Source organism: Micromonospora sp. NPDC005206, from assembly GCF_040608175.1.
Classification (GTDB): domain Bacteria; phylum Actinomycetota; class Actinomycetes; order Mycobacteriales; family Micromonosporaceae; genus Micromonospora.
Window position 1 is genome coordinate 1 of record NZ_JBEXHU010000013.1, and the last position, 57671, is coordinate 57671.

Consider the following 57671-nt stretch of genomic DNA (forward strand, 5'->3'; position numbering starts at 1 on the left):
CCAGCCCACGGCAGGTCGGCGACATCGTCCGCGCCGCTCTCCACCTCACCCATTTCGAATACCGATACCTACCGGATTCTTGTTGAGATCACGTCACTAGACGAACGGCGGTGAACGGCGAGTACGCCGCTGCTGGGCCGAAGACCATCCGGTAGGGACCCTGGACCGGGCGAACTACCGCGATGGTCGGCGTTGCTCGGGATCGTCGCGGCGATCCCGCGTCGGCGCAGGTAGGCCCTGTTGGCCTTCGAGGTGTACGTCTTGTCGGCGAGGACCCGGTCCGGTCGGGTCCTCGGGCGGCCGGTGGTCAAGCGGGGGACGCGGATGGCGGCCAGGACCGGGATGAACTGCGGGCTCTCGCCGCGCTGCCCGGCGGTCAGCCCGATCGCGAGAGGCTTCTGCCCCTGCTGATCCCCAGTGGCGTTGACCGCGACGTCTACGCCTTTCGCCGCCCACCGGCCGCCGCGCGCCCTCGCCACGCCCGACTTTCCGCAGCTGGTGAACATGCGGGCGCCTAGACACGAACAAGAACCACAGTTCCTGCTGCGCGACTTCCACCGTTCACGCCAGGTAGCCCGACGCCAACTGGCCGATCACCGGGGAGGGTGAGTACCGCTCGCACCTGGAGCGCACGTGTGACGAGCTCGGTCTACGCGGCTCGGTGCGCCTCGCCGGGCAGTTGCCGCCGCAGGAAGGCGCCGCCATGCTGGCGATCGTCGGCCGCTCGTTGCCAGTGCCCCACGACGCCGAACGACCCGGCCCGTACCAGATCAAAGACCTCCCGGAAGCCCGCCTCACGGGAGCTGCGACCACCGCCGCTGTCCACGCCACTGATGGGCACGAGCGCGACGCAGGCAGTGGCCATGCGGATGCTCGTGCTCGCCACCACACCGGCCAGCACGGCACAAGGAAGGAACCGGCAGTGACCGGGATGCAGAGGCTGCGCGGACCGCTGCGGGTCTCCGCCGCGGGTCTGTCATGCGCGCTCCACCTGCCGATCGCCAATACCGCCAGCCACCACCACTGGCGCGACCGCCCTACCCGTAAGACGCGCGAACAGCTCATCCATGAGCGCCACGCTGGAAACCTGGCTGCCCAGCCAGGCTTGGTACGCATCGAGCACCCTGGTCCGCAACGCGCGCAGCTCTTGCGGCGATATGCGCGCGAGAAGGGACAGGTGCTCTGCGAACCCGTCCGTGTCGGACCAGAACAGGGCGACGCCGCCGGCCTGGCGCGCGAGATCGGTCCACGGCGTCGCGTCGGAGATCACCGGACACAACCCCGCGGCCATGGCCTCCCGGATCGCGTGGCCGAAATTCTCCCCGCCGGTCGGAAGGAAGAACACCTGCGCCCAGGAGAGCGCCTCGGCCACGTCCTCATGCCGTACCGGACCCACGAACTCCACGCGGACGTGCCGTGGCAGCCGCGCGACCAACTCCTGGCAGTGGTGGTAGTACGCCTGATCCGATACGGGGCCGATCACGCGCAGGTGTACGGGCTCGGCCACCCTACCCACGGCGGCTATCGCGCCCGCGAGGTTCTTCTTTGGGCCAATGCGCGAGAAAAAGCAGACACGCAGCGCACCGGATGGCGCCGCAGTTTCGCCGGGCTGTTTGGCGTCGACGCACTCCTCGGGTTCGAACGCGACGGAAACCAGCTCGACCGGCCGACCGGGCAGCCACCTTCTGATGCTGTCCATCTCATCGGTCGAGGTGCAATGGATAGTCGCCCCGAGCCTGGCCAGCAGGAACCGCAAGGCGAGGAGCCCCACCCGTTTGCGCCGCGTCTTGAGCGCGAGCGCGCCGGACAGCAGTTCGCCCCTTGGCGCGAGCAGCACCGGCCGACGCCCGACCAGGCCAAGACACATGAGCGTTAGCGGAACCAGGGTGAACTCCCGGTTCCACAGACTGTTGAAGTAGTACACGTCATGGCCCAGCCGCACGAAACGGCGCATCGCGCGAAGATACGCCAGGCGTCTGCTGATATCGACATACATCACGTGCCGGCGCCGGAACTCGACGACCTCCCCCGATCGCGCGACGGGGAACGGTTCTGCGTCACCGGCGTCCCTGTCGCACGTGAAGACCGTATACGTGATATCCGAGTCGCGAGCGGCAGTGATCGCCGAAACGCTGCGGATGGGTCCGCCGGCGCGGTAGGCGGGCACGAAGTAGCCCACGAACACGCCTACGCGAACCTCCCCAGTCCGGTCAGGCTTTGGCATCCGGGCCTCCGCTCAGATCACGACGGGCTTCGCCGCGCCGCTGCCGGACGACCTTTTCGACGGCACGGCCGGGCTCGCGTACCAAGGCGTAAACACCGACACGCACGCCACAGAACTGCTCCTTTGAAGTCCATCATCGCTTCTATGCTGATCACCTCTATTCTCAAGAAAGGTCACAACTGTGAGGGGATAACGCGGCCCCGTTCCTCCAGGGATGGGCTCACCTGCTTGGTCCCCTCGTTGCCGCGCACCTCTGAAATCGCAAATCGGACCTTCCCAGTCGGTGTCCGTTGCACTTCGTCAACTCGGACGTAGTTGACCTCCACCGCCTGCCCGACAAACTTACGAAGTGAGTGGTCCAGCGCTTCCAAAGAGCTTGCCGACCACCCAACAGACGGCACATATCTCACGGTCAGGCGTCCGTTCTCGTGCTGAATAACCTGCGCCTCCGCCAGCCCGAGGGCAGGTGCGAAAGCGGCACCTGGCGCGGTAAACCGACCATCGGGAAGGACAATGAGGTCAGCCTCTCGGCCGTCTATAGACGCGACAACCCTTCCCGCACGCCCGCAAGTGCAGTGATGCTTGTCAGCGACCGCAAGATCGCCAGTAGCGTATCGCAGCAACACAGTAGCCCCGTTGCCGTACGGCGTCCCAACAATCTGAGACAACCCACCACCCTGATTGATCAGCTCAACCTCGGCGAAGTCTTCATCGACATGCAGCCGGCCTTCGACACATTCAGAGATATTCGCGACCTGTTCGGCGAGACCGTAATGTTGGACTGGCGTCACACCGAATGCACCTTCGATGCCCTTCAACTGCCAAGGCGTTAGATTCTCGCCGCCAAGGGTGAGGACGAGAGGCTGGTAGTCAAGACCTACGCCTCTCTCAAGCATACATCTTGCCAAACTCGCAATAACTGACGGAAACCCGTGAATCCACGGCAAACGCGAGCGATTGAGCTTGTCAACGTAACACTTCACGGTGGCTGGCGATATATGGTGCCCACTGAAACGCACTTCACGGCCTGGGTAATTCGTTCTCCAGTACGGCACGCCCTGGCTCTCTTCGATAACGCGCTTTCCACCAAAGAAGGCACACCACGTGGCTCTCGTGATCCCATGCCAATGCCTGTAGCGCCACCAAACAGCCCACATTTCCGCGATCGCGTTGACATCCTTACGTATAGCCAGAGATGATCCTGTTGTGCCGGAAGTCAGGACGATGCTATCGCCCTTCGCCCACGGGCGAGCAAGGAAATCGTTCGGACGGTCACGCACCTCGGTTTTGTGCGTCAAGGGTATTTCAATGAAGGCACTGTCGTCGACCAGGTCACGCCATGTTGCGCCCATCCTTTCGAAAACACTCTTGTAGTACGGGGTACGGGATGCATATTCCAGGACAGCAGCTCGCCTAGTTTTGCGGAATATTGATACCCGCTCTGGATCCCACATATCTCGCTCCTCGTACTCGGCAAGGCGCCGATGGAAGAGCGCTCCGTACCTCTGTCTATTCACTCCCACGCCAGCAACCGACATCAGCATGTTCTGGGCCATTGCCGGAAGCCGGAAGTAGACGTCATCCCGATTAATCACAACACATCCTTGTTGTTTCGGCTAGGCGGTGCAGGCGAGATGAGATCCACTCCTGCACAGCTCGCCTTTGTGCAACGCAAACAGTTGCATTCGTGTGCAGGCGCTCATCCACTTGGCGCCGAACGTGCCTGTCCTCGCGCACCTTGAGTCAGCCGCGCTTGCGTGTTCATGAGCTGAACCCGGCGCCCACGGCGATCGCAGGGTCCACCTGCGTCAGCAGGCGCGACGGGTTCACCTGGATGCCGGCCAAGGCGGCGACCACCGACAGCGCGGCCTTCGTCGTACCGAGTGATGCTTCAAGCTCCGGTTGGTCGGGCGTGTCCCCGGCGATCGCCGCGCGCACGTGGGCGAGCAGTTCCTGGTGTCCCTTGCCCACGGGTACCCGCTTTACCACCACGCCGTCGATCTCCAGGCGCCGGAAGTCGTCGATCACCACGGTGTGCCCGCGGCCGAGCACTTCCACGCGTTCCTTGGGGGTACGCCGGTGCCCGCGCGTGCAATACGTGATCGTCGCCGTGGACCCGTCGGCGTACCCGAGCAGCACGCTCACGTCCTCTTCCAGCGCCGTTTCGCCGCGACCGCTGCCGTGTGCGTGAACGACGCTCGGCTGCTCGCCAACCAGCCACGACGCGAGGTCGATGAAGTGGCACACCTCGCCGCAGACGCGGCCGCCCTGGCGCCGGTCGTAGTACCAGTGCGAGTGGGGTAGCGACCCGGCGTTGATCCGGTAGGCGACGGTCAGCGGCCCGGATCCGGTCGCCAGGGCCTCCCTCGCGCGTACCACCATGGGCGCGTGCCGGCGGTTGAAGCCGGCGAACAGGTGGCCCGAGTTGCGGTCATAGGCGGCCGTGAGCTCGTCGAGCTCGCCCTGGCTCAGCGCGAGTGGCTTCTCGACGAACACGTGCTTGCCGGCGTCGAGCGCCTGCACCGCCAGGCGGGCGTGAGAGTCGTGGCGGCTGAGGATGAACACCACGTCGATGTCATCGCGGGCAAGCAGGTCCTCGACGGTCGGTACCACGACGGCGATGTCGTTGCGCTGCGCGAGGTGTTGCGCTGACAGGCCCTTGGCGGAGGTGACGGCGACGAGATCGTCCGCCCAGCCGGCCGCTTTGAGCGCGGGCAGGAACGTCGCCTTGGCGTAGTTCCCGGCGCCGATCAGCCCCGCCCGCAGCCGCGGCGAGCTGCGGCGCGGCCGGATCGTGATCGCGCTGCGGGACGGCTGCGCCGGGGCCGCATAGCTGAGCTGCACCGCGAGCGAGCGTGGGTCGGAGTCCAGCACGTCGTATGCCGCCGTGGCCTGCTCCACCGGAAAGACATGCGTGACCAGGTCATCGACCGTGACCCTGCCACTGGCCACCAGGTCGAGGTACGCCTCGATGTTGCGCCGCGCCGTCCAACGCACGTGGCCGATCGGATAGTCGACGCCCCATTCCTCGTAGGTGCGGTCGTAGCGGCCGGGGCCGTAGCTGCGCGCGAACCGAAGATCCAGTTCCCGCTCGTAGAACTTCCTGCGGTCGAGCTCCAGCCCGACGTCACCGACGACGACCAGCCGGCCGCGATCGCGGGCGATCTCGGTAGCCCGCGCGACCGGCTCCGACGACCGCGTTGCCGCCGTGATCAGGATCGCGTCGACGCCGCGGCCACGGGTGATCTCCAGGATCTCTTCCGTGGTCGGCGCGCCGGCCTCGACCAGACCGACCGCGCCTGCGCCTCGGGCCAGTTCCGCCGTCCAGTCACGTAGATCGATGCCGATGACGTTGAGACCCGAGGCGAGCGCCAGGCGTACCGTCAGTTGCCCGACGAGGCCGAGGCCAAGGACCGCGACGGAGCCGCCCACACCCACCTCGGCCTGCCGCAGTCCTTGCAGCGCGATGGCCGCGACCGCGCCGAAGGCGGCAGCCTGGTCCGATACCGCCTCGGGGACTGGCACCGCGAGCAGACCGGGCACTGCCTGATATTCGGCGTGCCCCGCCGATGCCGTGGCCACGCGCATCCCCGGCCGAATGCCATCGGTCGCGGGACCGGCGGCGACGACGACACCCGAGGCGCTGTACCCGAGCGGCATGTCCTCGTCGAGCCGGTTGCGCACGGCGGCGAGCGTCGAGCGGACGCCCTCGGTCCGCGCCTTGCTCACGACCTGGCGGACCAGATCCGGCCGCGCTCGGGCCTTGCGCAGCAGGCTCGCCGAGGCAAGCTCACGCACGGCGCGCTCGGTGCCCGCTGACAGCAGGGACCTGCGCGTGGCGACGAGCACCTCGGTGGCGCCGGGCTCGGGCTGCGGTACCTCGGCGACCTTCAACTCGCCGCCGGATACCGACTGGACAACTTGCTTCACTGGGCGTGCCTGCCTTCGCGGAGAACGTCGGGTATGCGGCTGGCGGCGCACCAGGGCGGCCGCTGCGCCGCCGGCGTATCGGTCAATCACGATTGTAAGGGATTAAACGCATCGGAGGGGATGACTTGTACTATTAGTACATCTGGTCAACCCGGAGTGCCACGAGGAGACACATGTCAGCCGCCGTTGTCCTGCACGTCGCGGGCGCGCGCCCGAACTTCCCCAAGGCAGCGCCGGTGATCCGGGCGCTCGACCGTCACGGTCTCCGGCAGCTGCTCGTCCACACCGGACAGCACTACGACGAGCGGATGTCGGAGGTCTTCTTCCGCCAGCTGCGCCTGCCCGAGCCCGACATCAACCTCGGCGTGGGATCGGGAAGCCACGCGTGCCAGACCGCCGGCATCATGGCCGGCCTGGACGAACTGATGACCGCGACCCGCCCGGCGCTCACGGTCGTCTATGGCGACGTCAACTCCGCGCTCGCCGCCGCCCTCGTCGCGACAAAGCTGGGGATCCCCGTCGCGCACGTCGAGGCCGGCCTGCGCAGCTTCGACCGGTCGATGCCCGAAGAGATCAACCGCATCGTCGTCGACCACCTGTCCGACCTGCTGCTCGCGACAAGTGCCGACGCCGTGGCACATCTCGGCAACGAGGGGACCGCGGCAGACAAGATCCACTTCGTCGGCAACCCCATGATCGACACGCTCCTGGACAACCTCGACCGCTTCGACGTCGCCGGTATCCGCGCCGCGCTCTCGCTGCCCGACCGCTACATCGTGGCGACGCTGCACCGGCCGGCCAACGTCGACGATCCCGCCGGCGTGATCGACCTGGTCAAGGCGATGCACGCGGTGGCCGACCAGCTCCCGGTCGTCCTGCCGCTGCACCCGCGCGGCCGGCACCACCTCGAGAACGCGGGCCTGCACTCGCATCGCGCGCTGCGCGTGGTCGAGCCGCTGGGCTACATCGAGTTCGTCAGCCTTCTACGCGGCGCGGCGGTCGTCGTCACCGACTCCGGCGGCGTACAGGAGGAGGCGACAATGCTCGGGGTGCCGTGCCTGACGCTGCGGCCCAACACCGAGCGCCCGGTCACGATCACCCACGGCACCAACCGCCTCGTCACCCGGGCGGCGCTTGCCGAGGCCGTGGCAACCACGCTGGATGCGGGGCGGCCCGCTACGTGGCGTACCCCGCCGTTGTGGGACGGCAAGGCCGGCGAGCGCATCGCGGAGATCATCGCGGGTGTACTCAGGTAGCCAGCCCACATCCCCACGGTCCGGCGGCCCGACCTGCACCGACGGTAGGTGCCCTGGAACTCGGTGCGCTGCCCTGCGCGCTGATTCCTTCGCTCCGCAGCACGACGAACACCGTCTCAACGAGAATCGGCAGGTCCAGGCCGAGGCTGCGGCGGTCGACGTACTCGACATCGACGAATGCCTGGCCGCATCGGCGATCTTCTACCCCTCGGCCGTCGAGGCGTTCGGCTATCCGCTCGCTGAGGCCCGGGCGTACGGCATGCCGATCATCAATCTCACTCGCGATTGGCGATCCGGCACCACTGGCATCTCGGATCCGGTCGGCGATGTCAGACGCGAAGTGCCAGGTGCGGATCGAGTGCGGGTGCTGGATGCCGCCCTGTGTTCTTCTCGCGTTTGGACAGCATGATCGCCAAGAACACGGGGGATGCCGATACGGTGTGCTGGAGCAGCCCGATCACCGTGTCGGGGTAGGTACTTACCCAGACCAGGGGACCGGCGATGACCAGGCATAATAGACAGAGCCGGACGGGTCCCGGTCCTCGTCCCACCGAAAGCAGGCTGGCGACCACAAGTGCCCACAACCCATAGTAAATGACGACCCCGACCGGTCCGTCGAGGAAATACACGGTCCCCAGCGTGAGGAAGTTGAATGAGGACGTGGCGCTGCCACCGAGATGTTGATTGATCTTCGCTCCGGTGGAGATGAGTGGCCGCTCCCGGTCCACGATCCTCGGCACGAGGCCGTACCGGGGAAAGTCTGCAATTCGTGGCTGACCGACGTCAACGGGAACCTCAAAGCCGCTGGCCCGGGTGAGCTGGGTATCGAACCGCAGCCGGTCGATGGCGGAGTTGTCGGAGACAGCGATGCCGTTCGCGACCCGGATCTCGTTCCGAGCGTTGAAGATCGTCGGCCAAACGAGGAAGAGCACCGCCACGGCCACGACGACGTAGCGAAACCTGATGGCACCAAGTATCAACCCCGCGGCAAAGACGAACGTCAGGTAGCCGATGAGCGGCGCTGATATCGCGGTGAGGAACACCAGGCAGACCTGCACTCCGATGAGCGCCAGCGTCCAGCGGTAGAAGGCTCCGCGACGGGCGCGTCCGGTCAGGAAACTGGATAGGAGCAGCGCGAACGCGACGTACTTCCAGCCCGCCACGAGCGCGCTGGCGCTGGCCACGGGGGACGCCGCGACCGTGCCGGACACCTGAGTGAAGATGGTGCCCCGCCCAGCCATCGTCCCGGCGACATCGGCGATCATGCTGCCGATCGCGACCAGCCGGGCGATCAGAAAGATTTTCGGATGGTCCGTCCGGGTGGAGATTGTTTCCTGACGCCAGGTCTTCCGGCGCCAGATCAGCAGCGCCGCGGTCTCCACCAGTGTCGCACCCGCCATCGCCAGCGCCAGCAGCTCCAGGATGAACCCGGTCCCGGGGTTGTGGTTGATCACTGCCATCGGAACGATCAGAACGGCATAGGGCGCCAGGAGCAGCGTGGTGACTGGATAGCACTGCAGAAGCGCGAGCGGCAGTGACTGGGACTTGGTCACCGTGGCCGTCGTGGCCGGTTCCGTCATCTCAGTCCTGCCGTCCGTGCCCGGCCGGAAGCGGCGTGGTTGACGACGGCCCGAGCAGCCCGTCGTAGACGGCGATGAACCGATCGATGGCGGCCCGGGAGGAGAACTGCGCCACGCACCGGCTCCGGCCGTTGATGCCCAACTCCCGCCCCTGCCCGGCCAGCACGGCCAGGACCCGCTCAGCGAACAGATCCGGCACGTCGTCGAGCTTGGCCAGCGGCACGAGCCAGCCGGTGACCCCGTCGACGATCGTCTCCCGGGCACCGTGGGTGTCGGTCGATACCACCGGGAGGCCGCACGCCATCGCCTCCAACACCGATATGCCCAGGCCCTCCTCATGGGACGTCTGGAGAAAGACCGAGGCGGTCCGGTACAACTCGACCAGTTCGGTGAGGGCGACGTCGGAACGGACGGTGACCCGGGACTCCAGCCCGAGTTGCCGCACCAGGGCGTGGATGATCGGCGCCGGAGTGCCCCGGCCGGCGAGCACCAGGGGTGGGACAGCGGCGTCCGCCGCCACCATGCGCGCGTAGGCGCGGATCATCAGGTCGAGGCCCTTGCGTGGCTCGCCCAACCGGCACACAGACAGCAGGTGGCCGTCGCCACGCCAGCCGGACGGCGCCGGCGAGAACCTGTCGGTGTCCACCCCCGGCGGTGCCTTGACCACGTGCCGCTGCCCAAGTGACATCACGTAATCCAGCATCGCGGCGTTCTCGACGAGCACGGCGTCGGCAGCACGCAACGCCACTCGCTCGATCCGGGTGGTGACGCTGGTCATGAGCTGACGCCAGCGGCGCACCGGCATGGGCCAGGCGGCCAGGCGGGATGCGCGCTCCCAAACGACTGGACTCGCCACTTGCATCGCGACCGGAACTCCGGCGGGCAACGCGGCGGCCGCCAAGGCCGGTGAGCCGGAGACCACCTGGACCAGGTCGTAGCCGCGCAGCGCGGAGGTCAGCTCACGTCGGGGCCGGTAGCGCATGGCCTCCACCTCGACGGCGTTCGCGCCCCAGTGGCGCACCGCGGGGTCCTCGACGTCCAGCCTCAACAGGCTCGACCGCGTCCAGGACGTCGGGGCCAGCAGGCGGCGACTCGACGGATCACGGCTGGAGGTCGCCAGGTCGTGGATGTCGACCACGTACGCAGCGGTCGCCGCGAGGTTGGCGGCTAGCCACCGGGCGACGGCGGGTACCCCGCCCCCAGTACGGAAACCAGATGTGACGAGGGCCACACGTCGCCGCTGCGGCGCCGTCCCCCGTCCCTGCGACGCCCCCAGTGTGCTGTCCAGAATCACGTAACTACCACTCTCTCGACAGACGCCCCATCGCGGTGGCGACGGGGCGAAGTTCGGCCGCCAGCGACATCGGCGGCCGGGAGTCGCGCAGGACCCGCGGCGTCTACGGACGTGAAGGCAGCCGGGCCGGGCTCCCCCCCACGGCTGCACCTCGGTCAACGACCGAATCAGCACTGGGACACGCGGCCGCCCTGCCCGTAGGAAATTTGAAATCGGCGCGCAAGAGCCGCAACGCATCGGAGTCCGGGGTCCCACGCGATGCCGCGGCGAAGACGTGCAGCCGATTGCGTTCCGGCGGCCGGCGGGTCCGCTCGCACCGCGGGAGCCACCGTCACGGCCGGTCTCCGTGGTGGACTTTCAACCGAAAAACGTGAAACAAGCGTCTCATCCTGATCGCGGTGGCTAAGTATGTATTGCCCACGTTCGGCCAGGCCCCCGCGGTTCGGAAGACCCAACGTGGCGCACCGCCGGGTGAACGTAGCCACGAGAGAGCTCACAGGGAGCGCAGATGCAGCTGACCGACTTCCAGTTCCGCCGCCTCGAACGGGTGCTGCTCGATGCGGTTGACGGCGACCGGCGACCGGCGCGCAGAGCGGTGCGGAACAGGATCGCGGCCCGCTGAGCGTCGTAGCCGACAGCGGCCGACTCATCGAAGGCCCTGCGCTAGGACCTCTGCCCAGGACGGACATGCAGCGCTGTCGCTACCGGATCAGCCGAAGCGCACCTCATTGGAGCCTCAGATATCACCCACCACAGCCGTACGCCCCAGCACATCACTGGGGCGCGGACCCAACAACGCCTGCCACGGAGGCCTGACCGTGACCAACCAGCGCCCCACGCCGCTGGCCGACCCCGATAGGGCGGCAGTCACCCCGCCGTCGGGTGCCCCGCGTCCCCGGTTGGCCTTCCTCGGCACCGGATACCTCGGCACGACGTACGCGATCTGCTTCGCTGAGATGGGCTACGAGGTGCTCGGCTTTGACGTCGACATCGACAAGATCGCCAGACTGACCGATGGCGAGGTGCCGTTCCATGAGCCCGGCCTGGACGAACTACTCAAACGCAACCTTGCCGCCGGGCGGCTAAGGTTCTGCACCAACCTGGCACAGACCGCCGAGTTCGGCGACGTGCACTTCATCTGCGTGGGCACCCCACAACGCGTTGACGGCGTGGGCGCCGACCTGTCCTATATCGAAGCCGTGGTCAGCGGCCTGGCACGGCACCTGACCCGCAAGGCGCTCATCGTCGGAAAATCCACCGTGCCGGTCGGCACCGCCGAATGGGTCGAACAACTCGTCGGGAAACACGCCCCCGCCGAACTGGGCGTCGAGGTGGCCTGGAGCCCTGAGTTCCTCCAGGAAGGCTGCGCCGTCGAAGACGTCCTGCGACCCAATCGCATAGTCGCCGGCGTCAACAGCGAGTGGGCCAGCAGCATGCTCTACGCCGCCCACAAGGGCGTGCTCGACCTGGCCGCCACCGAAGACCGCGAACTCCCCGTCGTGGTCACCGACTTCGCCACCGCAGAGCTGGTCAAAGTCGCCGCCAACGCCTTCCTCGCCACCAAAGTCTCGTTCATCAACGCCATGGCCGAGGTCTGCGAAGTCGCCGGCGGCGACGTCACCCAACTCGCCCGCGCCATCGGCTACGACCCCCGCATCGGCAACCGTTTCCTGCAAGCTGGCGTCGGCTTCGGCGGAGGCTGCCTCCCCAAGGACATCCGTGCCTTCCAAGCCCGCGCCCAGGAACTCGGCGCTGGCGAAGCCCTCCGCTTCCTCCACGAAGTCGACCTGATCAACCAACGCCGACGCACCCGCGTCCTGCAACTCGCCGCCGACCTGCTCGCCTGCCGCTGCGGCCCCGCTGGCCCCGATCTGTCCGGTACCCGCATCGCCGTACTCGGCGCCACATTCAAACCCAACTCCGACGACGTGCGCGACGCCCCCTCCCTGGCCGTCGCCGCCCTGCTGGCCAAAGCCGGCGCATACGTGCACGTCTACGACCCCCAAGGCATGCACAACGCCCGCCGCGCACAACCCGACCTCACCTACGCACCCACCATGACCGACGCCGTCCGCGACGCCGACCTCGTCTGCGTCCTAACCGAATGGGCCGACTTCCGCAACGCCGACCCCCACGCCCTCGGCACACTCGTCACCAACCGCCGCATCATCGACGGCCGCAACTGCCTCGACCCGGCACTATGGATCGAGGCCGGCTGGGAGTACCGCGGCATGGGCCGACCCTGACCCCCCGGACCGGGGCCGGTTGGGTGATCTCGTAATGAGCAGCATCCGGCTCGGGCTGATGTTCCGCGCCAGCCGGGAGTCGCCGAGGTGGTCCGAACCATCCTCGACCGGGCCATGCCTCGCGGCGCGGAACTCTACGCCGCGCACGCGACCGGGAGTTGGGCGCTGACCGGGTACCGCACCCCCGTGCCCCGGGCTACGGCCTCTGCGCGGCATGCGGCGTAAAACGGATCTAAAGAGCTAACGACTGCGAATACATCACAACTAGCCCTGAAAGCGGGCTAAATAGTTCTTACCTGACGAAGAGGCCTAGTACCCGCCAGGTGTAGCAAACCAGCACCAGGGAGCCATCGATGCAGCCCAGCGCAGCCGCGCCGACCCACACCCACGCAACCGACCGGCGGAAGGAGGTCCAGCGCCGCACCGCGGCACTGCTCGCCAGCGATACCGCGGCCTGGATCGGCGGATTCACCGTAGCAGCCTGGACCAGATACGAATTCGACCTCACCACCGGCCAGATCACCCGGACCCTCGGCGCCGGGCTGATCGCCGCCGCGCTGCATTCCACCATGGCCTTGCTCCGGCGCCGGTACTGGGGGCGACACCCGATCGGCAGCCTGCACGAGGTCCGAGCGTTGGCCGGCACGGCCGCCTGCACTGCGGCGATCATGCTGCTGGCCGCCGTTCTCTCCGTGACGGAGCGGCCGGTACCTGCCAGCACCCCGCCGATGGGCGCCGCGGTGGCCCTGCTCATCATGCTGTCCATCCGGACGGCGTACCGTCGTCGCCGCGACCGCGCCCTGCGGCCGAGTAGCCGTTCCGCGACTCCGGTAGTGCTCTTCGGGTTGGGCTCGGCCGGGCAAGCCCTGCTGCGCGCGATGGTGAGCGACCCCCGCGGCCGGTACCTGCCGGTCGGGTTGCTGGACGACGACCCGGAGAAGCAACAGATGCGCATCGACGGCGTACCGATGCTCGGCGGGCGCCGGGACATCGCCACCGCGGTCGCCCGGACCGGGGCGGCCACCCTCATCTTCTCGGTGGCCAACGCCGACGCCGGACTGATCTGCGAGGTCCGTACCGCCACCCTGGCGGCCGGGGCCGCCTTCAAGGTTCTTCCCCCCGTACGCGAACTGGTCGATCACCGGATCAGCGTGGCCGACGTACGCGACGTGGACATCAACGACCTGCTCGGCCGCCGGCACGTCGTTGCAGACATCAAGTGCGCCGACACGGGACTCGCCGGCCGCCGGATCCTGGTGACCGGCGCCGGCGGCTCGATCGGATCGGAGCTCTGCCGGCAGATCGCCCGCGCAAACCCCAGCGAGCTGTTGATGCTCGACCGCGACGAGTCCGCACTGCACAGCCTGCAACTGTCGCTGTCCGGCCGGGCGCTCCTGGATACGTCCGAGCTGATCCTCGCCGACGTGCGTGACGCCGAAAGGCTCGCTCGCATCATGACGGAACGCCGCCCGGACATCGTCTTCCACACCGCCGCGCTCAAGCATCTGCCTCTGCTGCAACAACACCCCGGTGAGGCCGTGCAGACCAACGTGTGGGGCACCCTCGCGGTCCTTGAGGCGTGTCGTGGGGTGGCGAAGTTCGTCAACATCTCCACCGACAAGGCGGCGAACCCGATCAGCGTGCTCGGGCACTCAAAGCGGATCACGGAACGGCTCACCGCGTACGCAGCGGCCAACTTCCCCGGGACCTTCCTCAGCGTCCGCTTCGGCAACGTGCTGGGCAGCCGCGGGTCCGTGGTCACCGCGTTCCGGGCGCAGATCGAGGCCGGGCTGCCGATCACGGTCACCCACCCCGAGGTGACCCGCTACTTGATGACGATCCAGGAGGCGGTGCACCTGGTGCTCCAGGCCGCCGCGATCGGCCGGGACGGCGAGGCGCTCGTACTCGACATGGGCAAGCCCGTTCGCATCGACGATGTCGCCCGGCAACTCGCGGCCCAGGCCCCCGGCCCCTCCAAGATCGTCTACACCGGGCTGCGGCCCGGGGAGAAACTCCACGAGGAGCTCTTCGGCGCCGGCGAGGCCGACGTCCGGCCGCTGCATCCACTGATCTCGCACGTCACCGTGCCCGCGCTCGACCCCATCGAAGTCAATTCCCTCGACCCCGCCGAAGAACCGGAGAAGCTGATCACACGGTTCGCCGCGCTCTGTGACCAGCCGGGCCAGCTACTTTCGGCCCCGCTGGTGCCCAAGAGCCGGTCGGCCGACACCCCCGCCCCGCCGCCGCCGTGAGCGGCGGCGCCGCGGCCGGGTGGGATTGCCGTCAACGCAGACCGTTGCGGATCACGACGCTGACCAGCAGATCCGGGTTGTCGGTGCTGATCCCGTCGGCGCCGAGGTCGACCACCCGCTGCATGATCGCCGGGTCGTCCACCGTGTACGGCACGACCTTGAGCCGGTCCCGCCGCTGCGGCACAGACACGTCCGGCCCGTGGTAGTAGGCGGGACTCTCCTCTTCCCGCTGCTCGTCGCGGAGATCTGCCTCGCCCCGTACTGAGTGGCCGCCCGGGCGCTGCTCGGCGGCGGATGGAGCCGGACCGCCGCGATCATCGGCGCAGCCAGCGCCGTAGGCGCCGCGGAACTCTACGGATTCGCCATTCCCGATCTGGGGGATGACGGGCGCCGCGCTGGCGTCCCTCACCCTGTACGCGCGGTGCAGGTGCGCTACCGCCGGGACGCCGGCCTGGTGGTCCGCCTGGACCCGCGCCGCTACCAGGAGCGCAACCAGCTCAAGCTGAGCCTGCTGGATCTCCCGCTGCTCCCCGAACAACTGCGCGAGATGCTTCCCGAGAACCTGCTCCGGCAGCTCAACCGCCGGGAACTCCCCCCGCCGCGCTGACCGGGCCGCCGGACGGCGGCGGCTCAGGCCTGCTTGAGCACCTCGGAGACGAGGTCCTTCGCCTCCTGCTGGATCCGGGCCAGGCGCTCCGGGCCCTGGAACGACTCGGCGTAGATCTTGTAGACGTCCTCGGTGCCCGACGGTCGGGCGGCGAACCAGCCGGACTCCGTCTTTTGTCCGAATATGCCGGTCCGACCGTAGCCGCTTCCGACACAGGGGCTCGCCCGATCGCCGAACATCCTCCGATCGGAGTACGCCGAACCGTCCACCCGGCCATCACCGGGGCAGCCGGATCGGCACGGTAAGCCGCCTCGCCCCGATCGACCTATTGACATCGATCACGCCGGCTCGAAGGCTCGCGCCTACAGGTCCTTCACCCAAGGAGGCGCGATGAGACCGAGACGACTGGCGTTCGCCAGCGTGGTCACCCTGCTCGGCGCACTGGCACTGACCCCACCGGCCAGCGCGGCCGCCGTCCGATCCGGGCGCCCGCGACGGCCTGGAGGTGTACGTCGGCACGGTCGACGCGAAACAGCGGGATCAACTGCGCGCGGCGGGGGTCGACCTCGGCCACGACGCGAAGACGGACTCGACCGGCCGCACGACGGTCGAGACGGTGCTCAGCCGTCGGCAGGCGAAGCGACTGGCCGGCCAGGGCGTCCCCCTTTCGATCAAGAAGGTGCGCGGCAAGGACGCCTCCCAGGCGCTGCGGGAGCAGGCGGCGGCCGGCTGGTCAGCGTTCCGCTCCTACAGCGAGCCCGGCGGCCTCCGCGACGAGATCATCGCCACCGCCGCGCGCCACCCGGGGCTGGCCAAGGTCGAGACGATCGGCCGGACCCAACAGGGTAAGCCGATCCTCGCGGTCAAGGTCACCAAGAACGCCCGGACGGTGCCGGACGGCCGCCGTCCGGCGGTGCTCTACGGCAGCGCCCAGCACGCCCGGGAGTGGATCACGCCGGAGATGACCCGCCGGCTGATGCACCACGTGCTGGACAACTACGGCAGCGATCCGGCGATCACCCGGCTGCTGGACCGGACCGAGCTGTGGTTCCTGCCGGTGGCCAACCCGGACGGCTACGACTACACCTTCACCCCCGGCAACCGGCTGTGGCGCAAGAACCTGCGCGACAACGACCGGGACGGGCAGATCACCACCGCCGACGGGGTCGACCTCAACCGCAACTTCAGCTACAAGTGGGGGTACGACAACGAGGGCTCGTCACCCGAGCCGAACAGCGACACCTACCGTGGCCCGGCGCCCAACTCGGAGCCGGAGACCAAGGCACTGGACCGGCTCTTCCAGCGGGTCGGCTTCGAGTTCTTCGTCAACTACCACTCCGCGGCCCAACTGCTGCTCTACGGCGTGGGCTGGCAGGTAAGCACCCCCACGCCGGACGACGTGATCTACCAGGCGATGGCCGGTGACGACGCCCACCCGGCGGTGCCCGGCTACGACCCGGACATCTCCGCCGAGCTGTACACCACCAACGGCGACACCGACAGCCACGCCTCGGTGCGCTACGGGACGCTGGGCTTCACGCCGGAGATGTCGACCTGTGAGTCCGCCTCGGCGGTCGACCCGGACGACGAGTGGCGCCCGGAGGACTGCGTCAGCGACTTCATCTTCCCGGACGACGAGGGCCTGATCGCCGGTGAGGTGGCCAAGAACCTGCCGTTCGCGCTGGCAGTGGCGAGCTCGGCGGGCAACCCGGACGACCCGGTGTCGGTGGTCGGCCGCAGCACACCGGACTTCGTGGTGGACACCTTCGACACGTCGTACGGGCGCAGCCAGCAGGTCGCCTCGATCACGCAGCGAGCGCTGAAGGACGTCCGGATGCACTACGTGGTCAACGGGGGCCGGCCGAAGACCAGCAAGGTTCGTGAGTGGCGCGGCGGCGAGCGGTACGGCGACGTCGGCGACGACTACTACGCCGAGCTGCGCGGCACGGTCACCGGCACAAAGCCGGGTGACCGGGTTGAGGTGTGGTTCACCGGGGTGAAGCCCCGCGGAGGCCCGGTGGCCAGTGAACGCTTCACCTACCGGGTGCACGGCGACATCGGCGGCAACGTGCTGGTCCTCGCGGTGGAGGACGTGACCGGGCTCAGCCCGGCGCAGACCGGCGGCACTGCGAAGTACGCCGACGAGATCGCCGCGTCGCTGACCCGGGCCGGCCACAGCAGCGATGTCTACGACTTCGACGCGATGGGGCGCAAGGCGCCGCACCCGCTGGGCGTGCTGTCGCACTACCGGACGGTCGTGTGGGAGACCGGGGACGACGTGATCCTGCGCTCCCCCGGCCAGGTCGCCGGCACCACGGCCCGGGCCGCACTGGACACCGAGCTGGCCGTCCGGGACTACCTCAACGAGGGCGGGAAGTTGCTGGTCAGCGGCAAGTACGCACTGTTCGCGCAGGGCGCCAACGGCTCGTACGTGTACCACCCGGACGCGCCGGCGGAGTGCACCGACGCCGAGGACGCCACCTGCCTGCCGCTGCTGAACGACTTCCAGCAGTACTGGCTGGGCGCCTTCACCTACGTGAGCGACGGCGGCACCTCGCCGGAGGGCGAGCCGTACCCGGTCGCCGGTGACGGCCCCGGGTTCACCGGGTTCAGCGGGCAGCTCAACGCCCCCGGGTCGGCGGGGAACCAGGACCACACCGCGTCGTTCCTGACCACCTCGACGTTCCTGCCGCCGGATCAGTTCCCCCAGTTCGCCAGCTCCGCGCCGGTGGGCTGGACCCGCCCGGGCAGCGCACCGTTCGACCCGCGCACCGGGGAGTGGTACTTGTACAGCGGCCAGGCGGACGAGTCGTACAAGCGGCTCACCCGCACCGTGGACCTGACCGGGGCGAGCAGCGGCGAGCTGCGCTTCTTCACCTCGTACGACCTGGAGGAGAACTGGGACTTCCTCTTCGTCGAGGCGCACGAGGTGGGCACCGACACCTGGACCACCCTGCCGGACGCCAACGGCAAGACGGGCACGGTCACCGGGGACAGCTGCGCCAGCGGCTGGGACGAGCTGCACCCGTTCATCACGCACTACCAGGGGGGCGGACTGCTCGCCGACCGGGAGCACCGGCAGCTGGAACGCGGCGACCGGTGCCTCGGGCGGCTGGAAGGAGTTCGTGGTCGACCTGTCCGGCTACGCCGGCAAACAGGTCGAGCTGTCGATCTCGTACGCCTCGGACTGGGGCACCCAGGGTCTCGGAGTCTTCCTGGACGACGCCCCAGTTCTGGTCGACGGGTCCGCCGTGGCGGAGACCTCGTTCGAGTCGGCCGACCTGGGCGACTGGACGGTGGCCGGCCCACCGGCCGGCTCCGGTGGTAACGCCAACGACTGGTCGCGCAGCCAGCAGGCGTTCGAGGAGGGCTCGGCGGTGGTCACCGCGGACACCGTGTACCTGGGCTTCGGGCTGGAGGGCCTGGCGCCGGCAGCCCGCGACGACCTGGTCGCCCGCTCGCTGACCCACCTGACCGGCCGGCCCCGCCGCTGACGGCGGCGAGGTGCGCCGGCGGTCCCCGGACCGCCGGCGCACCTTCGGGGTACGCCGGGCGTATCCGACGCCGATGTGATGAGCTGTACGGATGTCGGGGCTGGGTCTGGTGCTGCACCCCACCCGGGATGTCTCCGAGGTGGTCGAGATCATCGAACGGTGGGCGTCGCGCCACCACAAGTCGCTGATGGTGCGCGAGGAAGACCAGCACCGTGTGCCGGCCAGCGTCGAGCCGGTGCCGGCGGACGCGGTGGCCGTCCGCGCCGACGCGTTGATCAGCATCGGTGGTGACGGCACCATGCTGGGAGCGCTGCGTTCCGCCATCCTCGACCCGAAACCGGTGCTCGGCGTGCACCTGGGCAAGCTCGGCTTTCTGGTCGAGGTCGAACCGCCGGAGCTGCCCGAGGCGTTGAGCCGGTTGCTGTCGAAGGACTTCACCGTCGAGTCGCACGCCTGCCTGGCCTGCGACGTGTGCGGCGACGACGTCGTGGCGTTCAACGACATCGCCCTGGTCCGTCAGCCCGGCTCCGGCTTCATCACCGCCACCCTCGGGATCGACGGCCAGCAGTACGGCTACTACCGCTGCGACGCCGTGGTGGTCAGCACGCCGATCGGCTCCACGGCATACAGCTACGCCGCCGGCGGACCGCTGATCTCCCCGGCGGCGGACGTGGTGGTGGTGACGCCGTCGGCGCCGATGGCCGGCATCTCCCGATCGGTGGTGCTCTCTCCAGGGGAGAAGATCCGACTGGAGCTGGAACCCAACTCGGCGGCGGTCGCCGTGGAGATGGACGGGTTGGTGTTCCGGGACGCGGCGACCGAGGGGACCATCGACATCAGTTACCGCCGCAACGCCGGCCTGGTGGTCCGCCTCGACCCGCTGCGCTACCAGGAACGCAACCAGTTGAAGATGAGCCTGCTCGACCTGCCGTTCCTGCCCGAGCAGCTCCGCGAGCTGCTGCCCGAGGAGCTCCAGCATCACCAGCAGGATCGCCCCCCACCCTGCTGACCGACCCCGCCCACCCAGTTGACCATGAAGTTATTGCCGCCCGGCACGGCGTGTCGCGGCGATAACTTCATGATCAACGCGGAGGGGGTGGGGGGTGGGCCTGGGTGGGGTCAGGACTGGTTGAGCACCCCGTCTACCAGGTTTTTGGCCTCCTGCTGAATGCGCGCCAGGTGCTCCGGCCCCTGGAACGACTCGGCGTAGATCTTGTAGACGTCCTCGGTGCCGGACGGCCGGGCGGCGAACCAGCCGGACTGCGTGCTGACCTTGAGCCCGCCGATCGGCGCACCGTTGCCGGGCGCGCTGGTCAGCGTCGCGGTGATCGGCTCGCCGGCCAGTTCGGTGGCGGTTACCTGCTCCGGGGAGAGCTTGCCCAGCACGGCCTTCTGCTCCCGGGTGGCCGGGGCGTCGATCCGGGCGTACGAGGGCGCGCCGAACCGCTCGGCCAGCTCCGCCCAGTGCTCGCTCGGGCTGCGCCCGGTGCTGCCCAGGATCTCGGCGGCGAGCAGGCAGAGCAGGATGCCGTCCTTGTCGGTGGTCCAGGTGGAGCCGTCGCGGCGCAGGAACGACGCGCCCGCGCTCTCCTCCCCGCCGAAGCCGACCGCACCGTCCAGCAGCCCGGGCACGAACCACTTGAAGCCGACCGGCACCTCCAACAGCGGCCGACCGAGGTCGGCGGCGACCCGGTCGATCATCGACGAGGAGACCAGGGTCTTGCCCACCGCGGCGGCCGGACCCCAGTCGGGTCGGGTGCGGAACAGGTGGTTGATCGCCACCGCCAGGTAGTGGTTGGGGTTCATCAGGCCGGCGTCCGGGGTGACGATGCCGTGCCGGTCGGCGTCAGCGTCGTTGCCGGTGGAGATCTGGTAGTTGGCGCGGGCGGCGATCAGCGACGCCATGGCGTTCGGCGAGGAGCAGTCCATTCGGATCTTGCCGTCTCCGTCCAGGGTCATGAACCGCCAGGTCGGGTCGACCGTCGGGTTGATCACGGTCAGGTCCAGCCGGTGCCGCTCGGCGATCTCACCCCAGTACGCCACGCTCGCCCCGCCCAGCGGATCCGCGCCGATCCGCACCCCGGCGTCGCGGATGGCGTCGACGTCGATCGCCGTCGGCAGGTCGTCGACGTAGCTGGCGAGGAAGTCGTACTCCCCGGTGGTGTCAGCGGCCCGGGCCCGGGCGTAGGTGATCCGGCGGACCTCCTTGAGCCCGGCGGCCAGGATCGCGTTGGCCCGGTCCTGGATCCACCGGGTGACGTCGGTGTCGGCCGGCCCGCCGTTGGTGGGGTTGTACTTGAAGCCGCCGTCGTCGGGCGGGTTGTGCGACGGGGTGATGACGATGCCGTCGGCGAGCCCGCTGGTGCGCCCCCGGTTGTGGGTGAGGATCGCGTGCGACAGCGCCGGGGTGGGGGTGTAGCCGTCGCGGCTGTCCACCAGCACGGTGACCCCGTTGGCGGCGAGCACCTCCAGGGCGTCCACCGCGGCCGGCGCGGAGAGCGCGTGCGTGTCCCGGGCGAGGAAGAGCGGGCCGTCCGGGCCGTGCTCCCGTCGGTAGTCGCAGAGCGCCTGGGTGACCGCCAGGATGTGGTCGGAGTTGAACGCGTTGCGCAGGCTGGAACCCCGGTGGCCGGAGGTGCCGAAGGAGACCTGCTGCGCCGGGTCCGCCGGGTCCGGGTGCTCGGCGTAGTAGGCGGTCACCAGGCGCGGCACGTCGACCAGGTCGGCGGCCTCGGCGGGCTGGCCGGCACGGGGATGGGGCACGGGGGTCTACCTCCTCGGTACTGCGACGGACGACGGGCCGGCAGGGATCACAGCTCGACCTTCTGGCCCTTGCCGATCACCACGATGCCGTTGTCGGAGACGGTGTAGCGCTGCCGGTCCTTCTCCAGGTCGACGCCGATCTCGGCGCCCTCCGGGACGAACACGTTCTTGTCCAGGATGGCTCGTCGGATCACCGCGTGCCGGCCGATCTCGACACCCTCCATCAGCACCGAGCCCTCGACGTGCGTCCAGGAGTGCACCCGCACCTTCGGCGAGACGATCGAGTTTTCCACCAGCGAGCCGGAGATCACCACGCCCGGGGAGACCATCGAGCCGACCGCGCGGCCGACCCGCTCGCCCCACTGGTGCACGAACTTCGCCGGCGGCCACGGCGGCTGCTCCGTGTAGATCGGCCAGTCGAAGTTGTACATGTTGAACACCGGGTGCACGTTGATCAGATCCATGTGCGCGTCGTAGAACGAGTCGAGCGTCCCGACGTCCCGCCAGTAACCGCGGTCCCGGTCGGTGGTGCCCGGCACCTCGTTGTCCCGGAAGTCGTAGACGTTGGCCTCGCCCCGCTCGACGAGCATCGGGATGATGCTGCCGCCCATGTCGTGCTTGCTGGTCTTGTCCTCCGCGTCGCGCTCGACCGCCTCACAGAGCGCCCGGGTGGTGAAGACGTAGTTGCCCATCGACGCGTAGATCTCGTCCGGTGCGTCCGCCAGGCCGACCGCGTCGGTGGGCTTCTCGCGGAACGCCCGGATGCGCCGACCGTCCTCGCCGACCTCGATGACGCCGAACTGGTCGGCCATCGACAGCGGCTGGCGGATGCCGGCGACGGTCACCGCGGCGCCGGAGGCGATGTGGTCCTCCACCATCTGCCGCGGGTCCATCCGGTAGATGTGGTCGGCGCCGAAGACGATCACGTAGTCAGGCTGCTCGTCGTTGATCAGGTTGAAGCTCTGGTAGATGGCGTCGGCGGAGCCGGCGAACCACCAGGGGCCGCGACGCTGCTGCGCGGGTACCGGGGTGACGTAGTTGCCGAGCAGCGTGGACATCCGCCAGGTCTTGGTGATGTGCCGGTCGAGGGAGTGAGACTTGTACTGGGTCAGCACGACGATCTTGAGATAGCCGGCGTTGGCCAGGTTGGAGAGGACGAAGTCGACCATGCGGTACATCCCGCCGAACGGGACGGCCGGCTTGGCCCGGTCCGTGGTGAGCGGCATCAGGCGCTTGCCCTCCCCACCCGCCAGGACGATCGCGAGCACCTTGGCAGCCATGCCCCGACGCTATCCACCCGCGTCGCACTTCACCACTCGTACGGGGAGTCTTCTGCACTAGGGTGCGCACATGACCGACTCCTCCCCGGCCACCGGCTCCCTGCGCGTCGATCTACTGACCCGTGAGTACCCGCCGGAGGTCTACGGCGGCGCCGGCGTGCACGTCGAGTACCTGGCCCGGGAGTTGCGCCGCCTCGCCGACGTGCGGGTGCACTGCTTCGGTCTGCAGCGCACCGAGCCGGGCGTCACCGCGTACGCCGAACCGCCCGGCCTCACCGGCGCGAACGCCGCGCTGCGCACCATGGGCGTGGACCTGGAGATGGCCGCCGGCGCGGCCGGCACCGACGTGGTGCACAGCCACACCTGGTACGCCAACCTGGCCGGACACACCGCGAAGCTGCTGCACGGGGTGCCGCACGTGATGACCGCGCACAGCCTGGAGCCGCTGCGGCCGTGGAAGGCCGAGCAGCTCGGCGGCGGCTACGCGCTCTCCTCCTGGTGCGAGCGCACGGCGGTGGAGGCCGCCGACGCGGTGATCGCGGTCAGCGGTGGGATGCGCCGCGACGTGCTGGCCGCCTACCCGCAGGTCGACCCGGACCGGGTCCGGGTGGTCTACAACGGCATTGACACCATCCAGTACGCCCCGGACCGGGGCACCGACGTGCTGGAGCGGCTCGGCATCGACCCGGCCCGACCCAGCGTGGTGTACGTCGGAAGGATCACCCGCCAGAAGGGGCTGCCCTACCTGCTGCGGGCCGCCCGGGAGCTGCCGGCGGACACCCAGCTCGTGCTGCTCGCCGGCGCTCCGGACACTGCGGAGATCGCCGCCGAGGTGGAGGAGCTGGCCGCCGAGCTGCGGGCCAACCGCTCCGGGGTGGTCTGGGTGGCCGAGATGCTGCCCAAGCCCGAGGTGATCCAGGTGCTCACCCACGCCACCGTCTTCGTCTGCCCGTCGGTGTACGAGCCGATGGGCATCGTCAACCTGGAGGCGATGGCCTGCGAGACTGCGGTGGTGGCGACCGCCACCGGTGGCATCCCCGAGGTGGTGGCTGACGGTGAGACGGGCCTGCTGGTGCCGATCGAGCAGGCCGCCGACGGGTCCGGCCGGCCGCTGGCCCCGGAGAAGTTCGTCGCCGACCTGGCGGCGGCGGTCAACACGCTGCTGGCCGACCCGGCCCGCACCGCGCGATTCGGCAAGGCCGGCCGGCAGCGCGCAGTGAAGCACTTCTCCTGGGATGCCGTCGCCCGGCAGACGCTCGACGTGTACCGCTCGGTGAGGTAAGCAGTTTCCTCGAAAGTGCGCGGATCTTGACAGCGGGCGGCTGGACGACGACTGAGCAGCAGTCAGTCGGTCGGCGTGATCAGCGTCAGGGTCGGGAAGTACGTGCGGTATCGCGCCCCATCACGGGTCAGGAGGTTGTACCGGCACACCGCCGCATGCGCACCGATGTAGAAGTCGGCGACAGGCGATCGCTTCATGCCGCCTAACTTGCGGTACCGCGCGTAGGCCTTACCGGCAAGGAAGCCCGCCGGGTACGGAAGCTCCTCGCGAAGGAAGTCCCCCGCGGGCAACGCCTCGTCCAGCTCTTCGATACCGGCGAAACGGACTGACACCTCGGCGTACACGATCGGATTGATCACCAGGTTGCCGGCGTCACGAGCCTCGGCGAGGGCAACTCCCGACCACTCCGCCCACTTCGGGTCATCGGTCAGGATGTCCAGCAGCACATTGGTGTCGACCAGGGTCGTCGCCGCATCCGGCGAACGCGACGGCAGGGCGCGGAGCCGGTCACTCGCCACGCAGCAACTCCATCAACTCCTCGGTGGACATGTGCTCGGTCTCCTTGGCGCTACCCCGGCCTCGCATGTGGCGCACGAGGCGCTGCCCCCGGGTGTCGGCGCCGTGGACCCGCACGATGCGGAGAGCGCCGCCCTCCTCAACCACATCCACCTCATCGCCCTCGTGCAGGTTGTACTGGGCCCGCAAGGCCGCCGGGATGGTGACCTGGCCCTTGCTATTCAACCTCATACCCGACCTCCTGTCACGTGTCACATATGATACGCGATACTTGCAGTCGGGCATCACCCATGACGCCTGCCCCTCGGTCACGCATAGCTCGCCAACGTCAGTTGCTTGCCGCGCGCGAGAGGATCTCGCACAGTAGGTTGGCGGGGTGACTGGACGGTTCCCGATCGAAGACGTCTCCCCCGCCGTCGCCTGCGGTCGCTACCCGGCCAAGGCAGTGGTCGACGAACCGATCCCGGTGTCGGCCCGCGCCTACCGGGAGGGCCACGACGCCCTCGGCTGCAACGTGGTATGGCTCGGCCCGGACGGTGCGGCGCGGCCGTTCACCCGGATGCGCCCCGGCGAGCCGGGTCAGGACCGCTGGCACGCCACCATCCGCCCGGACACGGTCGGCGCCTGGGTCTTCACCGTCGAGGCGTTCCAGGATCCGTACCTGACCTGGCAGAACGCGGTGACCAAGAAGATGGCCGCCGGGCAGGGGCCGGCCGAGCTGGCCAACGACCTGGCCGAGGGCGCCCGGGTGCTCACCGCCGCCCGCGAGCTGGTGCCGGCCGCCGAGCGGGCCCGGGTCGCCACGGCTCTCACGGCGCTGGTCGACACCGACCTGCCGCTGCCGCAGCGGGTCGACCCTGCGCTGGCCCTGGCCGACCTGCTCTGGGAGCATCCGGTACGGGAGCTGGTCACCGAGGGTGACACGTACTCCCTCTGGGTGGACCGGCAGCGTGCGCTCTTCTCCGCCTGGTACGAGTTCTTCCCGCGCTCGGAGGGAGCGGTGGGGGCGCGCTCTGGCACCTTCGCCACCGCCACGGAGCGGCTGCCGGGCGTCGCGGCGATGGGCTTCGACGTGCTCTACCTGCCGCCGATCCACCCGAACGGCCGGGTCAACCGCAAGGGCCCCAACAACGCGCTCACCGCCGGGCCGGACGACGTGGGCTCGCCGTGGGCGATCGGCGCCGCCGAGGGCGGCCACGACGCCATCCACCCCGACCTGGGTACGCCGGCAGACTTCCGGGCCTTCATCGAGGCCGCGGCGGCCCAGGGCCTGGAGGTGGCGATGGACCTGGCGTTGCAGTGCGCGCCGGACCACCCGTGGGTCAGCGAGCACCCGGAGTGGTTCACCACCCGGGCCGACGGCAGCATCGCGTACGCGGAGAACCCGCCGAAGAAGTACCAGGACATCTACCCGGTGAACTTCGACAACGATCCGGAGGGCATCCGGGCCGAGGTGCTGCGGGTGGTGCTGCACTGGGTCGGCGAGGGTGTCCGGATCTTCCGGGTGGACAACCCGCACACCAAGCCCTTCGACTTCTGGCACTGGCTCATTGCCGAGGTGAAGAAGGTCGACCCGGACGTGCTGTTCCTGGCCGAGGCGTTCACCCGGCCGGCCATCATGCACGGCCTCGGCAAGATCGGCTTCACCCAGTCGTACACCTACTTCACCTGGCGCACGACGGCGGCGGAGATGCGGGAGTACTGCGAGGAACTGCTCGCGGCGGCCGACTACATGCGACCCAACTTCTGGCCCAACACCCCGGACATCCTGCACGAGTCGTTGCAGCACGGCGGCCCGCCGATGTTCAAGATCCGGGCGGTGCTGGCCGCGCTGCTCTCCCCCTCCTGGGGCATGTACGCCGGCTTCGAGCTGTTCGAGCACGTGGCCCGCCGCGGCGCCGAGGAATACCTGGACAACGAGAAGTACGAGCTGCGCCCCCGGGACTGGGCCGGCGCCGAGGCGCAGGGCCGCTCGCTGGCCCCGTTCATCGCCACCCTCAACCGGGTACGCCGGGACAACCGGGCCCTGCACCAGCTGCGCAACCTGCGCTTCCACGAGATCGACAACCCGGCGCTGCTCTGCTGGTCCAAACACGAACCGGAGACCGGCGACACTGTCATCGTGATCTGCTCGTTCGACCCGCGTGCCGTGCAGTGGGGCAACACCACGCTGGACATGCCGTCGCTCGGGTTCGACTGGCACGAGCGGTTCACCGTGCACGACGAGCTCACCGGCACCAGCTACGACTGGGGTCAGCGCAACGCGGTGCGGCTCGACCCGTACCTGCAACCGGCACACGTGCTGACCGTGCGCCGCCCCACCCCGCCCGGCGCACCGGCGCCCGTCGCCACGGTCCCGGCCACGCTCACGGTCGCGGACGTCCCCGCCGACCTCTCCAGCGGCACCGCGCCGACCGCTCCCGCCTCGAAGGACGCCCGATGGACCAGCTGATCACCGGCGTGACGCACGACCCGCACGCGCTGCTCGGCGCGCACCCCGCCGACGGGCGGACCACCATCCGCACGCTGCGCCGGGGCGCGGGCGACGCCGCCGTCCTGGTCGGCGGTGACCGGCACCCGATGAAGCGGGTGCACGACGCGGGCGTGTTCGAGGCGGTGCTGCCCGGCGAGGTCCTCGACTACCGGGTGGAGGTCGACGGGGCGACCCACGACGATCCGTACCGATACCCGCCGACTCTCGGCGAGCTGGACCTGCACCTGATCGGTGAGGGCCGGCACGAGCGGCTGTGGGAGGCGCTCGGCGCCCGGGTCTTCGACGAGGGGGTGGCGTTCACCGTCTGGGCGCCCAACGCCCACGGCGTGCGGGTGGTCGGCGACTTCACCGGCTGGTCGCCGGACGACGGCTGGCCGATGCGCTCGCTCGGCTCCAGCGGGGTGTGGGAGCTGTTCGTCCCCAACGCCCGGGTCGGGGCCCGCTACAAGTACCGGGTCCTCGGCGCCGACGGGCAGTGGCGGGACAAGGCCGACCCCCTCGCGGCGTACGCCGAGGTGCCGCCCGCCACCGCCTCGGTGGTGCACCACTCGACGTACCGGTGGTCCGACGCCGACTGGCTGGCCCGGCGGGCCGAGCGGCAGCCGCACCAGGAGCCGATGAGCGTCTACGAGGTGCACCTCGGCTCGTGGCGGCCCGGGCTGGGCTACCGCGAGCTGGCCGAGCAGCTCACCGCGTACGTCACCGAGCTGGGCTTCACCCACGTGGAGTTCCTGCCGGTGATGGAGCACCCGTTCGGCGGTTCCTGGGGCTACCAGGTGACCGGTTACTACGCACCGACCTCCCGGTTCGGCGACCCGGACGAGTTCCGGCACCTCGTCGACCAGTTGCACGCCGCCGGCGTCGGCGTGATCCTGGACTGGGTGCCCGCGCACTTCCCCAAGGACGAGTGGGCCCTCGCGCGTTTCGACGGCACCCCGCTCTACGAGCACCCCGACCCGCGGCGCGGCGAGCACCCCGACTGGGGCACGTACGTCTTCGACTTCGGCCGCCGCGAGGTCCGCAACTTCCTGGTCGCCAACGCGCTCTACTGGTGCGACCAGTTCCATGTCGACGGGCTCCGGGTGGACGCCGTCGCCTCGATGCTCTACCTGGACTACTCCCGCAAGGACGGCGAGTGGGCCCCCAACCAGTACGGCGGCCGGGAGAACCTGGAGGCCATCGCGTTCATGCAGGAGGTGAACGCGACCGTCTACAAGCACCACGCCGGGGTGGTGCTGATCGCCGAGGAGTCCACCGCCTGGCCGGGCGTCACCCGCGCCACCGCCGAGGGCGGGCTGGGTTTCGGGTTCAAGTGGAACATGGGCTGGATGCACGACACCCTGCTCTACACCTCGAAGGACCCGATCTACCGCCAGCACCACCACCACCAGCTCACCTTCTCCCTGGCGTACGCCTGGAGCGAGAACTACGTCCTGCCGATCAGCCACGACGAGGTGGTGCACGGCAAGGGCTCACTCGCCGGCAAGATGCCCGGCGACACCTGGCAACGGCTGGCCAACGTCCGGGCGCTGCTGGCGTACATGTGGGCGCACCCGGGCAAGCAGCTGCTCTTCATGGGCTCGGAACTGGCCGACGACCGGGAGTGGAGCGAGGAGCGCGGCCTCGACTGGTACCTGCTGCACGACCCGGCCCGGGCCGGCGTGCAGCGCCTGGTCGGCGACCTCAACCGGATCTACCGGGACACCCCGGCGCTCTGGGCGCAGGACACCGAGCCGGCCGGCTTCCGTTGGATCGCCGGCGACGACGTCGCCAACAACACCGTGTCGTTCATCCGGATCGCCCCGGACGGCTCGACGCTGGTCTGCGTGGCGAACTTCTCCGCCCAGCCACTGCACGACTACCGGATCGGCCTGCCGGCCGGCGGCGCCTGGGCCGAGGTGCTCAACACCGACGCGCAGCACTACGGCGGCTCCGGGGTGGGCAACCTGGGCGAGGTGCACGCCGAGGACGTGCCCTGGCACGGCATGGTGGCCTCCGCCGCCCTCCAGATCCCCCCGCTCGGCGTCGTCTGGCTCCGCCAGGGCTAGCGTCAGACCAGGCCGGCGTCGCGTAGCAGCGACCACAGGCCGGCGCCGTCCGGTGCGGAGAGCCACTTCTGCCCCACCGGCCCCGAGGACGGGCGACCCGCCGGCGCCGGCAGGCTACCGGCCAGCACCGACTGGGTCGGGGAGAGCCGGCGGATCGCCACCCCGGCGACGTTCTCCGGGTGGGCGGCGGCGAACTCCCGGTAGATCTCCTGGTCGTGCTGGCCGTCGTCGCCGACCAGCAGCCAGCGCACCTCGGGGAACTCCCGCGCCAGCCGGGCCAGGGTGACCCGCTTGTGCTCCCGGCCACTGCGGAACCAGCGGTCCGCGGTCGGACCCCAGTCGGTGAGCAGCAGCGGCCCGGCCGGGTAGAGGTGCCGGGACAGGAACCGGGTCAGCGTCGGCGCGACGTTCCACGCGCCGGTTGAGAGGTAGAAGACCGGCGCGCCCGGGTGCGCGGTGACCAGCCGCTCGTAGAGCACCGCCATGCCGGGCACGGCGGCCCGGGCGTGCTCGTCGAGCACGAAGGTGTTCCACGCGGCCAGCAGCGGCCGGGGCAACGCGGTCACCATCACCGTGTCGTCGATGTCGGAGAGGATGCCGAACCGGACCTCCGGGTCGAGGATGCGCACCGGCGCGTCGACCGGCTCCGCGTCCGGCACGCTGAGCCGGACCGTGCCCCACCCGGGCGGCAGATCGGCCTCGACGAGCGTGTCGACGAAGCCGCTGCGGTCGGCCCGCGCCTCGCAGCACACCCCACCAGCTTCGATCGTCACCGTGACGTGCTTGGCGGGCAAGGTGGTGAAGCTGCGCCACCCGCGGACCTTGTCCAGCCGGCCCCGCTGGCGGGTGTCGGGACGACCCAGCAGCACCCGGCACATGACCCGCACCCAGCCCGGTGAGCCGTAGCCGGTGTACGCGATGATGTTGACCCGCCAGCCGGTGCGCCGCAGCCGACGCTCCACGAGCTGGTGCACGGCGTCCTCGATCCGCGCGGCCCGGTGCAGGTTCGGAACGGCCAGCTGGCCGGCGGGAGTGGGTGGCACCCGCCAACCCTGCCACACGTGGACGGCCACGGCCATGCGAGCCGACGCCGCGTCCTGCGAACCACAGCGGCCGGCCCGCCGTCCGTGAAACACTCCGGTCGGGACGACGACGGGGGCGTGGTCGTGTCGAATCCAGAGCAGCACCGCGGGCGATGGCGCCCGCGACTCGACCGGCCGGCGCTCGTCGCGCTGCTGTTCGGGCTGGCCGGCGTCGGGTATCGGCTGGTCCTGACGCTCTACACCGTGCCGGTGTCCAACAGCGACGAGGCCACGTTCGGTCTCGCCGCCCTGCACATCGGGCAGGGCAGCGAACGACCGGTCTTCCTCTACGGCCAGCACTACATGGGAATGCTGGAGTCGTACCTCGCCGCTCCCCTGGTCGCGCTGACCGGGCCGAGCTGGCCGGTGCTGCGGCTGCCGATGCTCGCGTTGTACGCCGTCTTCCTCTACCTGATCCACCGGCTGACCCGTCGGCTCTGCGCGCCGTGGTTCGCCGCCTTCGTCGTCGGCCTGCTGGCCCTCGGACCGGAGCGGGTGGTGCGTGACCAGCTCACCGTCGTCGGCGGACGGCCCGAGGTGAAGCCCGCGGTGCTGCTGATGCTGCTGATCACGGTGGGGCTGGCGGCCGGCACGGTTCACCGCCGACGGCTCGCCGTCGCCCTGTTCGGCCTGCTCGTCGGGCTGGCCGCCTGGTCGGACTGGCTGATCCTGCCGTACCTGGCGGTGGCCGGCCTGGCCCTGGTGTGGGCGGTACGGCGGGAGCTTCTCGGCTGGTCCGGCCTGCTGCTGGTGGCGGGCTTCGTGGTCGGGGTGGCGCCGATGATCTACGACAACCTACGAGCGCCCCCGGGTGCGGACTCGCTGTCGGTGTTCCGGGAGGTCAGCACCAAGGCGGGTCCGTTGCCGCCGTGGTCCGAGCGGATCCGGGGCGGCCTGCTGGAGGGGGTGCCGCTGGCGCACGGGCTCTGCCCGGTGGACGGCTGCGGTCGCTGGCAGCAGTGGTTCGGGCTGCTCTATCCGGTGCTGCTGGTGGTCGCCGGGGTGCTCGCGGTGCTCGCGTACCGCCAGGCCGCCCGGGGGTCCCGCGGGGAGCGGGCCCGGCCGGTGGTGCTGCTCGCGCTGGTCGTCGGCGCCGCGTTGACCCTGCTGTCGTACGTGCGCACCCCGCTCGCCGCGACCAGCCCGCTGGACAACGCCCGCTACCTGTCGGTGCTGCAACTGTCCCTGCCGGCGGTGCTCTGGCCGCTCTGGGTGGCCGCCGTCGCCTGCTGGCGGGGCACGGTCGGCGCGCTCGGCCGGCTCACCGGCGCGCTGGCGACCGCCGTGCTGGCCGCGCTGACCGCGACCACGCTGGTGATCACCGTGCTCTTCGTGACCACCGGCGTCGGAGCGTCGCGGACCGAGGAGCGCCATGCCCGGGAGCTGGCCGGCGCGCTGCGTGCCGACGGCCCCCACGAGGTGTACGGGGACTACTGGACCTGCAACCGGCTGATCTTCAACACCGACGAGACGGTGGTCTGCGCTGTGCTCGACGGCGACCTGTCCCCCGGGCAGAACCGCTACCTGCCGTACTGGCGACAGGTCGGCCGGGCCGAACGACCGGGCTATGTGGTGGAGGCCGACTCGCCGATGGACCGGAGGCTGCGCCGGCTGCTCGCCGACCGCCCCGACGCCGCACCGGTCCACGAGGTCGGCGGCTATCGCGTGTACCACCCCGACACCCCGGTCCGGCCCTGGCGGTAGCCGCGGGTCGTACGCTGGCCGGGCCGCCGCGCTGGGCGCCGCCGTACCGCCCGTCGAGAAGCGGTGACTCTAGGCTTGCTCCCTTGGGCAAAGCTGCCTAAAGTTTCTCGTCGTGAGTAGCGTTTACCGGATTGGCGACTTCGCCAAGCGCGTCGGGCGGTCACCGTCGACCGTCCGGCGCTGGGAGGCGGAAGGCAAGATCACTGTCCGCCGCTCCCCGTCTGGTCAGCGCTACTTCGACGAATCCGACGTGGCCGCCGTCCTTGCCCCCGGTTTCGCCCGTGACGACCGCAAGATCGTCGTCTACTGCCGCGTTTCCTCCGCCGGGCAGCGCGCCGACCTCGCCTGCCAGGTCGAAGCCATGGAGGCGTTCTGCCTCGCTCGCGGTTTGGCAGTGGATGAGTGGGTGCGGGAAGTCGGCGGCGGAATGAACCTGACTCGCCCGAAGATGCTCGCCGTCATGGCCGACGTCAAAGCCGGGCGAGTGGCAACTTTGGTCATCGCGCACAAGGACCGGCTTGCCCGGTTCGGCTATGACTACCTTGCTCACGAGGCCGAGACCGCAGGCTGCGAAATCCTCGTCGCCAACCAGGAGTCGCTGTCGCCGCGAGAGGAGATGGTGCAGGACCTGCTGGCTATCGTGCGTACCTTCTCCTGCCGCCTGTATGGCCTGCGGCGCTACGAGAAGCAGCTCAAGGCAGCGGACTTGACCGAGGCGTCGTCGTGAAGACGACCCGAATCGCCTACTCACACCGCCTCAACGCGGGAAAATACCGCGCGCTGGCCGAGCAGGCGCGGCGGCTGGGTCGGGTCCGCGGCGAGGTGTGGCAGCGGTACGGGTCGGCGGGCGGGGCTAGGTTGAAGGACCGGCAGGTTCGCGACCGATGGTTGTCCGAGGGCATCCACCACCGGTTCGGGGTGTTGGCCAACGCGTGGAAGGAAACCGTCCGCGACGCGATGGCCGACATCGCCGCGACCCGCGAATCGGCCAAGGTGCAGGTGCGCCGAGCCATCCGCCACCACACCGGCGACCGGGCAGAGCAGAAACGGCTGTTCAGCCTGCTCAAGGCTGACCGGTGGGCCGACGACCCGTACCTGTCCCGGCAGATGCGCTCACACTGGCGGCGCGGGCACAACCGCACCCACAACCAGATAGTGGTGCGCGCGGACCAGCACCACACCCGGGCTGACAAGGGCGGGCGATTGTGGCTGGCCGTACCCGGTCTCGTTCGGCGCCAGATGGTCCGCATCCCGCTGAACACCACCGTCGTCCCGACGGGCACGCTGCGGCTGATCCTGCGTGATGGCCGGGTGGAGATCCACTACCAGATCGATGCCGCAGGAATGAAGACCTCCCAGCGTCCATCCGGCACGGCGACGCTGGGTGTGGACAAGGGTTACACCGAGGTGCTGACCGATTCCGATGGCAACCACCACGGTGACGGTCTCGGTCATCTGCTGAGCGCCGAATCCGATCGGATCAAGGAACGCAACCGCCGCCGGGCGAAACTGCGCTCGGTCGCCAATACAGCCGCCCGGCGCGGCGACCAGGCGAAGGCTGACCGGATCGCGGCCAACAACCTCGGCACGATTAAGCGTGATCGGCAGGCCGCCCGCCACCAGGCGCGGGTGCGCACGGAGATCTTCACCGCCGTGCACCGGGTAGTGGACAAGGCCGCCGTCGTGGTGGCCGAGGAGCTGACCAAGACGTTCGCCGGGCGCACGCCGCTGGGCAAGAACACCAACCGGCGTCTCGCTGCGTGGACCAAGGGGGTCACCGCGCAGGCGCTGAAGAATGTGTCGGAGCGCAGAGGTTCTGCGCTCGTGCACGTCAACGCCGCCTACACCTCACAAGTCTGTCACCGCTGCGGCTGCTTCGGCCGCCGCGCCGGGGACCGGCTTCACTGCACGTCGTGCGGGGTGGTGTGGCAGGCCGACGTGAACGCCGCGGTCAACGTCCTGCGACGACATGGTGACCCCGACATCACCCTGCACACCCCGCATCGCGCGGTGAGGCAGATCGTGCAGGCACGGGCCGATTGCCACCGGAGCAGACTGCCGCTCCCGGACTCCAGCCCGGCACGCCGGGCGGAGAGCGAATCATCCGACGTGCTCAGCAATGAGCATTGACAAGGAAGCGGACCCGATGTTCATTCTGCTGCCGCCCTCGGAGGGGAAGGCCGACGCCGGCACCGGTCGACGATGGTCCCCGGACCGGCTCGCGCTGCCCGAGCTGAACCCGGCCCGGGAGCGGGTGCTCGACGCGCTCGTGGCGTTGAGCGCCGGGCCGGACGAGGCGGCGGCGCTGGCCGCGCTCGGGCTCACCGAGGGCCAGCGCGGCGAACTGCGCCGCAACGCACGGCTGCGGGTGGCGGCCACCGCGCCGGCCGCGCAGGTCTACACCGGGGTGCTCTACGAGGCGCTGGACCTGGCCTCGTTGCCGGCGGCGGCGCTGCGGACGGCCCGCCGGACGATCCTGATCAGCTCCGGTCTGTGGGGCGCGGTGCGGCTCGCCGACCGGATCCCGCCGTACCGCTGCCCGATCGGCGCCCGCCTGCCCGGTGTGGGGGCGCTGTCGGCGTACTGGCGGCCGGTGCTGGCGCCGGTGCTGTCGGCCGCGGCGGGCTCCGGGCCGGTGCTCGACCTGCGCTCCGGCGCGTACGCGACCACCTGGACGCCGCGCGGGGAGCTTGCCGAGCGGACGGTGACCCTGCGGGTGCTGCACGAGCGGGAGGTCGACGGGGTGCCGGTCCGTTCGGTGGTGAGCCATTTCAACAAGGCGACCAAGGGGCGGTTGGTCCGTGACCTGCTGGTCGCCGGGGCGCGGCCGCGTACCGCCGCGGAGCTGATCGGCACGCTGCGCGACCTGAAGCACACTGTCGTGGAGCAGGCGGCCGCCCCCGGTCGGGCTCGGCAGGTGGATCTGGTGGTCACCGACCTCTAGGCGGGCACCCGCAAGATTTCCTCAAGGCTGGGCGGGACCGGTTCCACAACGGCGGGTCAGGGGCCACGGTAGGGGAACCAAGACTCCGACAAGGGAGCTCCTCCGTTGGCCCGCGAACCCGCCCTGCTCGATCGGCCCCGCTCCCCGGCGACGCCACCCCCGCTGGACTGGCTGACCCTGGGCGACGCGTTCGAGGCCGCCTGCCTGCTGCGCTGCACGCCACGGCCGACCGTCAGGCGGCTGTCGGCGGCGCTCCCGCCGCCCGCGCCGGGAGTGGAGTTCAACCGGGAGGACGCCGCCCAGCGGATGCGGCAGTTGCTCGGCCGACTGGACATCCCGGTGACCCACGAGGTGGCCGTCGGCGGCCTGCGCCGCCGCTACGAGCTGCACCGGCTCTGGGTGCCCCGGGAACACCGTGGGAGGTACGCCCGGGTGCTCGACGCCGGTTGGTGGCAGGGTCGTCGGGAGCTGCTCGGCGGACCGCTGCCCGGTGCCTCGCCGGCACGCCGGCGATGGGTGTCCCGGCTCGCCGCGGCGGCCTGGCGTTCGGCGCTGCTGGCCGGCGGGCGGCATGTCCGCCGGCACATCCTCGGCGTGCGGCTCACCGACCGGGAGCTGGCGGCGGTGCTGATCCGTGGCGCGGCCGTGCTCGACGTGCCGGCCCTGCTCCGTCCCGGCACCGGCTGTTTCCTGGTCAGCGTCGCCGACGGGCCGGACCGGGCACGGATCCTGCGCAGCGCGGCCATGGAACCGGCCCGCACCGCAGCTATGGAGCCGGCCGGCACCGCGGCACCGCAGCCGGAGAGCCGCCCCGCCTGCTGACCCGGGCGCGGCCGGCATCGGCGGCCGGTCGAACGGGCTTGCGCGCACCGGCCCGACGGCGCACAGTGCACCGCGTGAGTCGTACCTCGCCCAGCTGGCCCGGTCGCCGCCGTCCGGGGACGGCGGCGCTGCTGACGCTGCTGCTGGCCGCGACGCTGACCGGGGCGGCCAGCTGCCGGGACGGCCTGGCCGAGCCGCTGCGGATCCGCATCGCCACGGGCAGCCCCACCGCCGTCTACTACGCCTTCGGGCAGTCCCTGGCAGCCATCCTCAACCGGGAGCTGCCCGGCGTGCAGGCCAGCGTCATCGTCACCGCCGCCTCGGCGGAGAACGTCCGGCTGGTCGGCTCCGGCGAGGCCGAGCTGGGCTTCACCCAGGCCGACGTGCTGCCCACCACCACGACGGACAGTCCGACGGTCGACGCGGTCGCCCGGGTCTACGACGACCAACTGCACCTGGTGACCACCGGCGGCGGGCCGGTCCGCACGGTCGCCGACCTGCGCGGGCGGCGGGTCTCCGTCGGCGCGCCCGGATCCGGCACCGAGATCACCGCGACCCGGCTGCTGGAGGTGGCCCAGCTCGCTGACGAGGTACGCCAGGAGCGGCTCGGGCTGGACGACTCGGTGATCGCGCTGCGGGCCGGGCGGATCGACGCCTTCTTCTTCTCCGGCGGGCTGCCGGTGCGGGGCATCAAGGAGCTGGCCGGGCGCAGCGCCACCCGGATCGTGGACCTCGGCGAGTGGACGGAGCCGCTGCGCGCCCGCTACAGCGAGGTCTACGTCTCCCGGGACATTCCCCGCTCGGTGTACGGCGTGGACCCGGTGACCACGGTGGCCAACCCGAACTACCTGATAGTCCAGGCCGCCCTCCCGGAGCGGTTGGTCCGGGAGGTGACCCGGCTGCTGATGGAGCGCCGGGCCGAGCTGGGCGCCGCGCATCCGGCGGCGGGGCGGATGAGCCCCCGCTCGGCGATCGCCACGCCGCCGCTGCCGCTGCACCCCGGGGCCGCCGCCTGGTACCGGGCGGCCAAGCCCTGACACCCGGCCCGCTAACGGGCCAGGGTGGAGCGTAGGTCGACAGCCGGTTCCTCGTCCGGCGACTCCGCCACGGGGACCGGCTGAGGCGTCGGGAACCACAGGCCGGCGACCAGCCCACGCGGCTCCCCCCGGCGCATGGTGAGCCGACCGTCGGAGGCGTCCACCAGCACCGCGGCGATGGTCAGGCCGAGCCCGGCGCCGTCCACGTTCTGCGCGTCCGGTGCCCGCCAGAACCGTTCGGTGGCCTGGCCGAGCTGGCTCTCGGTCATACCCGGACCGGTGTCGCGCACCTCCAGGTTCACCCCGTGGTCGCGGCTGGCCACGGTCACCGTCACCGCCCCACCGGCGCCACTGAACTTCACCGCGTTGTCGATCAACGCGTCCAGTGCCTGGTCGACGGCGGTCGGCACGGTCTGGACGTACGCCGGGGCGTCGGTCGTGACGAGCCGCAGCGCGACCGACCGGTGCCGGGCGAGCGGCGCCCAGAAGGCCACCCGGGACGCGGCCACCGCGGCGGCGTCCACGGTGACCCGCTCGTTCTCCTCACGTTCGGCACGGGCCAGGGTGAGCAGCGCGTCCAGCACCAGGGCCAGCCGGTCGGTCTCCTCCAGGGCCAGCCGGTGCTCGGAGCGCCCGTCCGGGTCGGTCAGGCTGGGGCCGAGCTCCTCCACCCGCAGCCGCAGCGCGGTGAGCGGGTTGCGCAGCTGGTGGCTGGCGTGCGCGACGAACGCCCGCTGCCGGTCCATCACGTCGGACACCACGTCGGCCATGTGATTGAAGCTCGCTGCGAGCCGGCGTAGCTCCGGCGGGCCGAGCCGGTGCAGCACGCGCGCCTTCCGGTCGCCCTCGGCGATCTCGTGGGTGACCGCGTCCAGCTCGGTGACCGGGCGCAGCACCCAGCCGGCCAGGCCGAACGCGGTGAGCACGCAGGCCAGCACCGCGAGCAGGCCGGCCAGGGCGAGCAGCAGCCACCAGGCGGTGACGGTCCGGCGGATCGGGTCGGCCGGGGTCACGATCACCACCGCACCGAGGACCTCGCCGCCGTCGTTGATCGGCACCGCCACCACCACCGCGCCGGCCGTCCACGGCAGGACCGACTCGGGGGCGCTGGTCTGCTGCCCGGACAGCGCGATGTCCAGCGCCGTTCTGGTCCCCGTGGCCGGACGCCAACTCGTCGAGGCGACCACGGTGCCCCGCTCCCGGTCGACGACCGCCGCGCCGATCGCGTACAGCTCGTCGTAGCTGCGCAGCTCCGCCTCGATCGGGCCCGGCCCGCCGCCGCGCAGCACCGGTCCGGCCAGCGAGGCGAACCGGGTGGCGTCGGCGAGCCGGTCGGCGCGTACCCGTTCGGTCTCGCGGCTGGCCAGAGTGGCGGCCAGCGGGGTCTCCAACGCGATGAGGACGAGCACCATCAGCAGCAGATAGCTGATCACCAGTCGACGGCGCACGGCGGCCCCTCACGCATCGCGCAGCCGGTAGCCGACCCCGCGTACGGTCTCGACCAGGCGGGCGTCGCCCAGCTTGCCGCGCAACGACCCGACGTGCACCTCGACGGTGTGCCGGTCGGTCCAGGTGGTGCCCCAGGCGTCGAGCAGGATGCGGTCGCGTGGCACCGCCACCCCGGGCTGACGGGCCAGCGAGAGCAGCACGTCGAACTCCTTGCGGGTCAGCGTGACCTCCCGGCCGTCCACCGTCAACGTCCGGGCGGCGACGTCGATGCGCACCGCGCCGGCCTCGATCAGGTGCCGTTCCGGAGCGGCGTTCGCGGCCCGGCGCAGCACCGCCTCGATGCGGGCCTGCAACTCCACCATCGAGAACGGCTTGACGACGTAGTCGTCAGCGCCGAGGCGAAGGCCGAGCACCCGGTCGCGTTCCTCGCCCCGGGCGGTCACCGCGATGATGCCGAGCTGGCTGCTGCGCCGGCGCAGCTCCCGGCAGAGGTCGGTGCCGTCCCCGTCGGGCAGGGTCAGGTCGAGCAGCACCAGGTCGCACGGGGCGGCGGCGAGCCCGGCGGCGACGGTGGCGGCGTGCTCGACCTCGTACCCGCGGCGGGTGAGGGCGGAGGAGAGCGCGGCGGCAACCCGGCGGTCGTCCTCCACCAGCAGGATCCGCACCCGTGCCCCCGTCCATCGCAGTGTCGTCCTGCGAATGGTGGCAGAAGGTTGCCGCGAGCGGGAGGGCCGCCTCCCCGGGCTACTCGGCTACAAGCCGAAGACGTCGTCGGCGACGGCGTCCCGAACGCCATCCACGAAGCCCCGGAAACCCGGGTCGTCGTGGCGGGCCGGCACGCTGGTGACGTTGACCCCGCTGGCCTGGGTGACCGCGTCGACCAGGGGTGCGTAGTCGATCTCGGCGTCGGTGAAGGCGTCGTCGTCCGCCTCGGCCAGGTTGATCACGTGCTGTACGTCATCGGACGGGGTGTCCGGGTCCTCGGCCCACTCGCCGCCAGCCCGGTAGCACTCGTCGTACAGCGCGCGCTGGGTATCGGTCCAGTCCTCGTCGTAGCTCTCCATCGTCACCCTCCCGCCGCCTGCTCCACCTGAGCATGCCGGGCCGCGACCGGCGTCGGCGGCGGTACGGCCGAAACGCCTGCCGGCCCACGTAGGCTGCCACGGTGATCTACAAGTTGCTGCCGACGGTGGAGTGGGACGACGCCCGGGCGGTCGGCCACCTGGTCGGCTCGGCGGTGGACCGGCAGGATGGCTTCATCCACCTATCCGCCGCCGACCAGGTGGTGGAGACGGCCCGACGACACTTCACCGGCGCCACCGGGCTCACCCTGCTGACCGTGGACCCGGAACGGCTGGGCGACGCGCTGCGCTGGGAGCCCTCGCGGGGCGGCCAGCTCTTTCCCCACCTGTACGGCCCGCTGCCGGTGACCGCGGTGGTGTCGACGCAGACGCTTCCGGCTGATCAGCCGGCCGCCGACGCGGTGGCGGCGCTGCTGGCCTGAGCGGTCGCTATGCTACGCCGAGTCCCGTGCGCCCCGGCCCCACGCTCCGTGCCTGGGCGGGCGTGGCAGCCCCGATCCGCGCGGCCGATGGCCGTCCCGGCGCACGCCGACGCGGGTCACCGACGGCGCCCCGGCGCGCCCTGCGACCATGCGAGTTGAAGGATGACTGACAGCACTTCCCCGTCCCCCTCGGTCTTCGTCCACCCCACCGCCGACGTGGAGGAGGGTGCCCGGATCGGCGACGGCACGAAGGTCTGGCATCTGGCCCACATCCGGTCGTCGGCGGAGGTGGGCGCCGGCTGCGTCATCGGCCGCAACGTGTACGTCGACGCTGGCGTCACGGTCGGCGACCTGGTCAAGATTCAGAACAACGTCTCCGTCTACCAGGGGGTGACCCTGGAGGACGAGGTCTTCGTCGGCCCGTGCGTCGTCTTCACCAACGACTTCCGGCCCCGCGCGCAGAATCCGGACTGGAAGATCACCCCGACCATGGTGCGCCGGGGCGCCTCGATCGGCGCGAACGCGACCCTGGTCTGCGGAATCGAGGTCGGCGAGTACGCGATGATCGCGGCCGGCTCGGTGGTGACCAAGGACGTCGCGCCGTACCAGCTCGTCGCTGGCAACCCGGCCCGTCCCAAGGGCTGGGTCGACGACCGCGGCGAGGTCATCTCCCGGGACGTGGACAACCCGCCGCAGCGGCAGGGCTGAGCCGACGACGAGCGGCGGTGGACGGAACGCATCCGTCCACCGCCGCTCGTGTCGGTCGGGCCGTTCAGCGGCAGAGCCGGGCGATCTCCTCCTGGAACCGGTCCATCGGGTTCTCCTCGGCCGGACCGAGCAGGTAGGTCTTCAGCTCACGCCGGGCCTCGACCATCGGGTCGTCGTCGGCCCGGGTCACGGCGACGATCTTCTCCAGCTCGCCGCAGTCCCGGCAGAGCAGGTACGCCGCCCGGGCGGTCGGGTACTCCCGCCGGAACTCGTCCTCCGGCATGCCGCTCGGGTTGGCCACCACGTACGGCCGTTCGCTCTGCACGAAGTCCGAGACCACACTGGAGACGTCGCTGATCAGCAGGTCAGTCTGGTTGAAACAATCGAACAGCGCCGGCGTCCGGCCGGTGACCACGAGGTGCCGGGTACCGTCCAGCGAGGTCGCGTCGGCGTCACCGCCGGCGCCCCGGATGAGTTCCACCAGCCGCTCGTGCACCGCCTTGGCGTCCTTGGAGCGGGAACCGGTCAGCGGGTGCGGCTTGTAGATGACGCGCACCTCGGGCCTCGTCGCCAGCAGACCCTGGATGATCCGCTCCCCCATCAGCACGAGCGAGGTGTGGTACGGGTCGTCGTCCAGCCACCCCTCCCACGTCGGGGCGTAGAGCACGGTGAAGGGCCGATCGACCGACTCCGCGCCGAAGGTGTGCACGCCGGCGAGCTGCGGGCGCCCGATCTCCACGATGTCGGTGTCGAGCACGCCCACGCCCGCCCGGGCGTACCGCTCGCGACCGGCGAGACCGGCGACCCAGACCTCGTCGTACACCTTGCTGTAGGGGTTGGCGCTGGCCGCCTTGTCGCTGTCGCCGTGCCCGACGAAGACGTGCTTCATGCCCGGCTCGCGGAGCATGTGGATGTTCGCGCCGACGTTCGCCGCGTAGAGCGCCGTGCGTACGCTGCCCAGTTCGAGGTTCATGAAGTCCACCCCGGCCGGCACACAGATCACCGGCAGTCGGGTGTCGGCGAGCTCGGTGAACGCCTCCCGGCTACGCATCAGCACCACCGCGCGCTGCTCCAGCGCCTCGGTCGGAGCGAGCCACATGTTCGCCTGGTAGACGTCCTTGGCCGGACCGGCGAAGTAGAGCGCCACCTCGGGCCGGTGGGTGTCGAGCCAGCGCTGGACGGCGGGCAGCAGCGGGCTCTGCCCGGAGCCCCGGCCGCGCAGCCAGGTCAGCGCGACGATCCCACCGACGACGGCGGCGGCGAGCACCGCCCCCGCTCCCGCGCCCAGCACCGGCGCGACGGTGTCGAGGGCGGCCGCGACCACGGCGGCCGGCGCCAGCACCACGTTGACCAGGGCCAGTCGGTCACCGGCCAGCCAGGCCGCCCACCCCGGCGGACGAGGCGCGGAGCGCATCGGCCCGAGGTCGATGTTGCGGACCAGCGCCGAGACCGGGTTGCGCCGGTCGATCATGGTGGCGAGGGCGCCGGCGAAGACCGAGATCAACCAGACCGCGGCCGGCAGCAGCAGGATCAGGCTGAGCTCCCCCACGCTGGGGCGCACCGTGGCCACCACCAGCAGGACGATCGCGAGGTCCCTGGTGAGCTGGCGGTAGTCCCCGCGCAGGCCGACCTTTTCCAGCAGGGTGTGCGTGGCTGGCGACCAGCGGGCGAGCGCGTACTCGCCGCCGAGGGCGGCCAGCCCGGCTACCGTGAAAACGACGGCCCAGCCGAGCGCACCGGCGACGAGCATCACGACGTAGGCCAGCAGCAGCAGCGCGCCGCGGGCCGCGACTCCCGCCGGTCCCATCAACTTACCGAACAAGGACTAGCTCCCTAAGAGATCGACGACTGACTCCACGGGCCACCACTGGCGCCGTGACGGCCTGGATCCCCCGCTTTGCTGCGATCGTGGGCGTGCCGGGCGTCGCCGGTGAGCCCCTCGCCGAGCCACCATCGGAGGACCGGTCGGCCGAGGCGGCCCACCTGCCCACCCGCTGAACCTGACCCGCGACGACAACCGGCGCTCACGCGGCCCCCCGCTACCGCGCTGGTGTGACCTTAACGCGAAGGAACGCGCCGGTATTGATCGGGTGCCGCAGTGTCAGGCGAAAAGTCCCCCGGGGTCCGGATCGCCGCCCCTCCGGGTCGGCGCGAATCGGCTCCACCTGAGAACGTCGTGAGGGCCGCGGACGGTGTCCGGTCTCGATAGAACCTCGCCGGTCGCCGGTTCCTATACTGGGCCGGCCGCCTGGCCCGAGTGACGGCCGCCCACGGGGTAATCGATCACGGCGGTGTCCGCGGAGAGTTACCGTCCCCAAGGAAGGATCTGCGTGTTCACAACCCTGATCGCCCTCGTCGTGGCCCTTGTGCCCGGGGCGGTGCTCGGCTTCGCCCTGCCCCCGGGGCGCTACCGGTGGGCCGTGTGGGCCGCCGCCCCGGCGACCACCCTCGGTCTGGTCACGGTCGGAATGGCGTGGTTGCCGACGCTGGGCCTGCCCCGGAGCGCCCTGGCGGTGCTCGTCGCGGAGCTGGTGCTGGCCGGTGCCGCGGTCGTCGCGTCCCGCCTGTTCTGGCGAGGGTTGAGCAACGCGGACGAGGAGGGCGGACGGCCGAGTCTCGGCGCACGCTTCCGCCCGCTCCCCTCGGTCCGTCCCCGCTGGGTCGACATGGCCGGTGTCGCCGTCCCGTCGGCGATCACCATCGCCTTCGGCTGGCTGATGCTCGGCCGGCTCGTCGCCCCACCCGGCTGGGACGCCATGAACCACGGCTTCCTGACCCGCCGCATTCTGGACACCGGCAGCGTCATGGTCACGTCGGCGTGCACATCCGGCGTCAACGAGGTGGCGGTCTCCTGCAAGTTCTACCCGTTGGCCGCCGACATCTCCTGGGCCCAGGCTGTCCAGATCACGGGCGGCCACATCAGCACCGCCATGGCGGCCTGGTCCATCATCCTCGGCCCGCTCGCCCTGGTGGCCAGTGTCTACGGCGCCGCTCGCGCGCTCGGCGCCCGGCCGGTCGTCGCCGCCTGCGCCGCGACCGCGCCCGCCTTCATCGGCCCGATGTGGGTTTCCGTGGTCAACGGGCGGATCAACGAGCAGACCGCCCCGGCCATGGCGGGTGCCATCGCCCTGTTGGTCGCACTCGCGCTGCGTGGCCCGCACCCGGTACGGCTGGGGCTGCTGGCCGGGCTCGCCGGTGCCGGCCTGGTCATGACGCACACCTACGACGTCCTGTTCATCGGGGTGCTCACGATCGGCGTGGTGCTGGCGCTCCGCGCGCCGTTCAAGCTGCGTCACGGCGCCACCGCCCTCGGCACCATGGTCGTCGCCGCGCTGCTGCCGCTGCTGCCGCTGCTGGGTGCCCTGCTCGGTGCGAACGGCGAACGAACCTCCAACGAGCCCGCCCTGCCGAACATGTGGGACAAGTCGATCGAGTACTGGGTGACCCACCCCCAGCGCTACGCGCTCTTCGGCTATCCGCTGGTGCCGAGCAAGGACTTCGTCTTCACGATGTCACCGATCAGCGTCGCCGTGGTCATCACAATGGCCTGCCTGCTGGTCTCGCCGTTCTGCCTGCTCATCCCGCGGCTGCGCTGGGCCCGGCCGTGGTTCGTGGCCGGGGCCGTCTTCACCGTCATCGGCATCTGGACCACCAGTTCCGAATCGACCGCCGCGGCCACGCTGGCGGGTCTCTGGTACGGCGTCCGCGAGCGGGTCCGTTCGATGATCTTCCCGGTCTACGGCGTCCTGACGGTGGTCGGTGCGGTCGTCATCGGGATCGCGATCCAGTGGCTCGTGTCGCGGCTGGTGGCCAAGGCCCGTGGCCTGCGCGACTCGGCCGTGCCGGCCGCGGTGGCCGCGACGGTCCTGGTGCTCGCGCTCATCGGGTTGGGCGCCGTGCCGTCGAGCTGGAAGCCACTGCGGACGGCCATGATCAACAGGGCTCCGCTCGGCAATTCCTACGTCCAGACCTACGAATGGCTCAGCGAGAACACCCCACCCGGCAGGACGGTGGCCTACGACCGGCACCGCGAGTTCATGTCCTGGGCGTACGCCGACTACAAAAACCCGCTGCTGTTCGGCATTCCGCCGCTGCCCGGCCTCACCGAAGCGGGCGACGACTACGAGCGCCGCTGGGCCGCCTTCAACTGGCTCGTGGGCAGCGAAGGTGCGGTGCCCGCCGGTTGCGAGGTACGCCGGTTCGGCGTCGAGTACGTCGTCGTCGGCAAGCGCGGCATTCCCGCCGCGACGAAGAACTACAAGCAGGCGTTGCTGGACGCCAGCGACAAGGTCACGCTGGTGCAGAAATTCGGCCGGATCAAGATCTACCAGGTCACCGACGCGGGGCGGGCCTGCGCGTCCGACGGCTGACCGACCGCCCGCGAGCCTGACCCGGCTCGGCGGGCGGTAGTCGAGGGGGAGCGTCCGCCCGCCCGCCGCGCGACGCTCCCCACCGGATACACGAAAGGGCGGGGCGACCGTGGTCGCCCCGCCCTTTACCGTCCGTCAGCGGCCGTTGTCGGCGAAGAGCCGACCCACCACCCGGTGCGCCGGCAGGATCCGCTGCCGCTCGACGTCGGCGTCGGCGGTGCCAGCGACGATGTCCAGGAAGTGGTCCAGCTGGGCGGCGAGCGGCTCGCGGTTCGTGATCAGCTCCGGCACCTCGATGATGCTCTGCTGCCGGTAGCCACGGCCGTCCGGAGTGGCGGCGTCCAGTGAGACGTGCCGGTAGATGGTCACGTCCTTGCGGATCAGGTCGGCCTCAATCAGCCGGTCGACCTCGCTGATCACCAGGGTCCGCACCTTGCGCTGCCCGATCCGGCTCGCCGACACGTTGGCCAGGGCGCCGGTGCCGAACGACAGCACGGTCTCCGCCACGTCCTCCGCCTCGGTGAGCGAGTCGGGGTGGAAGTGGCCGAAGGTCCCGCGTACCGTCGCCGGCTCCTCTCCGCCGAAGGCCTGGATCGCCAGGTCGACGTCGTGGATGAGCAGGTCCCAGGCGACCCCGGTGCGGATCCGCGGCGCGTACGGCGAGTGCCGGGTGGCGGTCAGGTGCAGCGGGCGGTGGACCAGGGCAAGTGCCGTCAGCACCGCAGGGTTGAACCGCTCCAGCAGCCCGCACAGCAGCGGCACCCCGCGCTTCTCGGCGGTCGCCACGATCTCCTCGGTCTCCGCGAGGCTGCCGCAGACCGGCTTTTCGATCAGCAGCGGCTTGTCGGCGGCCAGGACCTGGTCGGCGAGGCCGCGGTGGAACTCGGTGGGAGCGGCGATCACCACCGCGTCGACGTCGGAGAGGTCGTCGGCGTCCGGGGACCAGTCGGCCCCGTACCGCTCGGCGGCCTGCTGGCCGACCGAGCGTCGAGGCTCGATGACCCGGGCCAGCTCGGCCCGGTCGGACTGGGCGACCACCCGGGCGTGCAGCGAACCCATGACCCCGGTGCCGACCAGGGCGAAACGCAGCTTGGCGGTCACGCGCCGACCGCCTTCCGGACGGCCTCGACGACCTGGTCGAGGTCGCTGTCGGTGAGGTGGTGGTGCACCGGCAGGGAGACGCACTGGCGGACCACCCGGTCGGTCACCGGCGCCGGGTCCGCGATCACCCGAGGGTGGTCGCGGTAGCAGTCGTAGTCGTAGACCGTCTTCGGGTAGTAGATGCCGCAGCCCACGCCGCTCTCGGTCAGGCGGGCGATCACCTCGTCGCGGCTCACCGGAGCCTCGTCGGTGACCAGCACCGTGTACTGGTGCCAGACGTGCGACCGGCCGGGCAGCTCGGTCGGCAGGCGCAGCCCGGGGACGTCGGCCAGACCGGCGGAGAGTCGGCCGGCGTTGTCCTTGCGGCGCTTGACGTTCCCGCCGTACGCGGCGATCTGCGGGATGCCCAGCGCGGCCTGCAGGTCGGTGAGGCGGTAGTTGTGCCCGGCCACCTCGTACTGGTAGCGCTGCCGCATGCCCTGGTTGCGCAGCACGCGCAACCGGTCGGCGAGCACCGCGTCGTTGGTGGTGATCATGCCGCCCTCACCGGTGGTGAGGTTCTTGGTGGCGTACAGCGAGAAGGTGCCGAGACCGAAGCTGCCGGCGCCGCGGCCGGAGATGGACGCGCCCAGGGACTGCGCGGTGTCCTCGACCAGGCCCAGGCCGTGCTTCTGGGCCAGCGGGGCGATGGTGTCCATGTCGGCGGGCTGGCCGTACAGGTGCACCGGCATCAGCACCCGGGTGCGCGGGCCGATGGCGTCGGCGAGCGCCGCCGGGTCGACGCAGAAGTCATCCTCGCGAATGTCGGCGAACCGGGCGGTGGCGCCCGCCTCGAGGATGGCGTTGAGGGTCGCGACGAAGGTGAAGGGGCTGGTGACCACCTCGTCGCCGGGCTGCAGGTCGAGCACCTGAAGCGCGGCCACGAGGGCAGTGGTGCCGTTGTTGACGGCGACCGCGTGCTCGACGCCGACCAGCTCGGCGAACTCGCGCTCCAGGCGGGCCACCATGGGCCCCTGCGCGATGACACCCGAGCGGATCACCTCGACCGCCAACCGTTCGGCTTCCTCGTCCAGCTTGACGACGGAAATCGGGATCACAACAGCTCTCCTTGAGGTATGGGGCAGCGTGCAGACCGTAGCAGCGCGGGAGATGCCCGGCACACCTGGACCACCGCGACGCGAATCCCCCCAGCGCCGGACCGGTCCCGACTCGCGGTCAACCTCGGTTCGTGGTACGCGGCACACTGCGCTAGTCTCGGCGAATTGTGCAGGCGACCCGGATGGGTCGGGACAACCAAAGGACAGGACGGCCGTGGCAGAAACCGCGACGCAGGTCGAAACGGTACCCACCCCGGCCACCGGGGCCGCCGCGGCGAAGTCCCGATGGCTCTCACTGGCCGTCCGGGTGGTGGTCATCGTGACGATCGCGGCTGGCATGACCTGGAGCGTCATCAGCCAGTGGCCGCAGGTGCGGCAGACCTGGGTCGACCTCGCGTGGCCCTCGGTGGTGCTCGCCGTGCTGGCGGTGCTGGCCGGCATGTTCGCCAACTCGATGGCCTGGCGGGCCGCCGCGGCGGACCTGGAGCACCGGGTGTCCGTGTCGGCGGCTCTGCGGATCTGCATGGTCGGCCAGCTCGGCAAGTACATCCCGGGCAGCGTCTGGGCCTACGTCCTGCAGATGGAGCTGGGCCGGCGTGCCGGCCTGCCACGAGCTCGGGCCTTCCTGGCCACCCTGATGGCGCTGGGTCTCGGCGTCGTCGCCGCGCTCGGCGTTGGTCTGCTCAGTCTGCCTTCGCTGCTCGACGCGACCGCCGACTCCGGCGCGGAGTACGCCGAGCCGGTCCGGGTCGCGCTCTACATCGTCGCCGTCCTCTTCCCGATCGCGCTGCTCTGCGCCGTTCCGGCCGTGTTGACCCGGCTCATTCAGCTCGTCCTGAAGGTGCTGCGTCGACCGCCGCTGCAGCACCGGCTCACCCTGCCCGGCGTGCTCCGGGTGGTCGGGTGGAGCGCCCTGGGCTACACCCTCTTCGGCGTGCACCTGTGGCTGCTGGCCAACGCGCAGGCCGCCCCGGGCGTTGGTGGCCTGCTGCGCAGCATCGGGTCGTTCGCCATCGCGATGACCGTCGGGATGTTCGCCTTCCTCTCCCCCTCCGGGCTGGGCGTCCGGGAGGCCGTGCTGGTCGCCACCATGGCGCCCTTCCTCGCTGGCGCCGGCGGCATCGGCGCGGCGACCGGGATCGCGCTCGCCTCCCGCCTGATCTTCACCGTGGCCGACCTGCTCGCCGCCGGCATCGCCGCCCTCTCCGGGATGCGGCAGCTGCAGAAGGTGACCGGGGAGAGCACTGCCGACCCGGCGCTCGACGGGGCCGCTGCGGCGGTTCGGGCCGAGCAGGTGCCAGCGCCCCGCTCGGGTGCGGACGCATCGGTCACCACCGGCTGACGTTCCCGCCCGGCCGTAAGACAACCCCTGGACACGTACGTTGAACCGCCGGTGCCCCCGACCTTTCGGTCGGGGGCACCGGCGGTTCGACGTACGTCAGGTCAGCGGCCCTGGGACGCGGCCATCTCGGTCAGTACCTCCAGGTGCCGGTGCAGCACCCGGTCCAGGCTGAACCGATCGCGGATCAAAGCCTGACCGTTGACCCCGATCTGCTTGGCCAGGCCCTGGTCGGTCAGCGCGGCGGTCAGCCGCTGCGCCAGGCCCTGGACGTCACCCGGCTGGCAGAGCAGGACGTTGTCGCCGTCGCGGAGGGCGATGCCGGGGAAGTTGTCGGCCCGCGCCGGCGCCACCACCGGGACCCCGGCGGCCATCGCCTCCAGCGTCGCGGTGCCGAGACCCAGCCCCTGCTCGTGCGACTCCACCGTGGCGGCGGCGAGGTAGTCCGGGATCTCACTCTTGGGCACCTTGCCCGCGGCGATGACGGCGTGCTCGACGCCGAGCGCACGGGCCCGCTCGGCGAAGTGTTGGTAGTAGACCTGCCCGCAGATGAGCAGCTTCGCGTCCGGCACCGCGGCCAGCACCTCGGGCAGCGCCTCGACGAGCGCGACGCGGTCCCGCAGCGGGATGACGTGGCCCACCGAGAGGATCACCGGCGCGTTGCCCAGTTCGTGACGGTCGCGGACCCGCTGACCGTTGCCGCCGACCACCCAGTCCGGATCCACCCCGACCGGGATCGGCACCAGGCCGGAGTGCGCGCCGCGGTAGCGCGACTCGATGTACTCCTGCATGAGCACGTCCATCACCACGAGCCGGGGCTTGGCGCGCCGCATGAACGGCTTGACCATGGCCGCGTCCAGACCGCGGAACACCTTCGCGTACCGGGCCTGCGGGTTCTCCAGCCGGGTGTGGATGGAGAGCAGCGCCGGCACCCGGCGCTTACGCGCGTAGAGCGCGGTCGCCCAGGTCAGGTCGAAGAACTGGCCGTGCTGGTGGATGACGTCCGGCCGGAAGTCGTCGAGCAGTGTGCGGACCCGCCGCAGCACACTCGGCCGGCTGGCGAAGGAGATGTCGAAGCTGACGGCCAGCCGGGTCTCCGGCAGCATGAACGCCGGCAGCCGGACGATCCGCAGCCCGTCGCGCTCCTCCACCGCAGGAGCGTCCTGGTAGGCGGCGGTGAGCACCAGCACCTCATGCCCGGCGGCGGCGTAGCCACGGGCGAGCGACTCGGACAGATGGGAGCTTCCGCCGGCGCGCGGCGGAAAGAAGTTGTTGACGACTGCGATACGCACGGGAGGGGGACTCCTAGCTTTCCGCTACGGGGACGAACCGGACATCGCCGCCGTCCAACTCGACTGTGGAGACCACCCGAGCCGGGACCCCCGTCACGACCGCCCCCGGTGGCACATCTCTGCTGACCACGGCGCCCGCGCCGACGACCGCACCGTCACCGATGGTGACGCCCATCATCACGGTCGCGTTCGCCCCGATGAAGACGCGGTCGCCGATCATCACCGGCGCACGGTCCACCGAAGCATAGGCACGACCCGATACGCAACGTCGGGCGGTGGAGTGGGTGTAGATCTGCGCGCCGCTGCTGATGTCGCACCCGGCGCCGATCGTCAGCCCGCCGGAACCGTCGATGACCGTGAAGGCACCGATCCAGGTCCCGGCGCCGATCACCGGCTCGCCGATCACCCAGGCGTGCGGGTTATACGGGTTCGCCGGGAGCCCGTGCGATGACGGACTCCCGGCGGACGACGACTGGGTCACGCCACCTCGGTCTTGATCAGGTCGGTCATCCCGTCCTCGACGGCGATGGTCGGCTCCCAACCGAGCACCTCGCGGGCCCGGGTGATGTCCGCGGCCCGGCGGCTGACCAGCACCTCACGCGGGCTGAACTGCGGCTCGACGTCGACACCGACCGCCTTGATCAGGATCTCGGCGAGGGTGGCCACCGAGGTGTCGATGCCGGTGCCGATGTTGACCGCCACGTTGCCCTGCTCGGCCTCCAGCGCGGCGACCACCGAGCGGGCGATGTCGTGGACGTGGATGAAGTCCATCGACTGCTCGCCCTTGCCGTCGATGACCGGCGGCTGACCGGTCTTCAACCGCTTCACGAAGTGGTTGATCACCGAGGTGTAGTACGCGGTCGGCTTCTGGCCCGGGCCGTAGACGTTGAAGAACCGCAGGGCGACCCAGTTCAGGCCCTTGCTGCGCTGGTAGAAGCCGAGCAGGTCCTCACCGGCACGCTTCGAGATGCAGTACGGGGTGAGCGGGTCGAGCCGGTCGTCCTCGTGCATCGGCAGCTTCTTCGGGTCACCGTAGACCGAGGCCGACGACGCGAAGACCAGCCGCTTGACGCCGTGGTCGGCGGCGGCGGCGAAAACGTTGTGGTTGCCGACCATGTTGATGTCGATCGACTCGTGCGGGTCGGCCTGGCTCTTGTTGATCGAGACCGCGGCGAGGTGGATCGCGTAGTCGCAGCCCTTCATGGCCGCGTGCACGGCACCGCCGTAGCGGACGTCCTGCTCGATCAGCTCGACGTCGCCGGTCGCCACCAGCTCCGCGATACGGTCCCGGTCGCCGCGGGTCATGTTGTCGAAGATGCGGACCCGGTAGCCCTTCTCCAACAGCATCGGTACCACGTGCAGGCCGATGAAACCAGCGCCTCCGGTGATGAAGACGGTCTGCTTCGACATGGCGGAGCGTGTCCTTCCTGGGGGGATCAGCGGCTGGTGGCCGCGGAGTTGACGACGTCGATGAGGGTGGCCGCGACGGTCTCGACCTGGTCGTCGGTGAGGTTGGCGTGCATCGGGATGGCCAGGTGCCGGACGAACAGGTCGGCCGAGACCGGGCAGGGCGTGGTCTGGCCGTAGAGCGGCTGGGCGTGCGAGGCGTACGTGCCGAAGGTGCACTGCACTCCGCGCTGACGCAGTGCCAGCGCGACCGCGCCCCGGTCGACCGAGGGAGCCAGGGTGACCACGTACGACTGCCAGGGGTGCTCGCGGTCCGGCGCCTCGTAGGGCGTCGTGATCAGCTCGTGGTCCTTGAGCAGCTCACCGTAGCGGGCGGCGGTGCGACGCTTGGCGGCCAGCAGGTCCGGCAGCCGGTCGAGCTGGGCGAGCATGATCGCCGCGGAGATGTCGGAGAGCCGGTAGTTGTAGCCCAGCTCGGTGAAGGTCGGGATCGGCAGGTGCGACAGCTCGGCGCGGGTGAGCGCCCCCTCCACGCCGTACGTGTGCAGCTTGCGGGCGTGCGCCGCGAGGTCCTCGCGGTCGGTGACGTACGCCCCGCCCTCGCCGGCGGTGATGCCCTTGCGGCCGTGGAAGCTGAAGGTGGCGATGTCGGCGAGGCTGCCGGCCGGGCGGCCCTTGTAGGTGGCGCCCGCCGAGCAGGCGGCGTCCTCGACCAGGAACAGCCCGTGCTTGTCGGCGATGGCGCGCAGCTCGTCGTAGTCCGCCGGCTGCCCGAACGCGTCGACGGCGATGATGCCGACGGTGCGTGGCGTGATCGCGGCCTCGACGGCGGCCGGGTCGACCGTCCAGGTGTCCGGCCGCACGTCGGCGAAGACCGGCGTGGCGCCGGTCCACATCACGGAGTGGCCGGTGGCCGGGAAGGTGTAGTCGCCGACGATCACCTCGTCGCCGGGCTTGACCCCGAGGGTGAGCAGCGCGAGATGCAGGGCGGAACCGCAGTTGCTGGTGGCGAGGGCGTGCCGGGTGCCGGCGACGACGGCGAAGCGCTCCTCGAAACGACGGCAGGTGGGCCCGGAACCAGCGAGCCAGCCGGAGGCGAAGACCTCGGCGATGGCGGCGAGTTCGGCTTCGCCGACCGTGGGTTGACCGAGCGCGATGACCTCAGACATGTGACTCCCAGAGAGGATGGACCCGGAGCAGTCTAGGCCAAGCCCATGGGGGGTGGGCCAGTCGGGCGCGCGGGTGGGCTTGGTTACCATCGGTCCCGGCGTCGGGCGGGAGAGATGACATGACCAGGTTCGTGGTGGTGGGTGGCGGCATCGTCGGGCTGGCGGTGGCACACCGGCTGATGATCGACCGGCCCGGCGACTCGGTCACCGTGCTGGAGAAGGAGGCCGGCTGGGCGGCTCACCAGACCGGTCACAACTCGGGCGTCATCCATGCCGGCGTCTACTACAAGCCCGGCAGCCTGAAGGCGACCCTCTGCAAGGCCGGCAGCGCCTCGATGGTCGAGTTCTGCCGCGAGCACGGGCTGGCGCACGACATCTGCGGCAAGCTGATCGTCGCCACCGACGCCGCGGAGCTGCCCCGGTTGCACGACCTGCACCAGCGCGCCCTGGCCAACGGCCTGCCGGCGCGGGTGATCGATGGTGCGGAGGCGGCCGAGTACGAGCCGCACGTGGCGGCCGTCGGTGCCCTGCACGTCGCCTCGACCGGCATCGTCGACTTCGGCGCGGTCTGCCGCAAGCTGGCCGAGCTGCTCGCCGCGGGCGGGGCGGACCTGCGCACCGGCACCGAGGTCACCGGGGCGGCCACCCGTCCGGAGGGCGTGGTCGTCACCACCAGCCGCGGTGAGGTGACCGCGGACGTCCTGATCAACTGCGCCGGCTTGCACGCCGACCGGATCTCCCGGCTGGCGGGCGTGCCGACGCCGGTGCGGATCGTGCCGTTCCGCGGCGAGTACTACGAGCTGGTCCCGCAGCGGCAGGGGTTGGTGCGGGGATTGATCTACCCGGTGCCGGACCCGCAGTTCCCCTTCCTCGGGGTGCACCTGACCAAGATGATCGACGGCAGCGTGCACGCCGGCCCGAACGCGGTGCTGGCCACCGCCCGCGAGGGTTACTCCTGGGGCCGGATCAACCCTCGTGACATCTGGGACGAGCTCTCCTACCGCGGTCTCTGGGCGCTGGGTCGGCGGCACTACCGCTACGGCCTGACCGAGGTGACCCGGTCACTGTCGAAGAAGCGCTTTGCGGACAGCCTGGCCCGGCTGGTGCCGGAGCTGACCCCGGCTGACATCGTCCGGGCCGGCGCCGGCGTGCGGGCGCAGGCGATCCTCCCCGACGGCGGCCTGGTGGACGACTTCCTGATCGTCGAGGCCGACCGGCAGGTGCACGTGCTCAACGCACCCTCCCCGGCCGCGACCAGCTCGCTGGAGATCGCCCGGCACATCGTCTCCCGACTTCCGGTCGACGCGCCGCGCTGAGAGCGCCGGGTCGCGGACGGCAGAGCGGTCAGGCGCCCGTCGACGGAGCCACAATGCCCCGCTGCCGGGGTACGGCAGGTTCGGCGCCGAGCCCGGTGGCCACCGACTCGACCAGGGTGTCGAGGTAGGTGTCGGTGACCGGACCGCGGGCGATGGCGAGCCGCCAGTAGAGCGGGCCGATGATGAGGTCGACGGCGGCGTCCGGGTCGGTGTCGGCAGGCAGCTCGCCGCGCTGCACGGCGCGGGCGACCAGACGGCCGCCGATTTCCTGCTGGCGGGCGTGCAGCACCTGACGCAGGGTCTGGTCGATGGTCGGGTTGCGGGCGGCCTCAGCGAGCAGATCGGGAATGATCTGTGAGGCCAGCGGATGCCGCAGCGCGTGCGCCACCGCCTGGAAGAGCAACGCGAGGTCGCCGCGCAGGGTGCCGGTGTCCAACACAGGCAGCTTGCCGTGCGCGGCCGCGGCCACGATGTCCAGCACCAGGTCGAGCTTGGAGCTCCACCGCCGGTAGATCGCCGTCTTGCTGACGCCGGCCCGTCGGGCCACCGCCTCGATGGAGAGCCGGCCGTAGCCGACCGCGGCGAGCTCCTGCATCAGCGCGCGCCGGATGGCCGTGGTGATCTCACCACGAAGCACCGCCGCACCGGCCGGGGCCCGCCTCTTCTCGGTCGTCACCAGGGACTCTTCTCGCAGCTCACGACGACCAGAGTAGCGCAACGACGGTACGGTTGCGTCCCGACGTGTTTCGGACTACTGTCCACGCAGCGACGAGGCGGCGCTCCGCGCACCAGCTCCCACTAGGATTCCATCGTCGCGAGCAACCCGTCGGCACGAAAGATCGGAGTGCCCCTTTCATGGCCACCACCGCGCTGGTCGACCCTGACACGGGCCTGACCCAGGCGCAGCTGGCCGCTCGGCACGGGCTCCGGGTCGCTGGTGAGCGACCCACCCTCGTCGAGTACAGCCGCCGACTGTGGGCCTACCGGCACTTCATCGCCGCGTACGCCAACGCCAAGCTGGTCGCCTCGTACAGCAACGCCAGGCTGGGCCAGCTCTGGCAGGTGCTCACCCCGCTGACCAACGCCGCGGTCTACTACCTGATCTTCGGGGTGGTGCTGGAGCAGGACAAGATCCCGAACTTCATCGGCTACCTGACCACCGGCCTGTTCATCTTCAACTTCACCCAGAGCGCGGTGCTGGCCGGCACCCAGTCGATCAGCGGCAACCTGGGGCTGATCCGGGCCCTACACTTCCCCCGGGCCAGCCTGCCGCTGTCCACCACGGTGACCCAGTTCCAGCAACTGCTCGCCTCGATGCTGGTCCTGATCGGCATCGTGCTGGTCACCGGCGAGCCGCTCACCCTGAAGTGGCTGATGCTGGTGCCGGCCCTGCTGCTGCAGGCGGTGTTCAACGCCGGCGTGGTGCTGTTCGTGGCCCGGATGGGCGCCAAGGCGAGCGACCTGAAGCAGGTCATGCCGTTCATCATGCGCACCTGGATGTACGGCTCCGGCGTCCTCTACAGCGTCAGCCTCTTCGAGCGGCTGCCCGGCTGGGCGACCACGCTGGTCCAGTACAACCCGCTGCTGGTCTACATCGAGCTGGCCCGCTACGCGCTGCTCGATCAGCCGCCACTGCTCAACGAGTCGCTGACCCAGCTCTGGCTGGTCGCGGCGGGTTGGGCGCTGGTGGGCGGGATCGGCGGCTACATCTACTTCTGGCGCGGCGAACAGGAGTACGGCCGTGGTTGATCAAATGCACGCCACCGACGAGGCGACCGTCTCCCTGCCCGTTCTGGCGCAGGAACGGATCCCCACCGTGGTGGTCGACGACGCGCACATCATCTACCGGGTGCACAAGGGTGCCGCCGGCGGCACCACGCCGGTGGCCGCGCTGCGCCGGCTGGTCAAGCGCACGTCCGCGCCGAACGTGCGGGAGGTGCACGCGGTGAAAGGGGTCTCGTTCACCGCGTACCGGGGCGAGGCGATCGGGCTGATCGGCAGCAACGGCTCCGGCAAGTCCACCCTGCTGCGGGCCATCGCCGGCCTGCTGCCGGTCAACCGGGGCGCGATCCACACCCAGGGGCAGCCCTCGCTGCTGGGCGTGAACGCGGCCCTGCTCAACGACCTTTCGGGTGAGCGCAACGTCACCCTCGGTTGCCTGGCGATGGGGATGCACCCCGACGAGGTGGCCCAGCAGGCCGAAGGGATCATCGACTTCTCCGGGATCAACGAGCGGGGCGACTTCGCCAGCCTGCCGATGCGCACGTACTCGTCCGGCATGGCGGCCCGGCTGCGGTTCTCCATCGCCGCCGCCAAGAAGCACGACGTGCTGCTCATCGACGAGGCGCTCGCCACCGGCGACAAAGGCTTCCGCAAGCGCAGCGAGCAGCGGGTGCGGGAGCTGCGCGAGGGTGCCGGAACGGTGTTCCTGGTCAGCCACCAGCTCTCCTCGGTACGGGACACCTGCGAACGGACCATCTGGCTGGAATCCGGCGTCCTGCGGATGGACGGGCCCACCAACGAGGTGATCCGGGCATACGAGGCGTACGCCAACAGCAAGTAGAGTGCCGGCGAACCTCCGGCATCGACATGGCGCCATGTACCCGCGTCGCCCGCGTTGGGGCGACGCGGTTCGCGCGTTAAGGTTCATTCCGTCGCCGCCCGGGCGGAACCTTCCGTTAAACGCATCCCTGAAAGTGAGGATCCGGCAATGACGCAGGACCAGACCACTGGCCCGGACGCCACACCGGAGAGCCCGGCACCCTGGCGGCCCTCGCGGACGGTGGCCGTGGTGCTGGCCGGCGGCACCGGAACCCGACTGGGCCTCGGCATCCCGAAGCAGCTCCTGAAGATCGCCGGTAAGCCGATCATCGAGCACACCCTGGCGGTCTTCGAGGCCGCGCCGGAGATCGACGAGATCATCGTGCTGATGGCCACCGGGCACGTCGAGGACGCTCGGCAGATCGTCGAGAAGGCCGGCCTGCGCAAGGTCACCAAGGTGATCGAGGGCGGCGAGACCCGTAACGCGACCACCCGGATCGCGCTGGACGCGGTCGGCCCGGCGGACTGCAACATCCTCTTCCACGACGCGGTGCGCCCGCTGCTCAGCGGCCGGATCGTGCGCGAGTGCGTCAACGCGCTCTGGACCTACGACGCCGTGGACGTGGCCATCCCGTCCGCCGACACGATCATCCAGGTGGACGAGAACGACTGCATCACCGACATCCCGGTGCGCTCCCGGCTGCGCCGCGGGCAGACCCCGCAGGCGTTCCGCTCCCCCACCATCCGCGAGGCGTACCGGATCGCCGAGGATGATCCGGACTTCGCCGCCACCGACGACTGCGGCGTGGTGCTGCGTTACCTGCCGGGCACCCCGATCAAGGTGATCGACGGCTCGGACGAGAACATCAAGGTCACCCACCCGGTCGACGTGCACCTGGCGGACAAGCTCTTCCAGCTCGCCGCCGCGCAGGCGCCCCGGCTGACCGACCACCGCAGCTACACCGAGGAGCTGACCGGCCGCACCATCGTCGTGTTCGGCGGCAGCTACGGCATCGGCCACGAGCTGACCGAGCTGGCCCGGCGCCTCGGCGCCCAGGTCTTCCCGTTCAGCCGCTCCACCACCGGCACGCACGTAGAGCGGGCCGAGGACGTCGAGGCCGCGCTGAAGACCGCGTTCGAGGCCACCGGCCGGATCGACCACGTGGTGGTCACCGCCGGGATCCTGGAGAAGGGCGCCCTCGCCGAGATGGACGAGGAGACGATGGACCGGCTGCTCCAGGTCAACTTCGTCGGCCCGGTGACCATCGCCCGGCAGTCCCTGCCGTACCTCCAGCAGACCAAGGGCCAGCTGCTGCTCTACACCTCCAGCTCGTACACCCGGGGGCGGGCCCGCTACGCGCTCTACTCCGCCACCAAGGCCGCCCTGGTCAACCTCACCCAGGCACTGGCCGACGAGTGGGCCGACGTCGGCGTACGGGTCAACTGCATCAACCCCGAGCGGACCGCCACCCCGATGCGGACGCGGGCCTTCGGCGAGGAGCCGGAGCACACCCTGCTCGCCG

General features: G+C 70.4%; 45 protein-coding genes and 4 pseudogenes (1 of these 49 running past the window's edge). 24 read left to right on the forward strand and 25 right to left on the reverse strand.

The features are described 5' to 3' along the window. Positions 1-197: 197 nt before the first annotated feature. The 5 genes and pseudogenes from ABZU69_RS20435 to ABZU69_RS20455 form a co-directional block, all read right to left on the reverse strand. Positions 198-413, reverse strand: a pseudogene (locus tag ABZU69_RS20435) (transposase); the annotation flags it as partial. A 236-nt stretch (positions 414-649) separates the two neighbouring features. Continuing rightward, the gene (locus ABZU69_RS20440) at positions 650-901 is read right to left on the reverse strand and encodes a hypothetical protein (RefSeq protein WP_354965914.1); all 252 of its coding nucleotides are present in this window, start codon (positions 899-901) and stop codon (positions 650-652) included. Positions 902-976: 75 nt separating this feature from the next. Then, positions 977-2179, reverse strand: coding sequence for a glycosyltransferase (locus tag ABZU69_RS20445; protein WP_354965915.1), 1203 nt, complete (start codon positions 2177-2179; stop codon positions 977-979). A 218-nt stretch (positions 2180-2397) separates the two neighbouring features. Continuing rightward, positions 2398-3819 (reverse strand): hypothetical protein, encoded by a 1422-nt coding sequence (locus ABZU69_RS20450; protein ID WP_354965916.1) that lies wholly within the window; start codon positions 3817-3819, stop codon positions 2398-2400. Positions 3820-3985: 166 nt separating this feature from the next. Next, positions 3986-6154 (reverse strand): bi-domain-containing oxidoreductase, encoded by a 2169-nt coding sequence (locus ABZU69_RS20455; RefSeq protein WP_354965917.1) that lies wholly within the window; start codon positions 6152-6154, stop codon positions 3986-3988. A 173-nt stretch (positions 6155-6327) separates the two neighbouring features. Between ABZU69_RS20455 and wecB the strand changes: the two genes are divergently transcribed. Continuing rightward, positions 6328-7410 carry a UDP-N-acetylglucosamine 2-epimerase (non-hydrolyzing) gene (gene wecB, locus ABZU69_RS20460; RefSeq protein ID WP_354965918.1) on the forward strand — a complete coding sequence of 361 codons (1083 nt, stop codon included), beginning with the start codon at positions 6328-6330 and terminating at the stop codon, positions 7408-7410. Between the two features lie 329 nt (positions 7411-7739). On the opposite strand, the gene ABZU69_RS20465 is transcribed toward wecB, so the two are convergent. Next, the gene (locus tag ABZU69_RS20465) at positions 7740-8963 is read right to left on the reverse strand and encodes a hypothetical protein (protein ID WP_354965919.1); all 1224 of its coding nucleotides are present in this window, start codon (positions 8961-8963) and stop codon (positions 7740-7742) included. A 28-nt stretch (positions 8964-8991) separates the two neighbouring features. Next, on the reverse strand, positions 8992-10128 hold the full coding sequence (locus ABZU69_RS20470) for a glycosyltransferase (protein ID WP_354965920.1): 1137 nt from the start codon (positions 10126-10128) through the stop codon (positions 8992-8994). Positions 10129-11183: 1055 nt separating this feature from the next. On the opposite strand from ABZU69_RS20470, the gene ABZU69_RS20475 reads away from it, so the two are divergent. Together ABZU69_RS20475 and ABZU69_RS20480 are read left to right on the forward strand one after the other, a co-directional pair. After that, entirely contained in the window at positions 11184-12530 is a 1347-nt protein-coding gene (locus ABZU69_RS20475; protein WP_354965921.1) for a UDP-glucose/GDP-mannose dehydrogenase family protein, read from the forward strand. Between the two features lie 353 nt (positions 12531-12883). Further along, positions 12884-14782 carry a nucleoside-diphosphate sugar epimerase/dehydratase gene (locus ABZU69_RS20480; RefSeq protein WP_354965922.1) on the forward strand — a complete coding sequence of 633 codons (1899 nt, stop codon included), beginning with the start codon at positions 12884-12886 and terminating at the stop codon, positions 14780-14782. Positions 14783-14813: 31 nt separating this feature from the next. On the opposite strand, the gene ABZU69_RS20485 is transcribed toward ABZU69_RS20480, so the two are convergent. Further along, on the reverse strand, positions 14814-15191 hold the full coding sequence (locus ABZU69_RS20485; protein ID WP_354965923.1) for a glycerophosphodiester phosphodiesterase family protein: 378 nt from the start codon (positions 15189-15191) through the stop codon (positions 14814-14816). Between the two features lie 9 nt (positions 15192-15200). Between ABZU69_RS20485 and ABZU69_RS20490 the strand changes: the two are divergent. Then, positions 15201-15389: pseudogene (locus tag ABZU69_RS20490) on the forward strand (NAD(+) kinase); the annotation flags it as partial. 23 nt (positions 15390-15412) lie between these two features. Here ABZU69_RS20490 and ABZU69_RS20495 read toward each other — a convergent pair. Next, positions 15413-15559, reverse strand: a pseudogene (locus ABZU69_RS20495) (hypothetical protein); the annotation flags it as partial. A gap of 220 nt (positions 15560-15779) precedes the next feature. Between ABZU69_RS20495 and ABZU69_RS20500 the strand changes: the two are divergent. Together ABZU69_RS20500 and ABZU69_RS20505 are read left to right on the forward strand one after the other, a co-directional pair. Beyond that, positions 15780-18883 (forward strand): annotated as a pseudogene (locus tag ABZU69_RS20500) (M14 family zinc carboxypeptidase). 91 nt (positions 18884-18974) lie between these two features. Next, positions 18975-19892: an NAD(+)/NADH kinase gene (locus tag ABZU69_RS20505; RefSeq protein WP_354965924.1), complete on the forward strand. Its 918-nt coding sequence runs from the start codon at positions 18975-18977 to the stop codon at positions 19890-19892. Positions 19893-20002: 110 nt separating this feature from the next. Here the strand turns inward: ABZU69_RS20505 and pgm are convergent, their stop codons facing one another. Both pgm and glgC read right to left on the reverse strand, forming a co-directional pair. Next, positions 20003-21646, reverse strand: coding sequence for a phosphoglucomutase (alpha-D-glucose-1,6-bisphosphate-dependent) (gene pgm / locus ABZU69_RS20510; RefSeq protein WP_354965925.1), 1644 nt, complete (start codon positions 21644-21646; stop codon positions 20003-20005). Between the two features lie 47 nt (positions 21647-21693). Then, positions 21694-22926 carry a glucose-1-phosphate adenylyltransferase gene (gene glgC / locus ABZU69_RS20515; RefSeq protein ID WP_354965926.1) on the reverse strand — a complete coding sequence of 411 codons (1233 nt, stop codon included), beginning with the start codon at positions 22924-22926 and terminating at the stop codon, positions 21694-21696. Positions 22927-22996: 70 nt separating this feature from the next. Between glgC and glgA the strand changes: the two genes are divergently transcribed. Continuing rightward, positions 22997-24208: a glycogen synthase gene (gene glgA, locus ABZU69_RS20520; protein WP_354965927.1), complete on the forward strand. Its 1212-nt coding sequence runs from the start codon at positions 22997-22999 to the stop codon at positions 24206-24208. A gap of 62 nt (positions 24209-24270) precedes the next feature. Here glgA and ABZU69_RS20525 read toward each other — a convergent pair whose 3' ends face one another. Together ABZU69_RS20525 and ABZU69_RS20530 are read right to left on the reverse strand one after the other, a co-directional pair. Further along, on the reverse strand, positions 24271-24726 hold the full coding sequence (locus ABZU69_RS20525; protein ID WP_354965928.1) for a type II toxin-antitoxin system VapC family toxin: 456 nt from the start codon (positions 24724-24726) through the stop codon (positions 24271-24273). After that, positions 24716-24955: an AbrB/MazE/SpoVT family DNA-binding domain-containing protein gene (locus ABZU69_RS20530; RefSeq protein WP_328425678.1), complete on the reverse strand. Its 240-nt coding sequence runs from the start codon at positions 24953-24955 to the stop codon at positions 24716-24718. Before ABZU69_RS20530 ends, ABZU69_RS20525 begins: the two co-directional genes overlap by 11 nt. A 145-nt stretch (positions 24956-25100) precedes the next feature. Between ABZU69_RS20530 and ABZU69_RS20535 the strand changes: the two genes are divergently transcribed. Both ABZU69_RS20535 and glgB read left to right on the forward strand, forming a co-directional pair. Then, positions 25101-27176 carry a maltotransferase domain-containing protein gene (locus ABZU69_RS20535; protein WP_354965929.1) on the forward strand — a complete coding sequence of 692 codons (2076 nt, stop codon included), beginning with the start codon at positions 25101-25103 and terminating at the stop codon, positions 27174-27176. Then, positions 27164-29266: a 1,4-alpha-glucan branching protein GlgB gene (gene glgB / locus ABZU69_RS20540; RefSeq protein WP_354965930.1), complete on the forward strand. Its 2103-nt coding sequence runs from the start codon at positions 27164-27166 to the stop codon at positions 29264-29266. Before ABZU69_RS20535 ends, glgB begins: the two co-directional genes overlap by 13 nt. A gap of 2 nt (positions 29267-29268) precedes the next feature. Here the strand turns inward: glgB and ABZU69_RS20545 are convergent, their stop codons facing one another. Further along, positions 29269-30309, reverse strand: a complete 1041-nt coding sequence (locus ABZU69_RS20545) for a phosphatase domain-containing protein (RefSeq protein ID WP_354965931.1) — start codon at positions 30307-30309, stop codon at positions 29269-29271. A 123-nt stretch (positions 30310-30432) separates the two neighbouring features. On the opposite strand from ABZU69_RS20545, the gene ABZU69_RS20550 reads away from it, so the two are divergent. The 6 genes from ABZU69_RS20550 (at position 30433) to ABZU69_RS20575 (ending at position 36855) form a co-directional block, all read left to right on the forward strand. Next, positions 30433-32052, forward strand: a complete 1620-nt coding sequence (locus ABZU69_RS20550; protein ID WP_354965932.1) for a hypothetical protein — start codon at positions 30433-30435, stop codon at positions 32050-32052. A 112-nt stretch (positions 32053-32164) separates the two neighbouring features. Continuing rightward, positions 32165-32779, forward strand: coding sequence for an IS607 family transposase (locus ABZU69_RS20555; RefSeq protein ID WP_354965933.1), 615 nt, complete (start codon positions 32165-32167; stop codon positions 32777-32779). A gap of 230 nt (positions 32780-33009) precedes the next feature. Further along, on the forward strand, positions 33010-34182 hold the full coding sequence (locus ABZU69_RS20560) for a transposase (RefSeq protein WP_354965934.1): 1173 nt from the start codon (positions 33010-33012) through the stop codon (positions 34180-34182). A gap of 16 nt (positions 34183-34198) precedes the next feature. Beyond that, positions 34199-34996 (forward strand): peroxide stress protein YaaA, encoded by a 798-nt coding sequence (gene yaaA, locus ABZU69_RS20565; RefSeq protein WP_354966125.1) that lies wholly within the window; start codon positions 34199-34201, stop codon positions 34994-34996. A 105-nt stretch (positions 34997-35101) separates the two neighbouring features. Next, positions 35102-35818 (forward strand): hypothetical protein, encoded by a 717-nt coding sequence (locus tag ABZU69_RS20570; RefSeq protein ID WP_354965935.1) that lies wholly within the window; start codon positions 35102-35104, stop codon positions 35816-35818. A 74-nt stretch (positions 35819-35892) separates the two neighbouring features. After that, complete coding sequence (locus ABZU69_RS20575; RefSeq protein ID WP_354965936.1) at positions 35893-36855, forward strand: TAXI family TRAP transporter solute-binding subunit; 963 nt, start codon at positions 35893-35895, stop codon at positions 36853-36855. An 11-nt stretch (positions 36856-36866) separates the two neighbouring features. On the opposite strand, the gene ABZU69_RS20580 is transcribed toward ABZU69_RS20575, so the two are convergent. The 3 genes from ABZU69_RS20580 to ABZU69_RS20590 all read right to left on the reverse strand — a co-directional run bounded on the left by ABZU69_RS20580 (position 36867) and on the right by ABZU69_RS20590 (position 39368). Next, positions 36867-38303, reverse strand: a complete 1437-nt coding sequence (locus tag ABZU69_RS20580) for a HAMP domain-containing sensor histidine kinase (protein ID WP_354965937.1) — start codon at positions 38301-38303, stop codon at positions 36867-36869. A 9-nt stretch (positions 38304-38312) separates the two neighbouring features. Next, positions 38313-38969: a response regulator transcription factor gene (locus tag ABZU69_RS20585; RefSeq protein ID WP_354965938.1), complete on the reverse strand. Its 657-nt coding sequence runs from the start codon at positions 38967-38969 to the stop codon at positions 38313-38315. A gap of 87 nt (positions 38970-39056) precedes the next feature. Next, positions 39057-39368, reverse strand: a complete 312-nt coding sequence (locus tag ABZU69_RS20590) for a hypothetical protein (protein ID WP_354965939.1) — start codon at positions 39366-39368, stop codon at positions 39057-39059. Between the two features lie 101 nt (positions 39369-39469). On the opposite strand from ABZU69_RS20590, the gene ABZU69_RS20595 reads away from it, so the two are divergent. Together ABZU69_RS20595 and ABZU69_RS20600 are read left to right on the forward strand one after the other, a co-directional pair. Beyond that, positions 39470-39808: a DUF952 domain-containing protein gene (locus tag ABZU69_RS20595; protein ID WP_354965940.1), complete on the forward strand. Its 339-nt coding sequence runs from the start codon at positions 39470-39472 to the stop codon at positions 39806-39808. Between the two features lie 162 nt (positions 39809-39970). Continuing rightward, positions 39971-40516: an acyltransferase gene (locus tag ABZU69_RS20600; RefSeq protein ID WP_354965941.1), complete on the forward strand. Its 546-nt coding sequence runs from the start codon at positions 39971-39973 to the stop codon at positions 40514-40516. A 64-nt stretch (positions 40517-40580) separates the two neighbouring features. On the opposite strand, the gene ABZU69_RS20605 is transcribed toward ABZU69_RS20600, so the two are convergent. Beyond that, positions 40581-42323, reverse strand: a complete 1743-nt coding sequence (locus ABZU69_RS20605) for a CDP-glycerol glycerophosphotransferase family protein (RefSeq protein WP_354965942.1) — start codon at positions 42321-42323, stop codon at positions 40581-40583. Between the two features lie 68 nt (positions 42324-42391). Between ABZU69_RS20605 and ABZU69_RS20610 the strand changes: the two genes are divergently transcribed. Beyond that, positions 42392-42514 carry a hypothetical protein gene (locus ABZU69_RS20610; protein WP_354965943.1) on the forward strand — a complete coding sequence of 41 codons (123 nt, stop codon included), beginning with the start codon at positions 42392-42394 and terminating at the stop codon, positions 42512-42514. A gap of 332 nt (positions 42515-42846) precedes the next feature. Beyond that, the gene (locus tag ABZU69_RS20615; protein ID WP_354965944.1) at positions 42847-44886 is read left to right on the forward strand and encodes a DUF6541 family protein; all 2040 of its coding nucleotides are present in this window, start codon (positions 42847-42849) and stop codon (positions 44884-44886) included. Positions 44887-45021: 135 nt separating this feature from the next. Here ABZU69_RS20615 and ABZU69_RS20620 read toward each other — a convergent pair whose 3' ends face one another. Then, a complete protein-coding gene (locus tag ABZU69_RS20620; protein ID WP_354965945.1) occupies positions 45022-45987 on the reverse strand; it encodes a Gfo/Idh/MocA family oxidoreductase in 966 nt (321 codons plus the stop codon). After that, positions 45984-47084: a DegT/DnrJ/EryC1/StrS family aminotransferase gene (locus ABZU69_RS20625; protein WP_354965946.1), complete on the reverse strand. Its 1101-nt coding sequence runs from the start codon at positions 47082-47084 to the stop codon at positions 45984-45986. The genes ABZU69_RS20620 and ABZU69_RS20625 overlap by 4 nt, the downstream gene beginning before the upstream one ends. 214 nt (positions 47085-47298) lie before the next feature. Between ABZU69_RS20625 and ABZU69_RS20630 the strand changes: the two genes are divergently transcribed. Continuing rightward, positions 47299-48426 carry a lysylphosphatidylglycerol synthase domain-containing protein gene (locus ABZU69_RS20630; protein ID WP_354965947.1) on the forward strand — a complete coding sequence of 376 codons (1128 nt, stop codon included), beginning with the start codon at positions 47299-47301 and terminating at the stop codon, positions 48424-48426. A gap of 101 nt (positions 48427-48527) precedes the next feature. Here the strand turns inward: ABZU69_RS20630 and ABZU69_RS20635 are convergent, their stop codons facing one another. The 4 genes from ABZU69_RS20635 to ABZU69_RS20650 all read right to left on the reverse strand — a co-directional run bounded on the left by ABZU69_RS20635 (position 48528) and on the right by ABZU69_RS20650 (position 52291). Next, positions 48528-49715: a glycosyltransferase family 4 protein gene (locus tag ABZU69_RS20635; RefSeq protein WP_354965948.1), complete on the reverse strand. Its 1188-nt coding sequence runs from the start codon at positions 49713-49715 to the stop codon at positions 48528-48530. Between the two features lie 13 nt (positions 49716-49728). Continuing rightward, positions 49729-50121 (reverse strand): acyltransferase, encoded by a 393-nt coding sequence (locus ABZU69_RS20640; protein WP_354965949.1) that lies wholly within the window; start codon positions 50119-50121, stop codon positions 49729-49731. A 71-nt stretch (positions 50122-50192) separates the two neighbouring features. Continuing rightward, positions 50193-51125 carry an NAD-dependent epimerase/dehydratase family protein gene (locus ABZU69_RS20645; RefSeq protein WP_089016815.1) on the reverse strand — a complete coding sequence of 311 codons (933 nt, stop codon included), beginning with the start codon at positions 51123-51125 and terminating at the stop codon, positions 50193-50195. Between the two features lie 26 nt (positions 51126-51151). Continuing rightward, positions 51152-52291: a DegT/DnrJ/EryC1/StrS family aminotransferase gene (locus ABZU69_RS20650; protein WP_354965950.1), complete on the reverse strand. Its 1140-nt coding sequence runs from the start codon at positions 52289-52291 to the stop codon at positions 51152-51154. Positions 52292-52410: 119 nt separating this feature from the next. Between ABZU69_RS20650 and lhgO the strand changes: the two genes are divergently transcribed. Then, positions 52411-53607 carry an L-2-hydroxyglutarate oxidase gene (gene lhgO, locus ABZU69_RS20655; protein WP_354965951.1) on the forward strand — a complete coding sequence of 399 codons (1197 nt, stop codon included), beginning with the start codon at positions 52411-52413 and terminating at the stop codon, positions 53605-53607. Positions 53608-53635: 28 nt separating this feature from the next. Here lhgO and ABZU69_RS20660 read toward each other — a convergent pair whose 3' ends face one another. Continuing rightward, positions 53636-54244, reverse strand: a complete 609-nt coding sequence (locus ABZU69_RS20660; RefSeq protein WP_354966126.1) for a TetR/AcrR family transcriptional regulator — start codon at positions 54242-54244, stop codon at positions 53636-53638. 218 nt (positions 54245-54462) lie between these two features. Here ABZU69_RS20660 and ABZU69_RS20665 point away from each other — a divergent pair, with 218 nt between their 5' ends. From ABZU69_RS20665 to ABZU69_RS20675, 3 genes are all read left to right on the forward strand, one after another. After that, positions 54463-55356 (forward strand): ABC transporter permease, encoded by an 894-nt coding sequence (locus ABZU69_RS20665; protein ID WP_354965952.1) that lies wholly within the window; start codon positions 54463-54465, stop codon positions 55354-55356. A 4-nt stretch (positions 55357-55360) separates the two neighbouring features. Continuing rightward, on the forward strand, positions 55361-56170 hold the full coding sequence (locus ABZU69_RS20670) for an ABC transporter ATP-binding protein (RefSeq protein WP_354966127.1): 810 nt from the start codon (positions 55361-55363) through the stop codon (positions 56168-56170). 147 nt (positions 56171-56317) lie between these two features. Continuing rightward, positions 56318-57671: the 5' portion of a bifunctional cytidylyltransferase/SDR family oxidoreductase gene (locus tag ABZU69_RS20675; RefSeq protein ID WP_354965953.1), read on the forward strand. Its footprint extends 164 nt past the window's final position; the window shows 1354 of its 1518 coding nt (coding positions 1-1354); it begins with the start codon at positions 56318-56320; its stop codon lies beyond the right edge, outside the window.

What these genes read in the sequence shown, in the direction of transcription:
- wecB (WP_354965918.1), top strand. Translation starts at nt 6,328, where the DNA reads ATGTCAGCCGCCGTTGTCCTGCACGTCGCGGGCGCGCGCCCGAACTTC.
- ABZU69_RS20480 (WP_354965922.1), top strand. Translation starts at nt 12,884, where the DNA reads ATGCAGCCCAGCGCAGCCGCGCCGACCCACACCCACGCAACCGACCGG.
- ABZU69_RS20505 (WP_354965924.1), top strand. Translation starts at nt 18,975, where the DNA reads ATGTCGGGGCTGGGTCTGGTGCTGCACCCCACCCGGGATGTCTCCGAG.
- glgC (WP_354965926.1), bottom strand. Translation starts at nt 22,926, where the DNA reads ATGGCTGCCAAGGTGCTCGCGATCGTCCTGGCGGGTGGGGAGGGCAAG.
- glgA (WP_354965927.1), top strand. Translation starts at nt 22,997, where the DNA reads ATGACCGACTCCTCCCCGGCCACCGGCTCCCTGCGCGTCGATCTACTG.
- ABZU69_RS20530 (WP_328425678.1), bottom strand. Translation starts at nt 24,955, where the DNA reads ATGAGGTTGAATAGCAAGGGCCAGGTCACCATCCCGGCGGCCTTGCGG.
- glgB (WP_354965930.1), top strand. Translation starts at nt 27,164, where the DNA reads ATGGACCAGCTGATCACCGGCGTGACGCACGACCCGCACGCGCTGCTC.
- ABZU69_RS20560 (WP_354965934.1), top strand. Translation starts at nt 33,010, where the DNA reads ATGGCCGACATCGCCGCGACCCGCGAATCGGCCAAGGTGCAGGTGCGC.
- yaaA (WP_354966125.1), top strand. Translation starts at nt 34,199, where the DNA reads ATGTTCATTCTGCTGCCGCCCTCGGAGGGGAAGGCCGACGCCGGCACC.
- ABZU69_RS20590 (WP_354965939.1), bottom strand. Translation starts at nt 39,368, where the DNA reads ATGGAGAGCTACGACGAGGACTGGACCGATACCCAGCGCGCGCTGTAC.
- ABZU69_RS20600 (WP_354965941.1), top strand. Translation starts at nt 39,971, where the DNA reads ATGACTGACAGCACTTCCCCGTCCCCCTCGGTCTTCGTCCACCCCACC.
- ABZU69_RS20605 (WP_354965942.1), bottom strand. Translation starts at nt 42,323, where the DNA reads ATGGGACCGGCGGGAGTCGCGGCCCGCGGCGCGCTGCTGCTGCTGGCC.
- ABZU69_RS20645 (WP_089016815.1), bottom strand. Translation starts at nt 51,125, where the DNA reads ATGTCGAAGCAGACCGTCTTCATCACCGGAGGCGCTGGTTTCATCGGC.
- ABZU69_RS20650 (WP_354965950.1), bottom strand. Translation starts at nt 52,291, where the DNA reads ATGTCTGAGGTCATCGCGCTCGGTCAACCCACGGTCGGCGAAGCCGAA.
- lhgO (WP_354965951.1), top strand. Translation starts at nt 52,411, where the DNA reads ATGACCAGGTTCGTGGTGGTGGGTGGCGGCATCGTCGGGCTGGCGGTG.
- ABZU69_RS20665 (WP_354965952.1), top strand. Translation starts at nt 54,463, where the DNA reads ATGGCCACCACCGCGCTGGTCGACCCTGACACGGGCCTGACCCAGGCG.
- ABZU69_RS20670 (WP_354966127.1), top strand. Translation starts at nt 55,361, where the DNA reads ATGCACGCCACCGACGAGGCGACCGTCTCCCTGCCCGTTCTGGCGCAG.